Raw genomic sequence first — 57671 nt, 5'->3', positions numbered from 1 at the left:
CCAATGCACCACCTCAATCCGCAATCTGGCTTCGGGAGCATTTTTTGAAAGGTGCAACTGAGTGCGGGTTGGCCTCAACTTCAGGTCGGCTACACCTCTCGCAAGTCGCAGACTATCTAGGCAAGTACTTCGAGATGCTCCCTGCGAGTGGCGAGTTCCTCATACTCAGAGGCACCGTGGGCGGTCAGCCAGCGAGTTGGATCACCAAGCTTCTACGCAAGCCGAGAAGAACGCATCACCCTCTCAAATATTTGTTGTTGGCGAATGCTCTGAGTCTCGATCTCTCTAGCGTTTTAACCTATGAGAAAAATATATGTCCCCAGGTATGGCGACCCACTCCGTCGTGCTCTGACGCGTTGGATTCGTGTGTGCCAGATGGGCCGGTACCGTACTTGGCAGAATGCGTGGGTGCTCTAAAGAAAGGTGATCAGTCAATTTGGGAGAAAGCCATATCGGGTGCTGGAGCCCAAGAAATAGCGCGCTCACTCGGCGTTTCTGCGGTGAGGGTCTATCGGGCCATTCGATCTATTTCAGGTGGGCGAGAGAAGTGGAAGCAAATGAAATTGATAAGGGAGCGAACGGAGAGACGTGGGCGTTTTACCAGCCAATATCTGAAAGTTATTGCGCATGAATGCAAAGATTACAGCTGGCTGTACCGAAACGATCAGGTATGGCTAAAGTCATATTTAGACAAAACCGATGCACATGCAAGGCAGCAACCGACCGATCCATTTAAGGAATTGGACCCGCCTCTGGCGGAGAAAATTGTTCAGTGTGCTCATTCAATTGCAGCATTACCCGGTAAGCCGGTACATATCTGCAAAACCCGAATCGGCCGTGAGCTCGATGCCCTGGCTCGGTTTGAGAAGCAACTGAACCGACTCCCGCTTTGTGCTGATGCGCTCGACGCCGTGTGTGAAACTCATCAGGAGTTCCGTCACCGCCGTTTGGTGTGGGCGACTGAAAAGCTGGTGGAACTCGGTAAACCCATTACTCGCTCTTCAATTTACAGGGCTGCCTGCATTAGGCCTCCAGTCGATTCAGGCAGAGAATCTTTAAAGTAACAGGTCAGGCGCAAATATATGTGCTCATCTAAAAATAAGTTTGAACTATAGTTTAAATATAGTGCGGCAGGGTTGCTCGGTATAATGATATTGTATCTAGTGTATCTAAGGAATATGGATGTTTTTGTTGTTATCTGCTGGTCAGTAATGGGTTTTTTGATATATGATTGATGAGAGGGCTATAATAAACAACACAGTCAGTGATCTAGACAACTACGCATGCCGCCGAAAATACTTTTCTTCCCAGTGTCGATGCCTGATGAAACGCTCCAATCTCGAATCGCTCGATATCATTTATTGTCAGGGAATAAAACTGAAGCAGAGACGTTCAGCGATATCTTCGGATCTTCGCCATTCTCGCTACAGATTATTCCAAAAAAAATCGAAGATCTAGCAGAGCGTCTTCCTGGAGACAAAGAAGAAAATTTATTGGAGTTATTAAATTCCAATACGATTTTTCCGGTGTATAAACCTTTTAGCGGTGTTTTGAAGAACAAAAAAACTGATGCAGTAAGTGTAATTGATGAGGTGGCTAGAGTTCCTCGTCGAGAGGTCAGCCTACATAGTATGGCAAAAATATGCATTTCATGTGTTTCTTCTGATCTTCTTGATGCTGGATTTCCATACTGGCACCGTGCGCATCATATTCCTGGTGTGACGGCATGCTGGAAACATGGCGAGATGCTTCTACAGGCATGCCCAGAGTGCTCACACCCATTCTATCGAGTGAACAAACTATTACCCTGTCTTACAAGTGGTTGCATATGCGGGTGGTCGCCGTTTAAGGCAGAACCTAGCCAGTTGGCGACAGAGGTAGAAAAAACGCTGGCAATTTTTGCGAAAGACCTTCTTAATAAAGACGTTCCTGCGTTAAATAGTGATGTTTTGATCGGAACTTACCGGAGGCGTGCAAGAAGCATAGGCTTCCGTCGCGGTACAATTATGGCGACGACAGAGCTGTTCAACAGTATCGTTTCTCATTTTGGCCCTGAAGTGCTTTCGAAAATCGATAGGGCCTTTGCTTCTGGTAAACACCAACAATGGATAAGGACCAGCACTATTGGCGGAGTGTTAGACATGCCAATAGGCAGGCATCTTATAATTTCCCACTACTTGTTCAACGATGTAGAGAGTTTTGTCCGCAGCCTATCGGAAGAGTTGTTACTTTCTAATGTAAAAGAGAAGGCGGTGCAGAAAAATTCTACAAATGCAGTAGATACTAAAAAGGAGAAATTTCGACGGAAAATAATTCAACTGATCGACTTTAAACCAGATTTGACGATAGACTATCTTTGGGTGAGAGCTTATCAAGCTACGCTTTGGCTCTACGCTAATGACAAGACGTGGCTAGATGCAAAGCTTAGATCAAAAAGTATAAAGGTGGTAAATGCCAATACATTGTCTGATGAACGCGACCAAGAGTTTGCGGATATTATTCATCATGGGGTGATTAAACTCTACAGTATTAGTAAGAAACAAGTCAGGGTTAATATTAGTAATATGCTATCTCTGCTACCTAAAAAAATAGCTCCCAATGTTCGTGAGCGAAAGCTGGCCTTCCCTCTTGTTACCGCTCAATTGGAAAAAAATCTCGAATCGCTTTGGCACTTCCGCCTCAGACGAGTGGTTTGGGGGATTTCTGAAATGCACCGCCTTAAGCGAACACCCAACATAACGAGCTTAAATTTGTTAACCACTGTTCCTAATCAAGCGTGGACTGCATTGGTGGAGCATTTTGAATGGGATCTGGAAAAGTTCATGAGTGACGGGGTAGAACCGGAATTATTATTAGCCAAAACAGGAGTATCGCGGCAATGGGAAGGACCTCCCGGCCAAAGTGCTGCAATGGGAGGCCGTTCGTACGTTCCAATTCGAAAGGAAATTCATTGACGCAATATTGCTTTTATAAAGACTTCTATCTATTTGACTCTAAAAATGAAGAATGAACAGAGGCCGCAGGTGCGACCTCTGTTCTATGGATTCACTCGTGCGAGTGTCCATGAGTAGCGCTTTCAGGTTCCCCACTTTTCTCGCTATCGCTGCATGCGGCCATCAGGCCCAAGAAAGTGATCAGAAGAATCGAGCGGAATAGCGTCGCAGAACTTTTCATATGCGTATTTCCATAAAGTTGAAAGGCGGAATCACGCCTGTGATTACTGCTTGACGCCCAGGTAATCGCCGGTTGCTTTCAACGAGATGGTCACGTCGTTGTTGCTGCGATTACGCCAGAACCAGCCATGGGTGCCATCGAACTTGGCGGTGAACTGCCCTTTGTTGCTCTTGACCTGCTTGCCTTTGTCGTAGCTGTGGAAATAGCCTTTTTCACCGTTGTAGGGCTCTCCGTGGGTGTCGTAGTTCAAAGGCCCGCCAGTCGCTGTCCATTCATAGCTGACGGTCTTGTTCTTCAACACTTCCAGTTTGACTTCCTTCCCTTCACCAGGCTTGAGCGTGACAGTCATCTGGTCTGTTTTCAGGGCTGGATCGAGTTTCGCTACTGGCTGGGCCGCAGGTTGCACAGCAGGTTTCACTTCTGCAATTTGCGGAGCTGGAGCCGCTGCTTGCGGCGGCGCTGCATCCGCCAACGCCTCCTGGGCCAGGATGATCTTCAGCTCACCCATCTGGGTCAGCCCTAGTGCGCGCCCCACGCCCGTTGGATCAACGGCGTATTCCGAAGGCATGACTACGGTCACCAGCAGGCCGAGCGCAGTCAGCAAGGCAATGACGGTCGAGCGCACCAATTGGCGGGTGCTGGGCAGTTCATTAACGGTTGGAAGCGGTGTGTTGAACATGTTTAGGAATCCTTAGGCAGAGATAAACAGGCCGGTGATCTGGTAACCCATCAAAAGGAAACCGGCGCTCATCATGGCGACGTTTGCGGCATAGGCGTGGCGCCAGAAACTGCCGGTGCGTCGCCAGTACCCCATCAGAATGAGAATTGAGCTGAGGGCCAGCAATTGGCCGATCTCGACGCCAACGTTGAAGGCGATCAGGTTGGGAATCAGGCCATCGGGCGAGATTTCGTATTCCTGAATCTTGGTGGCCAGGCCAAAACCGTGCAGCAGGCCGAAAATCAGCGTGGCCACCTTGGTGTTGGGTTGGAAACCGAACCAGCGCTGGAACGCGCCCAGGTTGTCGAGCGCCTTGTACACCACCGAGAAACCGATGATGGCGTCGATGATGTAGGAACTGATGCTGATCTCGGTCAGCACCCCAAGCAGCAGCGTCACCGAGTGGCCTACGGCAAATAGCGTGACGTAGAGCCCTACATCCTTCAGGCGGTAGAGGAAGAAGATCACCCCGAACAGAAACAGCAGGTGGTCGTAGCCCGTCATCATGTGCTTGGCGCCCATGTAGATGAAGGGCAGCAGCATGACGCCGGAGCTTTCCTGGATGAAGCCTTTGTCGCCTTCGGCGACGGCATGCGCCAGGGCCTCGGGCATGCCGAGAAAGAGTGCGGCGACAAATAAAAACAACAGCAGTAGCGGGTGACGCGAAGGCGCAGTGAATGCGTCAACGCCGCTCATCGAGTGCGAATGCATGGATAAATCCTTCGTTGCAGGGATCAAGGGCCGCGGCGCGGCCATGGTCAGGATGCGAGCGAAGGACGGGGTGGGCGCTCGATCAGGAAAATCGGCGCACGGGGAACGGAATACCTGGGGGGCTCGCCCCGTATGGATAGCTTGGGCACAGCCGCCAGGATCAGAGCAGAAGTGAGCTGCGGCGTCTCGTGTTGATGGTCGGGTGTCAGGGGGGAGTGATAGTGATCCGAGCAGCTCGCACACGACATCTCGGCCTGCTCTTCATGGGAGTGATGGGCGTCTTGCGCAATCTCCCAGGATGGCTGCTTCGACATCACTGACAGCATACGGGTATGCCCGGCCCAGGCCATGAACATGGCGAGGGCCAGCGCGAATACCACCGTCGTTGTCAGTGTTCTGCTGAACATAGTGATCGTGCTTTGGCTCGTGATTCAGGGTTGCAATGCGTTTGACCATATCCCCCCCAGGGGGATACGATGCCAACGTAATTTAATTCATTGAGGCCCGAGGCTCAAGTCATGAGTGAGCACGAACACGAATATAGCCATCCCCACACTCACCAAAGCCATGAGGCCATCATCAAACGCCTCAAACGGGCGGACGGCCACCTGCGCAGCATCATCGCCATGATCGAAGAAGGTCGTGAGTGTGTAGACATAGCCCAACAGCTGCATGCGGTGGAAAAAGCGGTGTGCCAGGCCAAGCGCACATTGATCCAGGATCATATCGATCACTGCCTGGAAGACACCGTTTCCGCCTTGAACAACGGTGAGCGCGCGCCGCTGGAAGCCTTCAAGCAAATCACCAAATATCTCTAGGTCCGCTGACATGCCCAACTTCGCTGAACTGCTGCAACAGGGTGGCGCTCACGCCTGGCTGTACTTCCCGAGCGCTATCTTGCTTGGTGCCTTGCATGGCCTTGAGCCCGGGCATTCGAAAACCATGATGGCTGCATTCATCGTGGCCATCCGTGGCTCGGTAAAACAGGCCGTGTTGCTGGGCCTGGCCGCTACGCTTTCGCACACCGCTGTAGTGTGGCTGGTCGCGATCGGCGGCATGTACCTGGGCAAAGGTCTGAGCGCGGAGACCACGGAGCCTTACTTCCAGCTCGCCTCCGCGGTACTGATCGTTGCGATCGCGCTGTGGATGCTGTGGCGTACCTGGCGCGGCGAGCAGATGTTCAAGTTCGAGCAGGATGATGATCACCACCACGGCAGCCATGACCACGGGCACCATGATGAAACCCATCGCATCGACACCGGCCATGGTCGCGTCGAACTGTCGATCTTCGAACAAGGCATGCCACCGCACTGGCGCCTGAAGACACTGACCGGCCATGCCTGGCCCGCCTCGGACGTTCGCCTGACGACTACCCGTCCGGACGGCAGTACTCAAACCTTTTCGTTCGTCGAGCGGGAAGGCTTTCTGGAGTCGGCGGTCGATATCCCTGAACCGCATGAGTTCAGTGCGCGCTTGAGTCTGGGGCATGCAGGGCATTCCCACGATTATGATCTGGAATATCAGGAGCATGACCACGGCCATGCGCACTCCGAGTTGGAGGGCCTGGAGCTGTCGATCGACGGTTATCAGGATGCTCACGAACGGGCGCATGCCAACGACATCCGCAAGCGCTTCACCAACCGTGAGGTCACCACGGGCCAGATTGTCATGTTCGGCCTGACTGGCGGACTGATTCCTTGCCCTGCGGCCATCACCGTCCTGCTGCTGTGCCTTCAGGTCAAAGAGATCGCGCTGGGTGGCATGCTGGTCCTGTGCTTCAGCATCGGCCTGGCGATCACCCTGGTTACCGTGGGGGCTGCCGCGGCCATCGGGGCACGGCAGGCCTCCAACCGTTGGCCTTGGCTGGGCACCGTTGCGCGTCGTGCGCCTTACCTCTCCAGTGTGTTGATCATCGGTGTCGGCCTGTACGTAGGCATCCATGGCTGGATCGGCTTGAGCGCCCAAGGCGTCGTTTGAGTGTTTGAACTCACCAGCTATTTCGGGCTGTTCCTGGCTGCATTCGGTGCCGCCACGTTATTGCCCATGCAATCTGAAGCTGTGTTGGCCGGGATGCTGCTCTCCGGCCAATACATCACTTTGACGCTGTTGGTGGTCGCCACCTTCGGCAACGTTCTCGGCTCTGCGCTGAACTGGCTTCTCGGTCGTTCCATTGAGCGATTTCGCCACAAGCGATGGTTTCCGGTAAGCGAGAGCAAGCTCCAGAAGGCCCGGGAGTCCTATCTGCGCTACGGGCGCTGGTCATTGCTGTTGAGCTGGGTGCCCCTCATTGGCGATCCGCTGACGGTCATCGCCGGAGTCATGCGCGAACCCCTCTGGAGCTTCCTGCTGATCGTCACGCTGGCCAAGGGCGCCCGTTATCTTGTGCTGACCGCGGCCGCAACGGGGTGGACATGACTGACGCTCATGCGGGGCAGCCCTCTTCGCTGAAGGGCCGAAGCAGTAGCCTTGATCTGATCAAGTGGTTGGCGATGCTGACCATGGTCATCGACCACCTGCGGCTGGTGTGGCCGCAGATGAGCGATTTATTCATTCCAGGGCGGCTCTCTTTTCCGCTGTTCTGTGTCGCCATCGCAGCCAACGTCGCGCGCTCCAGGTCGGGAGAGTTGCTGACTGCCGCGAACGGACGCTACCTCGCCTTGATGCTTGTGTTCGCGGTTATCTCGGAGGTGCCTTATCGCTACATCAGCAGCTCGGGGTCATTCAACGTGCTGGTGACCCTGGCATTGGGGCTGGTGATTGCCTGGGGATGGCAGCACCGTACCCCGCTGAGCAGCGCTCTGGCGTTAATGGCTGCCGCGCTGGTCTATGTGCTGGACGATCCATTGATGTACGGTTTTTACGGTGCGCTTGTTCCAGCAGCGGCGCTAATGGCGATCAAACGACCGGGTTTTCTGTGGCTGCTGCCAGCGGTTCTCTGCCTATTGAGCAACACTCGCAGTAGCATAGTGGTCAAGGCCATGGATCTGGACGTCTATTCGCTTCTGGCTTTGGGCAGCGCTTTTGCTGCTCCCCTGATTGGGCTCTGGCTGCTGCGCCAGACCTTCACCTTCAAGGTCTGGCCGGTGCGGCAATGGGGTTACTGGTTCTATCCGGGCCACCTCGCTGCTCTGCAGGCGCTACGGTTCCTGATCTAACGGCCGACCAGCGAGCCTTCGCAATCCTTCGAAACTTAGGCTCAGCTATTGGGCCAGCGGCGATGCTGATCATCAATCACGTACGGATGCTCATGATCCAGGCCCTCTTGGCCGTCGAGGTGTGCATGATCGTCTGGAAGGTCCTCGTGAGTGTGTTTGATCGACTCCTGGTCATGCACAGGGCGCCAGATCACGATACTGACCAACAATGCACTACCTGCCACCAGGGTGAGCCCGACAAACGATGCAGTCAGGCTAATGTCGGCACCCAACCATCCAGCCAATGGATAGGTCATCAGCCAGCAGGCATGGGACAACGCAAACTGGGCGGCAAACAGTGCTGGGCGGTCTTCGGGATTTGCCGAGCGCCGCAGCAGCCGGCCGCTTGGGGTTTGCGCCAGGGAATAGCCCACGCCAAGCAGCATCCACAGCGGCAGCAGGAATTGATAGCTGGTCACGGTGATGCCTACGGCCAGTCCTGCGACCAAAATTGCGCCGCCAAACAGCATGGCCGTCCGGTCCTTGATGTTTTTCAGCAGGCGCGGAAGGACCAGCGCGGCAATCATCGAGCCACCGCCAAACGCAGCCAGTGCCAGTGCCGTGGAGCTCTGCGGCAAAGTGAAGCGCGATTGCACCAGCACCACCGTATTGACGATGACCATGGCACTGGCAGCAGCGACCGTCAGGTTCAAGGCCAACAGCCCGCGCAGGCGCGGCGTGGCCAGGAATATGCGCATGCCACGGGTGGTACGCTCGTAGATACTGCGTCTGGGTGTCGGTTTCGCCTTCGGTAGCACCACCGTGACCACCAGGGCCGCCGAGGCGAGGAAGCCGATGACGGTGCCAGCGAACAGACTATGGAAGCTGATCACAGTCAGCAGCGCGGCGGCGAGCATCGGACTGGCTACGCTCTCCAGGTCGTAGGCCAGGCGCGATAGGGATAAGGCGCGGGTGTAGTCATCCTCGTCCGGCAGGATATCCGGAATGGTTGCCTGGAACGTCGGGGTGAAAGCGGCCGAGGCCGACTGTAGGACGAAAATCAGCACATAGACCTGCCAGACCTCCGTAACGAATGGCAGAGCCAGCGCGACCAGGGCGCGCACCAGGTCCAGCGACACCAGCATCGTTCGCCGGGGGAGGCGTTCGGCAAAAGCCGCGGCGATCGGCGCAACACCGATATAGGCGGTCATTTTGATCGCCAGCGCCGTCCCCAGGACCGCGCCCGCCTGGGCGCCCGCCAGGTCGAAGGCCAGCAAGCCCAAGGCGACGGTTGCCAGGCCAGTCCCGACCAGGGCAATCACCTGGGCCAGGAACAGGTGACGGTAGGTTCGGTTGGCCAGGATCTTCAGCATGTAAAGCCTCATGTCGAGTAGGTTGCAGGGCCTCTCCCGAACACTTCGGAGTCGTCGACTTGGAATATATGGAAAGCCCTTATATCCCCCCTGGGGGGATATGGCCGATCGTAAACTATTGGTTTGAACAGCTCAAGAATAGGTGACGTGCACCGCACGGATGCGCTACCGCGTCTCCATGATCCGAAGTACCGGGTGCCCGTCGATATCCTTGAGTGGGAAATACGAACGATGTGTCGCGAAGTCGACGGCAACGACGTGCGCACGCGGGCCGACGCGGCCACTGCCGATTTTCGTGACGACTGCCTCCTTGACCTGAAACATCGAGACAATGCCGGTCTCTCCAGCCACGTAAAGTGTGCCCGGCACGGGATCGAATGCCAGGACATCAGGCGTTTCCCCTGTCTCGAACGCCTGGATAACCCGCATCGTGCGCATGTCCAGGACGAGGAGTTTGTCGTTACCTTCGCAGGCGATAAAGGCCAGCCGGTTGCGCGGGTCGATCAATAAACCATGGTTGCCACGTGCGCCCGGTAGGTCGATGCGCGCGACGATCCGGTCGGTGCCGGGATCGATCTCGACGAGCTGCTGGCGTGTCTGGACATTGACGAAGATATGCCGCGATACCGGGTCATATTGTGTATTGCCGGCTTCACCTCCCAGCGGGATCGTCGCGACACGCGTGTTCGTGCTTACGTCGATCACTGTTTCGGTCTCGCCGCTCTGGTTCGATACATAAAGCTTGCGGACGTCGGGCGCATAGGCCATGCCGTCCGGATAGATGCCGCCCGGTATGCGACTGGTAATGGCCAGGCTCGCTTCGTCAATCGCAACGATTTCGTTGGTGCCCGTCGCCGATGCGTAGACACGCGACAACTCAGGAATGACGAGCACACCGTGTACCGACGAGATGTTCGCAATGCGTCCAACGACGCGGGACTCGCGCATGTCGAAGGCGATGACCTCGCCGTCGCCAAGATGGGCGATGAACATCAGCTTGCGCCCTGGGTCGTAGCTCTCGTAGTCGAGCCGAGTGGCGCCGCCGGGTAATGGAATGTCGGCGACATGCTTTAGGGGCAAGTCGCTAGTAGTCGGTTGGTCGGCCGCCTGACAGTCACGAAGGCTTGCGATGTCCATAATGGCTAGCGCTGCCAACAGGACGGCGCAGGCTGGCAGAGTGAAACGTCGATTGTGTCGTATGTTCATGAGGTCTTTTTCTGCTCGGACAAGGCAGGTTCAATGGTCCTGCCGCTGTCCCAGTCATGCAGGAGCTGGTTCGCCGGTCATGGGCCCAGCTCTGGGCTGGGCTCATGGCCCGGCCGCTTCACATCTGTGGCGGCCAGTTGTGGGATTCGCCCTGGCAATCCTTGCACCAGGCGTAGAGCGCGTCGTACAGGATCAGGCCGTGGGCAAGCATTTCATGGTCATCGGCGTAGCACTGCGACAAGCCCAGGAAGATCGCGTACAACCCTGCCGATTGCGGGGTCAGGTCCAGGCGCGAGGTATCGGCCCCGCGCACGATCCTGGCCAGCTGCTGCAGGGCAGGCTCGTTGAGCTGGTACTTCTTCAGGAACGCATCGAAGCTGCACAGCTCGCCCTCGTGGGTCAGCTCGACACCGGGAATGTCATAGGGAGCGGCATCTTTCTCCGCGGCGATCCGCAACACATCAGCGCTAGGCACATATAAAAACTCGGCCTCGGGATCAATGAAGCGGGTGATCAGCCAGGGACAGGCGATGCGGTCGATCTTAGGCCGTTCGCGGGTAATCCACCTCATGGAACACCTCCTGCCTAACTCATAGGCTAGGTGAGCTGGCGGGCCCGATGCCCGCCAGAGAACTGTCGATCAGCGCACGCTCTCTAGCGCAGCAGATGGACTGTCAAACCAATGAGCGCGCAGGCCATCAGCACCTGGATCACGCCACGCTTGAAGCGGAACAAGGCAACTGCCGCGGCAATGGCGATCAGCGCCGAGGGCCAATCGAGGGTGCCGCTGAACCCTTTGGGCCAGAGCACGTGATAGCCGAAGAACACTGCCAGATTGAGAATGACCCCGACCACCGCGGCGGTAATCCCGGTCAGGGGCGCGGTGAACTTGAGTTCGTTGTGAGTCGCCTCCACCAGCGGGCCGCCGGCGAGGATGAACAGGAACGAAGGCAGGAAGGTGAACCAGGTGACCAGGGTTGCCGCGAGGGCACCGGCGAGGAACACCTGATCAGCGCCAAACACCTGAGAGACATAAGCCCCGACAAAGCCGACGAACGCCACCACCATGATCAGTGGACCCGGGGTGGTTTCCCCCAGGGCCAGGCCGTCGATCATCTGGGTCGGGGTCAGCCAGCCGTAGTGGCCGACTGCGCCCTGATAGACATACGGCAGCACCGCATAGGCACCGCCAAAGGTCAGCAAGGCAGCCTTGGTAAAGAACCAGCCCATCTGCGTCAGGGTGCCTTGCCAGCCAAAGAGCACCGTCAGGATGCCCATCGGCAATGCCCACAGCGCAGCGCCGATGAGTGTCAACAGCGCCAGTTTCAGCCAACTGAACCGGGCATGCTCGGGGGATGGGGTGTCGTCATCGATCAAGGCCGCACCATAGGACTTTTTAGCAGCGGCGTGGCCTCCGATCCTGAACTTCTCGGGAGCAAAACGGCCGCCCAGGTAGCCGAGCAACGCCGCACTCAGCACGATCAGCGGGAATGGCACATTGAAGGCGAAGATGGCGGTGAACGACGCTGCCGCCATGGCCCACAGCCAATTGTTCTTCAGGGCCCGCGAGCCGATCCGATGGGCTGCCTGCACCACGATGGCCGTCACCGCGGGCTTGATGCCATAGAACAGCCCGGCCACCACCGGGACTTCACCGAAGGCGATGTACATCCAGGACAGGGCAATCAGAATAAACAGCGAGGGTAATACGAACAGGGCGCCGGCGATCACGCCGCCCCAGGTGCGGTGCATCAGCCAGCCGATGTAGGTCGCCAGCTGCTGGGCCTCGGGCCCGGGCAGCAACATGCAGTAGTTGAGGGCGTGCAGGAACCGCCGCTCGGAAATCCAGCGTCGGCGCTCAACCAGCTCCTGATGCATGATCGAGATCTGCCCAGCTGGTCCGCCAAAGCTGATGAAACCGAGCTTTAGCCAGAACCAGAAGGCCTCGCGCAAACCAATAGGCTCGGGCCTTTGCAGATCCATTTCAACCGCCGAATCGGAAACCTTACTCATTGGGTTGTTCCTCTTTCACAAACTCGGCGAGCAGACCATCGAAGATGGCACTTGCAGCAGCCAACAGGTGGTCGTCATGGGTAATGGTTTCCCGCAGACCTGCCAGCACTCGTTCAATGCCGGCAGCCTCCACGGGCTGAATGCCGCCAATATCGAGGTAGTGCACCAAGGCCGCGATGCGGTTCAGACCAGGCTCTTGAAGTTCAAAGCTGGCTTGCAGAGTTTCGAAGCTCACGCGGTTGCCGACGTGACTGAAGGCCGCATCATCGAAATCAAAGCCCAGAGCATCGTCTGGGCAGTCCTGGGGGTGATCCAGCCAGAGGATCTGAGCCTTGGGATCTATGAACCGACGGATCAGCCAGGCGCAAGCCAGGCGATCGACCCAGGGACGCTTGCGGGTGGCCCAGACACGGCCCTGATAGTCCGCAAGGCTAAGCACCGTTATCGGTAGGTCGCGGCTATGTGGCTCATCCGCCGACAACGCCCTGCTGACTGCCGTCTCCAACTCCTGCAAAGCCGCATCGATCTGCTGCTTCGGCTTGCCTGGAAAATAATCAATGCTAGTCAACTGATCGTAGGCTTTGCGCAGCTTGCGAATCTGCTTGGTAGTGGACAGCGCATTCTCCGCCGTGAGCTGGCTCCGGCACTCCTCGATGTCGATGCGCAGCCTGGCGTAGTCCTCGTTACGCTCGAACAATCCGATAAACCGTTCGCCGGCCGGGTCTACCACAGGCAGGACAAAGGCGGTGCCATTGATAGCCAAGATGTCCCGTTCAACGGCAGCCAATGCTTCACGACAGGCGCCGGTATCGGGCAACAGGTAGGCGCCATCGCGCAGGACCGCGGCCCCGGAAGCTTTCAGGGCCCGCCAGGCGCGCATGCGCTCTGTCGCATGGGCAGAATCCATTTCAGGTTGGCTCTACTGTTTCATGAGTCGACCTGTTTACATGCCTATGTATGCACCATAAGGATGTGCTGATGCACCGCTTCTACTCGATCCGAAGCTTCTTCGTTCTAACTCTGCTACTTAGCTGTAATGTATCCGCAGCGCCGGCCCTGTCCCCGACCCAAGACCTCGGAATGATTAGGACCGCAGAGGCTTTTACCTATAAGCAGATGTTGGATCAGGGGATAAAACCACTGGCTTATCCAGATAGCTGCTGCTCACTGCTCCATAGCCCGGGCACTCCAGAAAGCGAATACAAGTTCAGCCTTGAGAAGGCTTACTTCGTCCGCGTCTACGTCGACGCTCCTAAGTTGGCCCCTGAGCTTTTTCGCATGTCCTGCCAGAACCGTGGTCTTTTCAACCCGACCACCGAATGTTCCGAAGGTGAGCTGAAGGAGAAAGTCGCGCAGGCGCTTGCCGCCGACTACCCAGGCTCTCTTTACGGTAAATATCGTGCGCGATGGATTGCCATCAAGGATGGCGAGCGTCTTCCTGGGACGGATAAATGGCTCGAGCAGGACATTCATAGCTTCAAGCGTCGGGACGGCGTGGATGAAATTGTGATTGGGCCGATCATCAGCCTGCCCACCACTATGCGGCTCTCCGATCTTGATGAGATTCCTGTGATGTCTACCGCGGCGCCATGATGGTTGGTGTGTAGCCTTAACGAATCTCTACTAGTTCCCCAGCCTGCGTCGGAGGGCTCCTGTCACTCACACACTTAGGGCATCTATTCGTTGGTACGTCTCGTACAGAGATATCAAGTCTCCCTGAGACATGATTTCAAGTGGAGAGCGGCCATTGAAGAAATCATTCTGGTTGGCCAGGGAAGGGAAACCATAGAGATTCTTGGGGTTATCGAAAATAGTGCGCAGTGCCGCGTGAATGTTCAGAACCAAGCTGATCCGCTTCATTTGGTCCGAATCAAGACGAACAGTCAATTGTCCATTGCCTTGTCTGGTGCGGAGGAGAGTGCTGCGAGAAATGCGCAGAATCTTGCAAATCTGAATGTTGGACGCTTGCCATTTCTCAAGCACAAGCGTTGCCGTTCGTAGGCCAGTAGCACACTGACTTCTGGAGAGAGGCTTTGACTCAATTGCCCCAATCATGACAACACCTCACTGCTTTCAAACGTCGCCAGCTACTGCGGAACTATAGCGCACAGCGCTCCCTGCTTGACTCGAAGGGTTTGAGTTGGAGCCTCAGTAGCCCTCAGGTCGAGGATTGCGCACAGATCTCGATGAAACAACGAGTGTTCGTGAGTCATTTGGCCTTGCTACACATGTACTCGTTAGATTGATGATAAAGGTATGCCTATAGCTACTTTTAAAGGTTTGAGGTAGCGATTCTCGCCCTGTTTGTAGCGGCCTCAGGACTAGCTCTCGTTTAACGATAGCGCCTCTCGAACTGAGAAAGGAATCAGCCACCGAATAGAACGGCAACGAGATCGTGAATGTATGGTGTTTGAACTTATTTCATGAAAGCGTTGCATACCAACTAAGCTGAGTAGGCCCCTTTCAGGGGAGAGTATTTTGCGGCGGAAGCAAATTCCGCGCCCAGCAGGGAGTTGGCGGATGAGAAAACGCAGTACTTGGACATGGAGCTGGGGCGTTATTGCCACGCTTATCTTGGGTTTTGGTTTCAGTTTTCTCGGGAGTTGGCTCCTCGAGCGAACGAATGAGCAACGGGCTACAGACGCTGTCGCTGCGGCCACTGAAAACGCGGCGGTGTCAGTCCTGAGTCGTCTGAACCTCTACCAATATGGCCTGCGTGGTATCCGAGGGGTGGTGTTGACTGCAGGTGAGCATGGCATCAGTCGGGAGGCGTTCGACCGATATAGCCTCACACGTGATTTTGCTACCGAGTTTCCCGGGGCTAGGGTGATGGGGTTTGTGAGACGTGTACCGGAGCAGGAAGAAAGCCAGTTCCTCAAGTTGGCGCGCGCCGATGGCAAAGCGGATTTTTCAGTTCGTCAGTTCTCACCACAGGCTGGTGAGCGCTACATCATTCAGTATGTTGCACCTGTCCAGGGGAATCAGGCCGCTATCGGCTTGGACATTGCGTCAGAACAATCCCGTCATGCCGCCGCTCTAAGTGCTGTGAAAAGCGGAGCAGCTCGTATCACCGCTCCCATTACGCTGGTGCAAGCCACTGGCAAACCGCAGCAGTCCTTCCTGGTGCTCATGCCGATCTTCCGTGGCGGAGCAACCCCAGAAACTGTCACGGAGCGTGAGACGCAGACGATAGGTTGGGCCTACACGGCAATCCTGACTGGAGATGTGCTGAAAGACCTGGGTATCGAAAACGAAACGGTGCACCTTCAACTGACTGATGTCACCACCCCCGGGAAAGCGGAGGTTTTCTACGAGAGTACCGATGACTTGAAAAGTCATGAGGTGCTAATGACCCACAAGCTTGAGCGTGAGGTCTATGGCCGAAAGTGGCAGATAGTGCTTAGCGCGCACCCCTCATTTATCGAGCGCCTGCATCAGGTCTCACCAAAGCTCATTCTTTTGTTGGGGGGCTTAGTAACCCTGCTGTTGGCGGCCTTGACTGGGGTCACGAGCCTCAGCCGCCATCGACGGCGGCTGATTTTTGCTGAGCAAGCAAGGTTGGCCGCCATCGTCGATGGTTCGGCCGACGGCATTATCGGCAAGACTCTCGACGATATCGTGACCAACTGGAACAAAGGTGCGGAGCAACTTCTTGGCTATACCGCAGAAGAAGCCGTCGGCAAGCCCATGGCCGCACTTATCGTTCCCAAGGAGTTGGTCGCCGAAGAAGCCGACTACCTTGTCCGTATCAAGGAGGGAGAACGGATCTCTAACTTTGATACGCAACGTATTTGTAAGGACGGTCGACAGGTTGAGGTTTCGGTCAATATATCGCCTATTTATGATGAGACCGGACACGTGGTCGGTGTCTCAAAGACACTGAGAGACATTTCCTCGCAAAAGCTGGCAGAAGCCAGGATTCTCGAACTCAACTCTAATCTGGAGCAGCAGGTCGCCCAACGAACGTCTGAGCTGCGACACCTCAATCTGCTGCTGGGTAGCGTTTTGCGCTCGGCTACCGAGGTCTCAATCATTGCGACTGATCTAGATGGCACTATTCGTGTGTTCAACAATGGCGCCGAGCATTTGCTGGGATATGACGCCGCAGAAGTGCTGGGAATCCGCAGCCCCATGCTGATTCATGTCCCCGAGGAAGTCGCAGCCCGCAGTATCGAATTGACCAGTGAATATGGTCTGGCGATCGAGGGTTTTCGGGTATTCGCTCATAAGCCTGAACTTGAGGGGGCGGAAACCCGTGAATGGACCTACGTCCATAAGGACGGCTCGCAGTTTCCGGTGACGTTATCGGTTACTGCTATGCGTGACGACGACGGAGCATTGAGTGGTTACTTGGGCATTGCGGTGGACGTTACTGAGCGTAAGGCGGTTGAGGAAAAACTTGCAATTAGTCTTGCTACAACTCAAATACAACGCGCAGAGCTGTTGGCGGCACGTGATCAATTGCTGATGGCTGCGGAAGTTGCCGAGTTGGGGATCTGGTCCTGGACATTGGAAGATAACTCCTTGCAATGGAATGACAGGATGTTTGAACTCTATGATCTACCACTTTCGTTGCAAAATAATGGGTTGAATTATGAGCACTGGCGCTCCCGCGTTCACCCCGATGACTTGATGATTGCTGCGCAAGAACTCGATGCGGCGATCGAAGGGCGGGATGTATACGATTCAATTTTTCGTATTGTTCGTCTTGATGGACAGGTACGTTCTATTCACGCGGGAGCACAAGTCGAGCGTGACCACGCGGGTGTTGTATTGCGGTTGACCGGGATTAATCGAGACATCACGACGCAGCGCGAGCTTGAGTCTCGGCTGCTTTATGCTAAAGAACAGGCCGATGCTGCGAGCGCGGCCAAGTCTGCGTTTTTAGCAAATATGAGTCATGAAATTCGTACACCAATGAATGCAGTTCTGGGGATGTTGCAGTTGGTGCAGAACACTGACTTGAGTGTTCGGCAGCTTGATTATGTGAGCAAGGCGCATAGTGCTGCTAAGTCGTTATTGGGCTTGCTTAACGATATTCTTGATTACTCCAAGATTGAGGCTGGCAAGTTACAACTGGACGTGCATCCTTTTGAACTTGAAGCACTTATGCAGGAGCTGGCCGTTGTATTGGCGGGTAACCAGGCACAGAAAGAGGTCGAGGTGATGTTCGATCTTGATTCGAACTTGCCAAATGACCTGATAGGCGACAGTTTGAGACTGCAGCAGGTGCTGATCAATCTGGCAGGCAATGCTCTGAAGTTCACCCTGCAAGGCCAGGTCGTAGTCAGCCTCAGTCTGCTGCAATGCAGCCAAAATATAGTGAGCATACGTGTTGCCGTATCTGACACTGGAATTGGTATCAGTCCGGAACAGCTTCAGTGGATTTTTGATGGCTTCACTCAGGCCGAGGCCTCGACCACTCGGCGTTTTGGTGGCACCGGCTTGGGCCTGGTGATCTGCAAGCGCCTAGTAAGGATGATGGGAGGCGACCTGCAGGTAGAGAGTCAGGTGGGAACGGGCAGTCGTTTCTGGTTCGATATCGATCTGGAGATTTCTACGACCCCCTTGCCAAAGCTTGCTCACACGGCGATCGATGCCAGCACCCGAATTCTTATTGTCGACGATAACGCCATCGCCGGAGAGCTGCTATGGAGAGCTGTTCAAGCCTTGGGAGGGCAGGCAGATCACGTCAATAGTGGCGCTCAAGCCCTGGAGTGGGTACACAAGGCGCGGGCGCAGGGAGAGGCCTACGATCTGATTCTAATGGACTGGCGAATGGCTGATATGGACGGCATCAGTACTGCGCGGATGATTAAACAACAGAGTGATGGTGCGCCACCGAAAGTGATCATGATCACCGCTTATGGTCATGAAGTATTGGCTGATGCCTATCAAGCCGGAGATGCTCCTTTTGTCGGCTTCCTCATCAAGCCTGTGACCCCCAAGCAATTGGCAAGTGCAGTGCAACGTGCGCTCAACACCACTAACGACGCCCAGGCGTCTTGCGCCAAGTCGGTAATCAACAAGATCCGGCGCCTCGACGGCCTACGGTTTCTGGTAGTGGAAGACAACATGCTCAATAGGCAGGTCGCCGATGAGTTGCTGACAGCAGAGGGAGCGCAGATCACGCTAGCGGAAGGTGGACTGGAGGGCGTAAGCAAGGTACTGGCTGGTGGTGATCCGTTTGATGTCGTACTGATGGATATACAGATGCCGGACATTGATGGTTTTGAAGCAACCCGCCGAATTCGCGCAGACCGCCGTTTCGTCACACTGCCGATTGTAGCGATGACGGCGAATGCATCCAGCAGTGATCGGGAGGCCTGCCTAGCAGCAGGCATGAATGGACACATCGGTAAGCCTATAGACTTGGAGCAACTTGTTGCGACACTTCTACTTCAAGTGAAACCTACGAGCAGCGTGACAGTACCGACTGAAGCACAGTGTGCTGTAGAAGAGACTGTTGTCGAGCCGCGTGAATCAATCATGCGCCGTTTTGGCAGCAATCTGGATTTGATTCACAGTGTTTTGCGCAACTTTGGCCCAGAAATCGAGAAGCAACTGACTGAGTTGCATGATCAGATCCAGCATCAGGACTTTTTAGCGGTGACACGTACGCTTCACGCCATAAAAGGCAGTGCTGGCACCATGGGAGCCAGGGCGCTCTCATCGCTCGCGGGTCGTCTGGAGTCCATGCTTTTGCATAACACCGACGCTTCGGTGCCAACCGCCCTTGCAAGCACTGCCTGTGTCGACGAGTTGAGCGAGTTGCTGCATGCTAGTGTTGAGAAACTGAATACGGAGTTTGATTCGCCCGCGCACTTGAATGTTGATGCCCGTTCGGAGCCCATTGCAATCACACAGTGGCGAGAGTCCCTGGAGCAAATTCTGCTATTGCTTGAGGTGGGCAACCTTCAGGCGATAGAGCTGGCGGATGCACTGGCGCCAAAAACACCACCGCCGCTGCGCGATCGATTCGACGAATTAGTCATTCTGGTGCAGTCACTTGATTTCGGCACCGCGATACCGATTGGCCGCGACCTCTTGAAAATCGCTTGATGGAGCCATTTATGGAAGCTTGGTTACCACTCACTCATGTTCGCCCTAAACTCTTAATTGTCGACGACCAGCCGACCAATATTCGAGTATTACATGAGCTGTTTCGTGAATATTGTCATGTGTTCATGGCTACCAATGGCGAGCAAGCAATCAACCTGTGTCAGACCCAGCTACCTGACCTGATCCTACTGGACGTGGTCATGGAAGGCGTGGATGGTCACGAAGTCTGTCGACGGTTAAAGGCCGATCCGTTGACCCGTGCTATCCCTATCATTTTCATTACAGCTCAGCAGCAAGACTCTGACGAAGTGTTAGGGCTTGAGCTGGGAGCTGTTGACTTCATTAGCAAGCCTATCAATGCGGTAATTGTCAGGGCGCGTGTACGAACACATTTGACCCTCAAGTTACAGAGCGACCTGCTGCGTACCCTGGCGATGATGGACGGTCTTACAGGCGTGGCTAATCGGCGTAAGTTCGATGAGCACCTGATATCTGACTGGAGACAATGTTTCCGAGAGCAGAAACCATTGTCGCTGATTATGGTCGATGTCGATTTTTTCAAACGCTTCAATGACCGTTATGGGCATCAGGCAGGAGATGCCTGCTTGCGAGCGGTTGCTCAGGCACTAGCAGAAGCGGTGAGGCGTCCCTATGACCTTGTGGCGCGTTATGGTGGCGAGGAGTTTGCGTGCATTCTGCCCAATACAGATCTTCCTGGAGCCATCGAAATTGCAGAAAAGATGCAAGCACGTATTCGTGGGCTGGGTATTGAGCATGCTTCTTCCGATGTAGATCGCGTGGTGACTATCTCATTAGGTGTCGCAAGCATGACGCCGGCAGGTGATCTTGATTGGCAACAATTGATAACGATGGCAGATAAGCAACTATACGAGGCGAAGATAAAGGGAAGGGCCAGAGTTTGTTTTCTTGCTGCCTGATCCTTCACTGAATAAGTGGCGAACATCCGCTGAAGCAGTTGGGGGGGGGCAGGTGTTTGAAGGCATCTAAAACGGAAAGCCTCCCTGGCCTTGTGCGAGACGCAAGCTTCTTGGGTCTCCACAAAGCTTCTTCTGTGTAAGCGTCCGCCCAACACACCTTCCCGATCCCAGCAATTAGGGCAATGATGCCAAATCAATCCAAAGTGGGCACCTGAAATGCCCATACCGGCACAGTCACATTAGTTTTGGCTAAGGTCAGTTATCCCACCATGCGTCTCGAGGCGTGTTTGCCTGCGATAAAAGGCGTGAATAGCCCATACCACCCCTACGAATAGCAACCCTGTCCCAAGCGCTTCCATAGGAGAGGGCCAGCGTTGGTTGATGAGCAGGCCCATCGTAGTTGCATAGATGGTTCCGCTGGCGATCAATTGCCCGCTGAGAGCCAGAGGTAGACGTCGAGTTGCAATTGACCATGCCCAGGCACCCGCAAGGGTAGCCCCTAACCCCTGAATCAACCCACAGACTAATAGCGCCTGAGTACCTGCTAACCCGCTCGGATGGCTAGCGAAGTGGGACAGGTTCAAGTGCAGACCAACGGGTATGAACGCCAGCATCTCGACGCTGCACATGAAGATCAGCATGGCTGACCACAACATGGGGGACATGCTTGGGCGCTGAGCCAAAGCACTTTCATTTAACAATCCAAAGCTCGTCCAAAATCCAATTGCCATTAACGATGCGAGCAGCCCCAGCAGTATCGAATGGGTCGGGAGCACCACCTTAGCGGCGCTAAAATCAAACACGCTCAAGTTGACCAAACTTATGCCCAATGCCGCCACCAGCAGCGGCCCTGCAATGGCGCGCCAGGGCACGCTGGAGCTTCGCATGTTGCCGGCAATCGCTAGAACAATCGGTACTGACCCCATCATTACCGGAGGGATCACCGGCCCAGCTGCCAAGACCGCAGTGGTGATCAGGAAGAAGTAGCCGATGTATCCCAAGAAGCCCAGCAGTGCGGCACAGGCCCAGTCGCTCAGTCGCAATTGCCGAACTTCGCTGCGGTAAACAAACAGCACAAGCAGGCTACCTAAACCGGCAAAGGCATAGCTCACCACAGCCAGATCAAAAAGGCTGTAATCGCCGACCAACCCCGGAAAGATGTAGAGCAGCGACCATGAAAAAGTGGCGGCAATGGCCGCCAATAGGCCGAGGGTCATACGCTCTGCTCCTGTTGGGCCTGCTTCCGGATCCAGCAATGAGCTACGTGTTGGGCAGTGTCGAATACCCGCACGTCCTGGCCCATGGCGCCGCTGACAAAACTGCCCTCCAGTAAGATAAACAGCCCCTCAGCAACTACGTCAGGGTCACTTATACCGGCGCTCACGGCCAAGGTAGTGAGATTGTCGCGTATCCCTTGCTTGTGCCTGCTCACTGCCAAATGCACAGGGTGGCTAAACTCGGGGAATTCAGCCGCACTGTTGACGAACAGGCACCCGCGCTCGCTATCTTGCAAAAGAAAGCATTGATACAAATCGAAAAAAGCGAGCATGCCACTGACCGGGTCAGGATGCCCTGCCAAAGTGCGCGCTACCTCTTCACGCCAGCGTCGGTCACGCTCCTCAAGGCAAGCCACTATCAGCGCATCCTTGGAGGGGAAATGGCTGTAGAGCGTCATCTTGGTAACACCCGCCATAGCGGCGATGGCCATCACACCAGTAACGTATATACCTTGTGACAGAAACAGCTTCAGCGCTGAGTCAATCAAGCGCTCACGGGTATTGTCCAATTTAAGGCACTCCGGCATGGGGACGGAGATGACTATACTGACCGGTAAGATTGATGTGCATCCAAATACGACCTGAATCATGGCCGTTACGACACAGACCGCAGCATGCCAGTGCAGCAGTAAATCGTAGGATTTGGCCAATCAGGAAGTTCGCTACGCTAGCTAAGCGCCCCCTGCACCTGCGTGGTTAAACGGACGCCCACTGATGCGGCAGTAGCTGGTCGATCTCACTCGCCCGCTGCGTCAGCACATCTTTGAGATAGGCATACGGATCATGCCCATTCATCCGTGCCGACTGGATCAAACTCATGATCGCCGCCGTCCGTTTACCGCTGCGAAGCGATCCGGCAAACAACCAGTTCGAGCGTCCAAGCGCCCACGGCCTGATCTGGTTTTCGACTGGATTGTTGTCGATAGGTATAGTTCCATCTTCCAGGTAGCGCGTCAGCGCTATCCAGCGTTTAAGGCTGTAATCCAAGGCTTTGGCCGTCGCTGATCCATTGGGCACAAGATCGCGCTGGGTCAACATCCAGTCGTGCATAGCTTTCACTAACGGTGCCGCTTTTTCTTGCCGTATCCGCCAGCGATCCTCATCACTCATGTCGCGCGCTTGGCGCTCAACCTCGTACAAGCCTCCAATCAAGTGCAGTGCCTGTTCTGCCAACTGACTTTTATTCGCCACGTGCAGATCGAAAAACTTGCGGCGTGCGTGGGCCATGCAACCAATTTCGGTCATGCCCTTCTCGAAACCGGCTTTGTAGCCAGCAAAATCGTCGCACACCAGCTTGCCGTTCCACGAGCCGAGGAAGTTACGTGCATGCTCACCGGCGCGGCTCGGACTGAAGTCATAAACCATTGCCTTAAGCGCCGAGAACGGCGTGGTGCAGTAAGCCCAGACATAAGCGCGGTGAGTTTTCTTCTCACCGGGCGCAAGCATCGGCACCGGAGTTTCGTCGGCATGGACAACTCGTTGGGCCAGTACAGCTTCTCGCAAAGCATCAACCAATGGCTGAAGCTGTACACCGGTCTGCCCAACCCATTGCGCCAGCGTCGAGCGGGCGATGGCTAAGCCGGCGCGGCCAAAGATTTTCTCCTGCCGGTACAGCGGCAAGTGGTCGGCGAATTTTGCCACCATTACGTGAGCGAGCAGACCTGCTGTAGGTATTCCCTTGTCGATTACCTGGGGCGGCACTGGTGCCTGGATCAGTGTTTCGCGCTGACGGCAGGCCCATTTTCCACGCACATGCTGTTCGACGGTGAACGCGCCCGGCGTGTAATCCAGCTTCTCGCTGACGTCCTCGCCGATGCGCTGAAGTTGGCAGCCGCAGGGGCACTGGGTGTTTTCCGGTTCGTGATGGATCACGGTGCGTGGAAACTGCAATGGCAGCGGCGCACGCTTGGGTTGTTGGCGCTTCTCTTCTGGAGCGGGAGCCGGCCGAAGCGCCTTCAACTCGGCGTCGATAGCCTCAAGATCCGTATTGAGCAGGTCGTCGAGCAAGTTGCCTTGCTCGGGGCTAATCTGCTCGCTGCGCTTGGCGAACCTGTGCCGCTTAAGGATGGCGATCTCGTGGGTCAGCTGCTCGATGATGGTTTGATCGCGGTGGATCTTTCTGCCCATGGTGTCGACCTTCGACAGCAACTGCGAAGCGAATGCACGCAGTTGGTCGGGAGGCATTTGGTCGAGGTTGGGCGAGGAAGTCATGCCTTGGATTTTACCAAAGCAGATCGCTTGCGGTAGAAGGCCGAGGCGCTAATTACAGTTTCTAAAGTAGTGTGATGGCGCCGCCAGCGCCGACAAGCTGCCAAGGCAGACCGAGCACCAGTGCCTGAAGTTGTACTGTATCCAGTTCCAGCTCGCTACCTTGTCGAATACCTGGCCAGTGGAATTTGCCTTGGTTCAACCGCCGTGCTGCCAGCCAAACACCAATCCCATCATGAACCAGCACTTTCATTCGGTTAGCCCGTCGATTGGCGAAGAGATAAGCACAGTGCGGCATCGCCGCACCGAACACCGCAATCACTCTGGCCAACGCGGTCTCTGTACCGGCGCGCATATCCATGGGCTCAGTGGCGAGCCAGATAGCTTCAATGCGAATCATTGAGCAACCTCACGGATAAAACGCGCACAGCCATCCGGGTCGGAGGCTGGCCATTTCACCGTGATGGATTTATCGCCCAGCGATAGCGAAATGACAGCCATGTCTTCCGTGGCCCGCTTGGGCGTGGTTTTCAGAGGCACGAATGCGGGCAGTGCTGCGGGTGGTTGATCTCGGTAAATCGGCAACCATTTGCGGATGACGTTGGCATTGATGCCGTGGTTGATGGCAACGCTGGAGACCGTCGCTCCAGGTTTCAGGCATTCTTGGACGACCTGGGTTTTGAACGGTTTGGGATAAGAGCTTCGTTGGCGCATGGAAATCCTGGCGATAAGGGCAATCGCGTCCGCTTAAAAATACGCGGACACCATCGCCCTTAAACCTGGAGTTCGGAAGGTGTGTTCGCCAGCCCCTTACTCTTCTGTGCCACCATACCCGCCTGCTCGTGCTAGGACCTCAAGGCCATGGACGATCAGCGTTTCACACTGGTGACCAGTACGTCAGAAACCCCCAATCCGCCTAGGCATTAGAACTGGCGTAGATGTTGTTCAGAACATGGTGTTTACGTTGGCTGATTGTTGTGGAACGGCTTGATTGACATCCCAGTGCTCAACAATCCTGCCATCCTCGACCCGAAAGATATCGACACCTGCTGTCCCAGGGTCATTAGGAGTTCGGGTCGAGTGGACGTGTAAGTAGACTAAATCACCATCCGTAGCACTTCGAACAATCGTTGTATGTGCTTGGGGATTCCTGTTGAAAAAGTCAGTGAAGTAAGAGACGAATGCTACCTTTCCATCCGGAACATGCGGGTTGTGCTGCTTGTAGTCATCGACTATGACCTTGGCAGCCTCATCGACTTGATGCCTGTTGAAAAAGGCGTCATAAAACTTCAGTACAACTAGTCGATTCTGTTCCTCCGTTATTAGGTTTCTTGGCGTATCAGAATTGGCTAAAACACAGGTGCTTTTTGCCAAAAGTATAATAGTAGCGGCCACGAACAAATTGAACTTACTTAAGGTCATCATGTGTACTTTCCTGTGCTTAATGTTTTAGCGAAAATACTGAGTTGTTAGTGCTCGGCAGCACCGCTTCGAGCTTCGGAGAGTACTATCATTCCCTCCTCAGGGTTTTGACGTTTTGTTTGTGAATGGCGAGTTTGCAATATTCATCCGGAGCTAGTTTGAGTATCTCCGCAGCCGCTTTCATCGCTTCATAGTCCTTCTGGTGCAGTGCAATATGGATGTGAATCTTTTCCGTCTGACTATTCATCGAGTTCTCTATTTTCACGTTAGGTGCGTTTCCGCTGATGGCGCGTCAAACCAAGAAGTAGGCCCAGTTGGCGATCAGGTCTTTAACAACTTGAAAGCATGCATCCATTCATTTCGAGAAAACCCGGGGATACACCACAGCATGCACAGCGGTTCAATAGCGCGAGCTGCCTCAGCAGCGCCCATGTCAGCTGTCTCCCAGCCAATTTGTGCCAGAAGCACTCTCACTTCGACCTTAGCTTTCGACTCGTTACCGGCAATGAACATGGTTGGTGGCCCGCCGTCGAACTTGGGGTCGATGAAGTGCAAGTAGCCTACTGAATTCAGCGCCTTGACGAAGTGAATATCTTGGAATTCTGCTTGAATCAACTCCAGCAAAGACTCATTGGGACCAGTGAAAAATGACATCACTCCATTTACCGGTGGCGCATCAGCAACTGGATTGGTGGCGTCGATAACCGTCTTACCCAACATCCTCTGTGGTCCTGAAGCGCGCAAGACAGCCATAGCTGCCGAGCCTTTGACAGCGAGAATTAGTAGCGCCGCAAACTCCGCGGTCTCCGCAAAGCTGTGTATTCCGATGCCCTCCTCGCGAGACCAGTCGGCCAGCTTGGTGGGATTGGAGGTTCCCACTACCACGTCATGCCCTTTGCTCTTGAAACCGACCGCCAGCGTCTGCGCTACGATGCCCGAACCAAGAACGCCTATCCGCATATACATATCGGAGTCCTTCCAGCTAGTGTTGTTGAGTTGGTGAGAGGACTTTAGGGCTAGGTACAGATGCTTTGAAGTCACTAACGATCAATTAACTAACAACCAGAAGTTAAAAATAACCAAATGAAAAATCTGCAAGGTTTGTTGGCTTTTGTCGAAACAGTCAACACAGGTAGTCTCACGGCGGCCGCTGAGCGCCTCGATGTCAGCCCAGCTGCGGTCAGTAAAAACCTGGCCACATTGGAGCGTCAGCTGGGCGTGCGTCTGCTCAACCGCAGCACCCGGCGGCTCTCGACCACCGAGGAGGGACAGCACTTTTTGCTGCGTGCCCAAACTGCGCTTCGGCTACTGGATGAGGCCGTAGCCGATGTTAGCCAATCTGCCAGCACGCCGGTCGGTCGGGTACGCATCTCAGTGGGTGTGGGTTTTGGCCGCGAATGGGTGCTGCCCGTCCTGCCGGCGCTCACTCGTATGTATCCGCAACTCCAGATTGATGTGGACCTAAATAACACAGTGGTCAATCTGGTCGCAGAGGGCTGCGATATTGGTATTCGAGGTGGCCGCTTGGAAGACTCCAGCCTGATCGTGCGCCGGGTCTGCGATCTACCGGTTGCCTTATTTGCCAGCCCAGCATATCTGCGGCTGAACGGCAGTCCCGGCACCCCCGAGCAGTTGCACCGACACAGCTGCGCAATACCAAGATTTGGTCACGCACTACCGGCAGCCTGGCGCTTTAAATCGCCCGATGGTCGGAGTTATGAGCTAATCCCTAAGCCGCAGTTAACCACCACCGACCCCGAAACCTTACTGGATTTAGCGCTGGCCGACGTGGGCATCGTCCAAGCCTCATTGCTGCAGGCCCTACCCTATCTGAGATCAGGGCGCCTTAAGTTGCTAATGCCCGAATTGCATCAGGGAGGGGGGCTTGAGTTCGTTTTGCATTACCCGCACCGGCTCTATCTGGCCCCCCGGGTTCGGGTCGTGGTAGATGCGTTAATGCAGCATTTTCAAGAATCGTCGGACCTGCATCTCTCCGTTGAGGACCTGATCAAAGCTCTACCCTCATGCGTCGCAACTTAACGAGCTCAAACAACCATCAGCGAGCCTCACTGGTGATGGAGACGTCCCGAACATACTAAGAATTCGGGTCGAAGCATCCAACGATCAGTCTGGCCCTTCCCCTCAATGGGGTGGCGGATACTCAGGCACCGATAAAACTATGTTCAATGAAAACTGCGGGTATGGCGATGAGGCATAGTAGGGGCAAGACTGCTGCGACGATATGAAAAGTACCTTTGAGCATGGTAAGGCAGTAATGAAGGGTTGGTTTGACATTCGAACGCGGATGTTTGACCAGCTACCAATCATTTACACACTCATGGCAACTATTCTTCGATACGTCTCGTACAGAGATATCAGGTCTCCCTGAGACATGATTTCAAGGGGAGAGCGGCCATTGAAGAAATCATTTTGGTTGGCTAGGGAAGGGAAACCATAGAGATTCTTGGGGTTATCGAAAATAGTGCGCAGTGCCGCGTGAATGTTCAGAATCAAGCTGATCCGCTTCATTTGGTCCGGATCAAGGCGAACAGTCAATTGTCCATTGTCTTGTTTGGTGCGGGAGATAGTGCTGCGAGAAATGCGCAGAATATTGCAAATCTGAATGTTGGACGCTTGCCATTTCTCAAGCACAAGCGTTGCCGCTTGTAGACCAGTAGCACACTGACCTCTGGAGAGAGGCTGTGACTCGATTGCCCCATTCATGACAACACCTCACTGCTTTCAAACGTCGCCAGCTAATGCGGAACTATAACGCACAGCGCTCCCTGCTTGACCCGAAGAATGTGAGTTGGAACATCAGTAGCACATTGAGCTCAGAAGCTAGGTTCTGTACGAAGAGTATTGTTGCAAACACCGCATAGCACAGGCCAATGAGACCATCGCAGCATAACCTTTCGCGAGCTTGTCAAAACGCGTAACGATGCGACGGTTCTCCTTCAGCCAGCCAAACATACGCTCGATGATATTACGCTGTCGGTACTTGGGACGATCAAACAGTCTCGGCAGCCCCGGCTTTGGTTTGCGTTTTATGCTGCGCAGAGGAATCACCGGCTGCATCCGATACCGATCGCAGTAGCGACGCAACACTTCGGCGTCATAGCCTTTATCGGCCAGCAACCATCGGTCGCGTTTGTGGGGGCGACCGCGCAAGCTGGGTATGTACGTTTCATCGAGCAACGGCTGAGCACAAGCGATGTCGCGGACTTTTCCGCCCGACAATAGAAATTTCAGTGGCACACCATTCGCATCGCACAGCAGTGAACCTTGGTCGTCAGGCCGCCCCGGCTGCGTCCGAGCGCGTGATCTTGTGGTTCTTCAGGCCCCCGTTTTTCCCGGCACCAGAAGAGGCCCGGGTTGCTCGTACTACGGTGGAGTCAATCATCCAGGTCTCCAGCTCAATTAACCCTTGCTCGTTGAGCTTGATGTGAAGCCGTTTGAACATCTGGTCAAACGCTCCCCGATTGCGCCAGTCACGAAGGCGTTGATAAACCGTTGATCAGGGGCCGAAACGCTCGGGCATGTCGCGCCAGGCAGCGCCAGAACAAAGCACCCAAAGGACACCGTTGAGCATCAAGCGATCATCTGTTCGTGGGCGCCCGCTACGGCGAGGTTCATCGACGATATCTGCAACCAAGTCCCAGGCTGCGTCGGGAAGTTCGTACCGTTTGGTCATCGTGGGCTCCTGCCTTTGATGGACGCGGACTGTACTGAATCGTGACGCCAGTGGTATTCAAATTGGTTCGGCGGATTTCGTAAAGAGCCTAAACTACTACAGACTAGGCTAACCTCGACCAGCGCCTGCTGGGGCTGGACATTCTAGCGTTCGTCCATGTGCGTTTCGCCACCCACTCTGACCAGACCCTGGACGATTTCGAACAGGTGATCATGCGCCTGCCCGAGGTCCAGGCCTGCCACAAGATCACCGGCGACGCCGACTACCTGCTGCAGGTACTGGCCCGGGAACTGGACAGCTACAGCAACTTTGTCGAGCACGTGCTCAGGCGCCAGCCGGGCATCGCCTAGATCCAGTCGAGTCTGGCGCTGCGCGAGGTCAAGGCCACCAGCCGCCTGGCGATTCCCCAGCCGCTGCCCAAGTAGGGCAGCGATTTCCCAGATGATTACCCCGCTGGAGCCATGAAGTTCCATCTGTACAGACACGTGTGCGCCGAGTGCGACGTTGCTCCGTTGCAGCACCGCCACTGACTGTCGTTGTCCAAGCCCTAGCGCCTACTGGAACTCTCCGGACTCTAGGCAGAACGCGACTAGGGCCTGGTCGCTGTCCAGGTTGAGTTTGCGGATCGCCGAGATCTTCTGCGCGCTGACGGTCTTGACACTGCGCTTGAGGTTGGCGGCGATCTGCATCATCGACTCTCCACGCACGAAGTGCCGCAGCACCTCGTATTCCTTGGGCGTGAGGCTGCTCAGGCCGTCGGCCATGGAGCGCACCGGGGTGCTGTGGAATTCACTCTGCGCCATTAGGCTCGGCGGGTGGTGGATGCGCCCCAGCCGGACGTTTTCCAGGGCACAGAGTAGTTCGCTCATATCGTGGCGCTTGAGCAGCACCGAGCGCGCGCCGATGTCATACAGCGCGGCCGCGATCATCGGGTTGGACATCATGGTCAGCACCAGCACCCGGACCCTGGGGAAGTGGCGGATCAGGTAAGTCACCAGGCGAATACCGTCGCCGAACTTCTCGTCGCCCTCCATGAAGTAATCGGTAATCACCACGTCGATTCGCGGATCGTCCGTGAGTTGCTGGATCAGTGCGCTGGGGGTGGTAACGGCAGCCACCACTTCATATTGGCCGGTCTTGTGCAACAAGTCGCCGACTGCAGCTAGCACCAGGGGATGATCGTCAGCCAGGGCAACTCGGGTTTTTTTCATGGTGGATACGATCCGTTTTCGTCGAAGGAGATGCACAGGAATGTGGGGGCGGCGAGAGGTCAGTCGGGCTGGCTGATGTCCTGCAAGGCGTGCAACAGCGTCAGGCTATTCGTGCGCGTGGTGGCCGTCAAACCGACTTCTCGCAGGCTCTGTCCCAGGGTTTGTAGCTGTTGGATCAGAGGCTCGTGGCCGGCGACCGCCAGCGATCCGCGTATCCGGTGCAGCAGGTGGAAGATGCGCTCGTAGTCTTGCTGGTCCAGGGCCTGGCGCAGGTGTTCGAGGTCCAGCTTCATGGTGCTGGTGAAAATCTGTTGCAGGTTGGGCGGCAGGCTGCCGTGATCTTCGGGCGACTTTGGGTTGGCAGGCGGGATTTGAGCCTCCTGCGGGGGCTGTTGGGTGAGCTGCGCCAGGCTGGCCCGCAAGGTCAGCAGGGCGACCGGCTTGACCAGCCAGGTGTCCATGCCAGCGGCCTGGCAACGGGCTTCTTCATCGCACATGGCGTTGGCGGTGATGCCGATGATCGGCCGGTCGTCCCCCGATGCCCGCAGTATGCAGGTCAGCTCATAGCCGTTCATGCGCGGCATATTGACGTCGGTCAGTAGTACGTCGTAGTCACCCACTCGCCACAGGTCGAGGGCTTCCGCACCATCGGCGGCCAGGGTGTTGCGACAACCCAGTTGCTGCAATTGATGGCTCAGGGTCGCCTGGTTGATCGGGTTGTCCTCAGCCACCAGCACATTCAGCCCCAGGGCCGGCAGGCCGCTCAGGTCGCAGGGCGGCGGTTCGCAGGGCTGCGGAGCACGCCCGAGGCGGCGTTCGATCAGGCGGCCGATGGCCATGAAGTCATAGGCTTCGTTCAGACCCGCGCCTTGCTCCTGATGATCACCGCCGAGGTCGATCTGCAGCCATTGTGTGCCCGGTGGCGCCGGCTCGGGGCTGTCCTCCAGAAGCCGTAACAGGATGCCCTGGCCTTGGGGGGGCGCGGCCGCCGGGTCCAGTGGGCTGGCCTGGGCACCCCATTGTTGTAGCCACAGGCACAGGTTGTCGGTGAGTTCGTGGTGTGGGCTGTGGACCTGGATCTGCGTACCGCCGAGGTCCGGCAGAGGGGGGACGGGCACCTTGTCGGCTACCGGCAGTTCCAGGCTCATGGTGAAGCTGCTACCCAGGCCCAGTTCGCTGGTGAGGTGGATCTGGCTGCCCATCAGTGCCGCCAACCGGGCACAAATCGCCAGTCCCAGGCCAGCGCCGTGCACCGTGTGGGAATGGGCATCGATCTGATAGAAGGGGATGAACAATTGCTGCTGTTCCTCCTGGCCTATGCCGATTCCTGTATCCACCACTTGCAGTGACAAGCAGACCCGCCCCCGGCGGCTGTTCTCGCAGCGGGCGCGTACGATGACGTGCCCTGAATGGGTGAACTTGACTGCGTTGCTGATCAGGTTGGTGAGGATCTGGCTGATTCGCCCGGTGTCGCCGAGCAAAGGCGGCAGGGCTGGGTCGACCGAGGCAAACAGCAGCAGTCCCTTGTTTCGGGCCGCGTCGACAAACGCCGCGGTACAGCGTTGCACCAGCGCCCTGGGGTCGAACGACTGATCGGCCAGGGACAGTTGGCCGGATTCGATCCGGGTGATATCGAGGATGTCACTGATGATCTGCAGCAACAGGCCCGAGGACACCTGGATGCGCTCAAGCAACTGGCGTTGTTCGCGGTCCAGGTCGGTCAGGCCCATCAGCTCCAGCGAACCGAGCACGCCGTACAGCGGCGTGCGGATCTCATGGCTCATGGTCGCCAGAAACACCGACTTGGCGCTGTTGGCCTTGTCGGCCGCCTGTTTTGCCTGGGTCAGTTGCTGTTCCATCTGTGCCCTGACACTCAGGTCGGCGAAGGCGCAGACCAGCACCTCCTGGTTGCGATAACGAGTCGGAGCGTAGGCGATGTAGAACGAGTGTCCGTCGTGGCTCTGATAGTTTTCGATTTCACCTGGCTCTCTGGCTTGGCTGATCCGCTCCAGCAGTTCCAGTTCCAGGCCGCTGTTCTCCAGGCTCTGGCCAATCTGGGTGTTGAACCACTTCAGGGCCAGGGTATTGGCGAAGACAATCAGGCTGCGCTCGCGGCTTAGCACGCACAGGGCCACCGGGGTGGTTTCCAGCAGGGTCCGGTTGAACTGGTCGCTTTCCACCAGCTCTCTATGGGCCCGTTGCGCCGGCACTATGACCCGCCGTTGATACCAGCGGACGTAGCTGCGTCCGGCCACGGGGCTCAGTACCAGCAGCAAGAGGAGCCCCGCCAGGGGCCAGGAGTGGCCAAGGAACAGGGTCCGGTAGCTCAACAGGTAATAGCCGGTCCAAGTGGCGCGCTCATCACTGATGCGAAACACCAGGCCGTCGCCGCGCAGGCTGAACTCCTGTTCCCTGTCCACAGGTTGCGGGCGTTCTCCCAGCAGCAAGCCATCGTGCTGGTTTTCCAACCAGAAAGCGTCATAGAAGTTAGGTTGCGTCGGCCGCGAAAAGACATTGATGCGCTGGCGATGGGTCAAGGCCGCGGCGTAGGTGCCGGCTTGGGGTGAGCCTGTGCCGAGGTGTGGCGCGCGCAGCGGGGTGAAGGCCAGCAGATGGTCGGCAAACCCCGGCAGGCGAATCCAGCGCACTTCATCGTCGTGGCTGCCGTGAGCGCTGTTGCGTATGGTCTGGATGCTGGCCATGACCTGGGCGGCGGACAGTTGCGGCTGGTGCGTGTCGACCGTCGGTACGGTGTAGCTGCTGCCGGTACCGGCATCCACCACCAGCAAGGCCGAGGCCGGGTAGCTTGAGCGGACCCAGAAACTGGAGTAGAGGTCCGCCAGGTAGCGGCCGAAACTCGCCGCTCGGGGGCTGTCCAGGGGGCATTGGAGCATGTCCTCGCAGACCAGGGTGAAGGGAGTTTCTACGCTTGAATGGCTGCCCTGGAACAGGGTGGCGCCAAGTGCATACTGCTGGTCCATGAGGCGAAAAATGCTGGCTGGGCTCTGCGGGTCATGATTGCCGAATGGCTCGCTTTTCACGCGCTCGAGCAGGACTTTCTGCTCATCCAGGTAGCGGGTCAGCAACTGGAAGTCCACGGCAATCCGTTCCTGCTCCTGGCGAATGATCCGCTGGCCACCCCAGAACAGAGCGCCGCCCATGATCAGCAGCAAAGGCAGGATGACGAACAGGAGCAGATTCAGTCGTCTGAAGTTTTGTGCAATGCGTCGTAGCGGGATATCTGGCATGGGTTGGGTTAGACGTGCTGGGTGAGTGAGAAAAGCTCGGGTGTGACAACACTGCATCCCAGCAATTGTGTAAACGCCTCCTGCTCCAATGCCGCAGAAATAAGATAGCCCTGGGCGCTGTCGCAACCAATTTGGCGCAAGAACTCCAGATCGCGAGCCGATTCTACGCCCTCTGCCACCACTTCCAGGCCTAATTGCCGGCCCAGCTGCACCGCCGCCACCAGGGCCGCGGCACGGGTTTCATCGGTGGCGGCGCCGTGGACGAAGTGGCGATCGATTTTCATTTCGGTAAAGGGCGTGGATATCAATGCGTACATGGAACTGTAGCCCATGCCGAAGTCATCCTGAGCCAGGCCGAAACCTTTCAGGCGCAGGCGGCTGGCGCCCATGTGGTACTGGCCTGGGGACAGCGGCCGTTCGGTCTCCAGCAGCTCGAAGCACAGGTCGCTGGTGGACAGCCCGGCGGCAACGGTCAGGCGCTGCAACTGGTCCGGCAGGCCGGGGTCGTCCAGCAGCCCGGTGGGCAGGTTGACCGAGACCTTGAGGCGATAGCCCAGGCGCTGCCAGTGCTGCTGCGCCTGGATCGCGTCGTCGAGCATCAGCAGCAACAGTTGATGGTCCAGTTGGCACCGGCTGATCGAGGCCAGGAACGAGTCCGGCATCAGCAGGCCGAAGGACGGGCTGTCCCAGCGCACCAGGGCCTCGGCGCCGACGATCCGGCCACTGCTCAGTGAGCGCCGGGGCTGGAACCTGGCCTTGAGTTCGCGACGCTCGATGGCCCGCTCCAGCACCTGGCGGTCGAACACCGCCGCATGCTCGGGCCGGGGCACAACCCCGTGGCCCTGGCGGTTGCCGATGATGGCGCTGATCTGCTCGACGTGGGTCGCTTCCAGTGGCTTTGGGAAGGTCCCGAGCACCGCCAGGCCTTTCTCCTTGGCCATCAGGCTGACGCTGTTCATCAGCCGTCGCGAGCAGGAGGAAACGATCGCCAGGATCGGCACTTGCTCGACGCCGGTCAGGGCGTGGATGAACTGCACCCCATCCATTTCCGGCATGTGCAGGTCCACCAGCACCAGGTCGTAGACCTGGCGGTGCAGCATGGCCAGGGCCTGGCGCGCGTCCAGGGCGCTGTCCACCGGACCGAACCCTGCCTGCTGCAGCAGTTGCCGGGCCTGCATGCAGTGTATCGGGTGGTCGTCCAGCACCAGGACGCGCAGGGTTTTGGGCAAGCTCACATGACTTTCCTCTTGATGGATTGTAGTACCTCGCTCAAGGCGTCCAGGGGGACCGGCTTGAGGAGCAGTTGGCGGATCCCGGCCGCTTCACAGCGGCTGCGCAGTGCGGGCGAGAGTTCACCGGTGATGCCGATGATGGGGCCGTCGAACCCGCGCTTGCGCAAGGCACGGGCAAACGACAGGCCGTCCATGTGCGCCATCTGCAGGTCGGTCAGCACGGCGTCGAAGGACAGCAGGTCGCTGCGTTTCAGGGCCTTGACGGCACTGGCGCAGGCTTCCATGTGGTTGCCCAGGTAGCGGCCCTGCTGAAAGATCACCTGCAGTGACAACGGGCTGTCGTCCACCGCCAGCAGCTTGAGGTCCAGGCTCGGAACCAGGGCCTCGGGGGAGGCGAAGCGGCGCTCGGCGACGATGCCGGACTGGGCCTGGGCTACGGCATTGCGCAGGCTGTCGAGGTTGAAGGTGCGGGCGATCCAGCTGTCGCTGGCCTGGTGCTGCGGCGTACCCATGCCGGGCGCGTGCATGATCACTCGCGGGCCACTCCAGGCCACCGGCCGTGATGGGCCGAGAAAGGCCTCGACCAGCACCGCCTTGCGGGACTGCGGGTCGCGTTCGGCGACATAGGGAATCGCCAGCGCGCCCCAGCGGTGTAACCAGTGGCAGAGGTTGAGGTTCACTTCCAGGACATCACCGCGCACATACACTAGGGTTACTCCCAGGCGCGGCAGGTCCGGCGCCGGTGCCGCGTTGCAGGGCTCCAGGGCCAGGCTGAAACTGAAACTGGAGCCCAGCCCCGGCTCGCTGATGGCGGTCAACTGCCCCTGCATCATGCACGCCAGCCGTTGGCAGATGGCCAGGCCGAGCCCGGTGCCCGAGGTCTTCTGGCCCAGCCAGTTGGGGACACGGTAATAGGGCTCGAACAGGTTGGCCTGGAACTCCGGTGCGATTCCCGGGCCGCTGTCCACCACCTGGAAACGCAGGCGCGGAGCCTGGCCCGCCGGCGCTTCGGCATGCAGGCGCAGCACCACGTGGCCGGATTCGGTGAACTTGATGGCGTTGCTCACCAGGTTGTTGAGGATCTGGCGAATGCGCTCGCCGTCGCCGAGCACCTGCTCGGCGACATTCGGGTCCAGGGTCACGTACAGGCGCAAGCCCTTGCTACGGGCCCGTGCCGAGTAACTGAGGGCAACTTCCTCCATCAGTCTCACCGGGGAGAACGGTGCGAGGTTCAGGCTCAAGCGGCCGGACTCGATCAGCGACAGGTCGAGGGTGTCGTTGATGGTTCGCATCAGCGCCGAGGAGGCTTGCTGGCTGGCGTCCAGATAGTCGCTTTGTTCGGCGCTGACGGCGGTGGTGCGGAGCATTTCCAGGGAGCCGAGGATGCCGTACATGGGCGTGCGGATCTCGTGGCTCAGGGTACTGAGGAACAGGGTTTTCTCGTGGCTGGCTTGGTCCGAGAGCTGCTTGGCCTGCAGCAGCGACTTTTCGGCCACCTTGAAGTCGGTGACGTCGCTGATACAGCACAACACCGCGGCCACGCCGTTGTAGCCGGTGGGGGCGCATATCAGCTGGATGAACGTGCCGTCCTGCAGTGCGTGGTCGATGGTGTGTACGCGGTTGTGCGGCACCTCCAGGATTCGCTCGCGCAAGCCGGGGACCGAGTCTAGCCAGCGACGTCCGGACTCGTTACACAGGATCAGCCGACCATTGTCACGGCGCATCAGGCACAGGCCAACTGGCGCAACCTCGATGAAGCGCTGGTTGAGGGAAACGCTGTCCGTCAGGGCGCTGTAGTGACGCATTGCAGGTTCCACCAGACGCAGGCGGATGTAGCGGGCGCCGAGAAAGGTCGCTGCAAACAGCAGCAAGGTCACCACCAGGGTGCTGTACAGCAGAGCGGAGCTGTCTTGCAACAATTGGCTGACTGGCGCGTAGTACACTAGGCGCCAGCCGGCGTTGCCCACGGATTTGTTGAGCTCGATGTAGTCAGGCAACCCGCCTAGACGGTGAAGGCCGAAGGAGTCTTCGTCGGCCTGCAGGCGCGACAGGCTACCGGGCACTTGCCAGTTGGTGCTGTGCAGCACCAACGCGCCCTGGGCGTCATAGAGCAGGTACTTGCCCTGGTGCAGGCCCAGAGGGTCGAGGGCCTGATCGATTTTGGTGAGTTCCAGACCAAGCCAACCCTCGCTGGCCTGGTGTTCGTCCACTGGGCGAAGCAGGTACACCTGTTTGTTGACGTTGGCGCCGGTCCAGTACCACAGGGTACGCGCCCCTGGGGGCTGGGTCAGCAGGTTCTGTGCTGCGCGCTGGTCAAGCTGCTTGAGCCAGGGGGCGGCGTTGGCGTCGTCGGATGGCAGTGTGGGTTTGCTGCCCGACGGTTCGTAGAGGGTGCTGACTAGGCCCTGTTCCGGGGCCAGGTAGAGCAGTTGGCTGTGGGTGTTGTCGACCTCGACCAGATCGCGGGCGGTGAGCACCAGTGCCCAGCGCGGTGGCTCGGCACGGCCGAATGGCAATATCCGCAGTTGCTCGTTAGTTGCCAGAAAGTTGCGGGTGGAAGAACTAAGGCGATCATCGCTAGTGCGTACCGCCGAGGAAGAAATGGCCTTCAACAGGCTTTCCCGTTGATTGAAGAATTGTTGGGCGTTAAATGCCGCGGCGTTCATCTGCCGGCGATAGTTGGAAAGTGTTTCATTAAGTGACCATTGAATCACGAAGCCGGCGATGATCATGATGCAGAACAGCAGGCTGTACATGAACATCCGCAGCAGGACCACCGGAATATAGGATCCGGAAAAGTGGCTGGTAAGGGCTGAAAAATTGGCTGGTGTATGCATTGCTCCATGCTAAGGAGAACTTTCCGTTCCCGTCTTCAGAATATTCTTAATGCCAGGAGGCTTAAGAAATTTCTTATATTTTAGTTTGTCTGCTTGCCTGTACCTTTGTGCTGATGGTAGCCGCCGTAGACGTAGCCGGCGTCACCCAGGCCACGGAAGCACCGTGTGTGAAGACGCCTGATATACCGGTATCGAGAAGTGCGAGGAACACGAAAGTCGTGAGCTGATCTGGCAGATCGCTGTCGGCCGTAGTACCTATTCAAAGTTGAATAAACGCAGCCGAATCTACAAGGTCAAGCGCAAGATCGAATACTGCAAAGCGCAGGCACGGGCCGAGGTTGAGTGTCCATTTTGGGTGATCACGCGCCAGTTCGGTCAGATTAAAAGGCGCTTCCGTAGTCTGACCAAGAACGCGGCACAGCTGGTGACGCTGTTTGTATCATCGAATCTGTGGATAGCTCACCGACATTTACTGAGCTATGCATGAGAGGTACGCCGCGTAATGCGGGGAATAGCCGCCGCGAGGTGTTTGAAGCGGCTGAAAAATCAGGAATGAGTGAATAATTTGAGCGTTTTGGATCGGTTGTTCATTTTCAAAATCGGCAATGCCCGAAGTTAGCTGAAATATATTGGTGATTCTCCATCCAATATTGTGAGGTCATGTTGAAACTCTCGTTGCAAGTAACAAAGTTAACCCAGTGCGCTCGCTTCCTGATGGATGTTATTGAGCTGTCGATGTTTTTGAGGATACGCCCCTCCACATTAAGAGACCGGTATTTGAAGGGGGTGATGGTTTATGTACTTGTATTTCCAGTTGCGCAGTACAGTGACCGATCTTGGGCTCTAGCAGTGAGTGACGGAGCAGAGCATGTCTTATCCAACGGCACGCTCGTGACTACGAACGCTGACGGCGTCCCAGGATATGGAGTACTTGTACGCAACCCAGGTTCATCGGTTGTTGCCAATAACTTGCAAGTAACGACCTCGGGGCAAAATGCCGTGGGGGTAAAACTGGAGAACGTAGGGGCGATACATCTGGTAGGTGGCAGTATCCAGACAACTTCCAGCTCCGGTAACAGCAGCAGCGCCGCCTACGGCGTCTGGGTCACGGGTAAGGGGCTCGCCGAACTTGCCAATCTGGCCGTTAGCACCTCAGGTGCTTTTGCCCATGGCCTTTATGCCTTTACGGACCCCGCCCTCGGCCAGAACGGTATCGTTGCGCGTAACGTTACGGTCAATACGTCGGGCGCCACTGCATACGGCGCAAGCGCTGTTTCCAAGGCCAGCATGGAGTTGTCTGGCGTCTCGATCACGACATTGGGCGCCGGGGCCCGCGTGGTCAATGCACAGCGTGGAAACGTGAGGATTTCGGACAGTACCTTGCTCAGCACGGGTGACAATGCTCCAGGCCTTATGGTCCTGGGTGATGATTCCGGTGTTGGCTCACATGTCGTGGTCACTGACACCTCGGTGGAAACACGAGGCTCGTTATCCAATGCTGTCAGGGTGGAAGGAAAAAGTACGTTGTCCTATTCCGGTGGCTCCATCCGTACCCTTGCGCCAGGGGGTACCGGGTCATTATCGGCCTATGGTGTTTGGGTCACCGGTGGCAGCTTGGCCAAGCTTAGCCATCTCACGGTCAATACCAGCGGCACTTACGCCTATGGGCTGTTCTCCACCTATAAACCGACGGTTGATAGCGTCAGTATCAGGGCCTTGGAGGTGGGCGTTGAAACCACCGGTGCCAATGCCCACGGCGTGTATGCACACTCCAATAGCGCAATTGAATTCGCTGGCGGCCAGATAAATACCAGCGGCCAGTCTGCCACTGGCGCTCGCGCAGAGGCGGGCGGCACTTTGACGTTGAGCGATTCATCCATCACCACCACCGGGAATGCCAGTGCTGGGTTGCTGGCTACCGCCAATGCGTCGGGCCTACAGGCCAACGCAGTTGCTGACAACGTGGTCATTTCAACCTCCGGTACGAGTGCGGCAGGTGTCGCGGCCTTCCAGCAAGGTTCGAGCGTCACCCTGAGTCACAGCACTGTGAGTACCCGTGGCGACCGGTCAAGTGGTCTTTCGGCCGAATCCACTGCCGTGCTTGCCGTCGATCATACGGCGATCCAGACACAGGGTACCCTCGGCTATGGAGTACGCGCCTTCAACAACGCTGCGGTGAACCTCCAGGGCAGCACGATTGCAACGTCAGGAGCCCAAGCCAGCGCACTGTATGCAGAGGGCAACAGCTGGATTGATGTCATTGATTCGACCATATCCACACAGGGGGCCTCCGCTCACGGTATCGAGCTATCGTCCGCAAGCCAGGTGAACCTGAGCAATAGCTCGATCGTGGCCACAGGGACAGGCGCCAGCGGCATCCTGGGGAAGTTCTCAGCGCCGGGGACGAACAATGAGGTGGCCCTGACCGACAGCCTGATTCGCTCCTCAGGCACCGGGGTCAGCATCACAGGTGGGGCCAGTGAAATCTCATTGGTACGTTCAAGCATCACCGCCGACAATGGCATTGCCTTGGACGTGGTGGGCAAACTCAACCTAACAGTTACCGATCATTCATACCTGTCGGGCGCCGCCTTGAAAGACAACGGGGGCAGCGTTTCAAATCTAACTCTCAGCGATTCAAGCCTCTGGAACATGAGCGGCTCCTCAAGACTGACCCGCCTGGTCAATGACACGAGCAGCATCGTTTTTTCCAGCCCCGATAACCCGGTAAATGCCAGCGACTACAAGACACTGACCGTCAACAATTATGTTGGTAACGATGGTCGTATCACCTTGAACACCAGACTCGGGCAGAGCGATTCGCTATCTGACACCTTGGTGATTGACGGTGGTCATGCGTCCGGAAACACTTATCTGCTGATCAATAACGTGGGAGGGCTGGGGGCCTTGACCACCGGTGATGGTATCAAAATTATCGATACTGTGAATGGTGGCACCACCGACAAGGAGGCCTTTGTCCTGGGGAGTCGTGTCGCTGCAGGGGCATACGAATACAGCCTCTACCGGGGTGGGCAGGCCAATGCGGATAGCTGGTTCTTACGCTCAACCACTGAAACCTATCGACCCGAAGTACCAGTCTATACGGTGGCGCCAGCACTGATCAGCCGCTTTGGTCTGGCCATGCTAGGGACGTGCGATGAGCGCATGAGTAGTTATGTCGGCGTGCGGGCCAAGTGCGGCGAGGCACGCCCCAATACCCTGTGGGGACGAGTGTTTGGCGAGTCCGGCGATGTCGAGTATGGCACTGGTAGTCGGCTTGATCGGTTCAAGGACTTTCAGAATCACGGCCCTTCCTATGACTATGATATCGGCGGCTTCCAGGTCGGCATGGATACATGGGGGCAAAAACTGCAAAGCGGTTCAAGCAACACCGCAGGTTTCTATGTCGGCGCGGGCACGGTGCAGGCGACAATCGACCAGATTCATGGCGCCCGAGCTGGTAAAACATCGATGAACGGTTACTCGCTTGGCCTGTACGGCACCCATAAAAAACCATCGGGCTTTTATGCCGATGTGGTCTTGCAAGGCACCCGCTACAGCCATATACGGGCGGGCGGCCAAGGCGAGCAGGCGCAAACCCTGAAAACGGATGGTTGGGATTTCAGCGGCTCGCTGGAGGGCGGTTATCCGCTGGCGCTGGGCGATGGCTGGATGATTACGCCCCAGGCCCAGGCGGTGTATCAGCGACTGATACTTGACGATGCCCGCGATGACTTCGGCCAGGTGCGTTACAGCAATGAGGGCGTGATTCACGGCCGCCTGGGAGGGCGCTTGAGCAAGGACTGGATCACCGAGAATCGTCGACAGATCACCACGTGGGGCCGGGCCAACACCTGGCATAGCTTCGGGGCCCAGGCGAAAACCACCTTCACTGATCTGGTGGGCGCCCGTCCGGTGGTCTTGAGCACCGATTTGGGGGGAACCTGGGCTCAGCTGGGCCTGGGGGCGTCTGGCTATGTGAGCGACAAGGTCAGCGTTTCAGTTTCCGGGGACTACAACTTTGCTCTTGGCCAGGGCGATGGTTCCAGCCTGGGAGGCACTGTCACACTGAATATTGCGTTCTAACTGCCATTAGTACTTGCTGCGAGCGTGCAGCAGGTCCACGGTGCTGACTACGTGCAGCAAGCTAACGATTACATGGAGCGCTTAAATTGGGCAATAAATGTCTATGAAAAACTCTACTATCGTCTTGAGCCCATCCCTGCGGTTTGCTCGCTGGTTACGTGCCTCCCATTGCGAGTTGAGGTCCATACGAAGGCCACTTTAATCCTGTTTCATAGGACTTCGCCTGCGCTTCCCGGTCAGTCAAGCGCGCTCGTATTTGGTCTGCGGCTGCAAGATAGGCGGCGTTTAGGCCGAGAAATCAGGACCTGCGGGAGCAGGATCTGCACCTACCTATCAAGATTGCTGACCGCAATGCTGGTATTCTTCGTCAGGCCTGCCTTTTCTGCGAATCTCGATCAAATCATTGTCAATGATGCCTCCGGAAGCACCCAGCTCACGCTGAATAGCGGCGACAACGTCATGCACACCGGCACAGGCGCCGCGATCGACGTATCCGTCGTTGGCAGCGCGGTGCGCGGCGAGGGAGTCACCGTCACCGCCGGCTCGGGGGCCATATCCACCATCGGCGTGCGCGCCCTTACTGGCGGCGTCGTTGAACTGAGGGGCAGCACCGTCAATGCGTTTGGGGCCTTCAAGCCGTCGGTGCTGGCGGCCTGATTAAGACCAGTCAAACTGATATTTCCACGCAAGGAGCGTCTTTCCGCGGCGCTGACGCGCCAAATGGCGGCCGTATCACGATCCAAGGTGGGTCTATCGTAGCCACTGGCTTCAATGCGAACGGCGCAAACTCTGCAGTTACACTGCGCGATTCCGTGGTCAACGCCAGCAGGGGGCGCGAGCGCCGGAATGGGGGGCTTCGAGATAGACGGCGGTAGTTTTACGGCTGCTGAGAGCGGAATCTACCTTGGTTCGGGTGGTGCCGCTTACCTCCGCAACGCCACGCTTACGTTCACAGGCGACCGCCTCGGCGGCTTCAATTGGAACGCCAGCAACACTTCGGCCGTTGTTGATAGCGTGACCATTCGTGTGTTAGGCGTAGGAAGCTGCGGCGTCTGGCTACCAAGCGCCAACACCACTTTTACTGCCACCCGCTTCGACATCGAGTCGGCGCATCTCGGCATTGACAACTGCGCAGGCTCGGTCACGCTGACAGACGGCGTAGTGACTACGTTGGGTAACAACGCCCACGGCTTGTATGTCTCGCGCGAGTACGGCATCTCGGCCAGCATCAAGGCCACCCGGGTCAACATCGACGCCCAGGGCGACGGCGCGGTCGGCGTGCTAGGTTCTGTACGAAAAGTACTGTCGTAGGCACCGCAGCGTGCAGGCCGGTGTGACCATGGCGGCAAAACTTCTTGCCAGCTTGTCGTAGCGAGTTCCGATCCTGCGATTCTCCTTCAGCCAGCCAAACATACGCTCGATGATATTACGCTGTCGGTACTTGGGACGATCAAACAGTCTCGGCAGCCCCGGCTTTGGTTTGCGTTTTATGCTGCGCAGAGGAATCACCGGCTGCATCCGATACCGATCGCAGTAGCGACGCAACACTTCGGCGTCATAGCCTTTATCGGCCAGCAACCATCGGTCGCGTTTGTGGGGGCGACCGCGCAAGCTGGGTATGTACGTTTCATCGAGCAACGGCTGAGCACAAGCGATGTCGCGGACTTTTCCGCCCGACAATAGAAATTTCAGTGGCACACCATTCGCATCGCACAGCAGTGAACCTTGGTCGTCAGGCCGCCCCGGCTGCGTCCGAGCGCGTGATCTTGTGGTTCTTCAGGCCCCCGTTTTTCCCGGCACCAGAAGAGGCCCGGGTTGCTCGTACTACGGTGGAGTCAATCATCCAGGTCTCCAGCTCAATTAACCCTTGCTCGTTGAGCTTGATGTGAAGCCGTTTGAACATCTGGTCAAACGCTCCCCGATTGCGCCAGTCACGAAGGCGTTGATAAACCGTTGATCAGGGGCCGAAACGCTCGGGCATGTCGCGCCAGGCAGCGCCAGAACAAAGCACCCAAAGGACACCGTTGAGCATCAAGCGATCATCTGTTCGTGGGCGCCCGCTACGGCGAGGTTCATCGACGATATCTGCAACCAAGTCCCAGGCTGCGTCGGGAAGTTCGTACCGTTTGGTCATCGTGGGCTCCTGCCTTTGATGGACGCGGACTGTACTGAATCGTGACGCCAGTGGTATTCAAATTGGTTCGGCGAATTTCGTACAGAGCCTAGGCCACAATAGCCGAATGCCACCGTACACCTCACTGCTCTGCTTGATAGCGTTTTACCCTAGCCCAGTTGACGGCTTTGGTATCAACGCCACCGGCCTCTATCACCACCCTGGTGGTCGGGGTTAAAGCACCACCAGACCGGTCGGCAGTGATTAAGCTGGGTACCGTCACCCCCTCGCTAAAATCGACGGTAACGGTTAGCTGGTGCTGTTTGGGCGCAAGAAGAACAGCATCATGCGTGGCAGCGCGGATATCAGCCCGGCGTGCGTGCATCATGACAAATTAATCAGAATTCAGCGTCTCAGTACGCAAGCCATCTGCTGATGGCTTGCGTCTATTGAATGCGCCGGAGGCAACCTGAAAGATATAAATCGAGACCATCGCTGGAGGTAGTGTAAGCGCGATAGCGACTGTAAGTCGGATTTGCGACTAGCCTGATCTGAACTTTCTATCTGCGAACTGGGGAATTTTAATGAGAATTACTACCGTCCGGCTTCTACCGCACCTCGCTGGGCTAGGTGCTTTGTTTCTGAGTGCGACGAACGTCATAGCGCTAGATAGTCCCACCAGTAGCGACTCGGTACTTCCTCAAGCGCTGATTGATAAGGTCAGCACGACCCTTGATACAGACACGCTGCGCCTCACCGCTATCTTCAAAGACCTGCATCAACACCCTGAGATTGCATTCATGGAAACACGCACCGCGGCTATTGTTGCCAAGGAACTGAAGAGCCTTGGCTTTACGGTGACCGAAGGCATTGGCAAGACCGGGGTCGTCGCGATACTCAAAAATGGCCCGGGACCAACGGTTTGGTTCCGGGCCGATATGGACTCAAACTCGGTACGTGAAACGACAGGGTTGGCCTATGCAGCTAAAGAAAAGCAGCGCTTGCCCGATGGCAGTGAAATCGACGTGATGCATGCTTGCGGGCATGACGCTCATGTCACATGGCTGCTGGGACTGGCCACGGCCATGGTGGCCATGAAGACCGATTGGTCAGGCACTCTGGTGGTGTATGCACAGCCTGCCGAGGAGGTGGGGCTCGGGGCGCAGGCGATGGTCGATGATCGTCTGTGGGAGCGTGGTTTCCCGAAACCCGACTATGCATTTGGCACCCACACGGCTCCTGGTCCGGTTGGGACCATCTCCAGTTCACCGGGTGTACGCATGGCCGGTGTCGATCAACTCGATATCACTTTCAATGGGCTCGGGGGGCATGGTTCTACGCCGCAAATGACCATCGATCCCGTGGTCATGGCGGCGCAAGCGGTCATGAGCTATCAAACCATCATCAGTCGTAACCTCGATCCCCAGGCATCTGCGGTGTTGTCGGTCGGTTCGATTGTCGCTGGGCGCGACAACAACGTTATCCCGGAAACTTCTGTCTTGAAGCTCAATTTACGCTGGTTCACTGCAGACGTTCGCGAGCATATGCTCAAGCGAATTGATGAGATCAACCGTGGTATAGCCATCGCTGCGGGCGTCAGTGCCGACCAGATGCCGACGCGATTGATGAAGGGCAATTCAGGGCCACTGATCAATGACAAGGCGCTGGTTGCCAGGATCAACCCCTCGCTGGAGGCGTTGCTCGGGCAGGGCAAGGTGATTGATCATTTTCCGGCCGTTATGGGGTCGGAAGATTTCCAGGAAGCTTTCAAGCCGTTGGGAACGCCTTATACTTTTCTGCTAGTCGGTGTTGCACCACCAGAGCTCTTTGCCAAGGCTCAGGCTGAGGGTCGTCCATTTCCGTACTCGAACCATAATCCAGACTTTTTTGTCGATCTGTCAGCCATTGCGTTGGGTGCCAAAGTCAACACCGTAGCGGTCTTGAGCATTCTGGCGAAACGTTAAGGTGGGCACGGCGCAGAGCACAAGCAGTTGTGCCTGCGCCACTGCTTCAGGATCAGCAGAGCGCTAGGGCTCAGGTTCTTCTGTATGCAGGATTGCAATTTTCATCTCCCTGGCCTTGGTGTAGATATAACGAACTTTTTCGTACTCGAATGGTGAGTTCAACTGGCCGTAGCGAAAATTGACCTTGTCGCGCGTATCAATTATTTGTAGAACCCAGATCTCAGGATAATTCTTGCTGGTTGTCGAAATGTTGAGAGCATCAATTTTCTGTACCGCCGCTATGTCGAAAGCGAGGCCAGTTGTGTCTCGTAGATTCGAGGGGCCGAACACCGGCAAAACCAGATAGGCTCCTCCAGGAACTCCATAGAAACCTAATGTTTGGCCAAAATCCTCGTTTTGTCTGCGTAACCTCATCTCGGTCGCCGGATCCCACACACCAGCCACCCCTAGGGTGGTGTTGAGCAAAAGGCGAGCGGTGTTTTCCATCGATCGCTTGCCCCTGAGTTGCAACAAGCTATTTAACAGATTGGGAATATCGCCCAAGTTGTTGAAGAAGTTACTGACACCTGAGCGTACAAAACGTGGTGTGAGGTAGTGATAGCTATCGACCATGGGCAGCAACACCCACTGATCAAAGCTATAATTGAAGTGGTAGACCCTACGATTTAGCGGTTCCAGCGGATCATCGATACCAAGAGCATCGAGGGTCGAACTTTTTTCTGAGGAGGCAGACTCTCTTGAAATTGAATTTCGCTTGCCATCGAATGAGTCGGGCCATTTTTACAGCAGCCTGTCCGAGTTTGTCGCGCGAAATGGTTCGCTGGGCAAGGGGCAATTCCCGAGCAATGTTTACATCACTGAGCTTCGCTGGGCGGACAGCGATGACATTGAGCCCACGGAGATCAAGTCTCTCAGACGCGTTTGTCGGCTAATTGAGTTGCTTGCGCTACTAGCGATCGGTGTTGACAAAGACAGTAGCCCGGACGGCTATAACCTATTTTTTGCCCTACCACCTGACGGGGCGAAGCCCCCGAGGACATTTCTGCTCCCTACTCAGGTCAACGTCAAAGTGCTCGATTATGAACTTAACCACTTGAGCTTATTGGAAGAGATTCTCAATCGAAAAAATGAAAATAAAGCTCACCTCTCTGAACGCAAATTGATGATTCGGATGGCCGTCGCGAGCGTCATCGAGAAGTTCGAAAGCGAGCCGAATTTGCTTCTGGTGATCGTGCGGGAGTGGCGAGAGGTCTTGGCCACTTACCGCGCCAACCTCCAAACGTATGTCTATAGCTTCTCGTTTGAGAGGGTTCGTCGTGAAGTGGCCCAGGCTGAAATCGACTATGGCACCAAGCTGAGTGGAGTGCTGGGTGACATTGCCGGCAAGATGCTCGCCCTCCCGATATCGTTGGCCGGTTTGGTAGCTCTGGAGAAAACCACCTCAAAGTTCGAAGGTTTTATCCTTGTCCTCGGCCTGGCTGTGGTCTCGGTAGTTCTGCTTGCGATCTTGCACAATCAAATGCTCCAAACGGGGCGCCTGCTTCATAGCTTCAATGTCATCTTCGATGATTTTAAAGACAAGATAAAAACCTACCCACCAAAGCTCCAACGCCTGCTTAGGATCACCATCGATCAGGTGGACAAGCAGGGCCTAACACTGACCAGAACCTTTCGGTTGCTGAAGGGGCTGTCCTTGATACCAATTCTTGGAGCTTTAGTGTTGGCAACGATCAAGTACTGGGACGGCATTGTTTGGCTTTTGATGACTATTCGCGGTGTCTGAACCGATACGGTCTCGCATACCGGAATGCCTCTGTATGGATCATCAGGGGGGCCTCCAACGATTCGCCGATTCACTCAAGGTGAGAGCCGCTCGTCGCACTATTCGGCATAGGCTGGTCCAATGAACGGTTATCCAATGACGTAATCAGCTGCGTGGGCGAGCATACGGATGCGTCTTCTCTGATTCACGAAATGAGAGCCGGACCATCATGAATGAAAGTGAGCGCTGGACAGTCAAGTGCCAAGATACCGCAGACGGTAGCGGTGATGTCATCGTTGATTTACCTCCAGAGCTGCTTGCCAAGCTCGGGTTGGAAGTTGGGGACGATCTGACAATCACGACAACGAAGGATGCAATCGTGTTAAGGCCCATCCGTGGCACAGCATCACTGCTGACCGTGTTTACTGGAGTCCTGCGTGATGATGCTTATCATGCCTATCGTATCCGCCTTGAGGCGTCTCTCCATATCCCCTTGGGTGCTTCAGATCAGGATATTCACGAGATTATCAAAGCGGGCTTTTCGGCCAACCTGATAAACGCGCTTGGCGAGTCAGGAACCATAAGTGCTGAAGAGCTCGACAAAATCATTCCGCTCAAAACACTGAAATCAAAATTGGCCAGCAATCAACGGTTAACTGTGAGCGAAAGCGATCGACTTTTTCGTGTTGCACACATTAATGCCATGGCCGAGGTGATCTTCGGGGACGCTGGGAAAGCAGAACACTGGCTTTCAACACCAAAATCCCGTTTTTCGGGCTCCAGTCCATATGCGATGCTATCTACGACTCAAGGCACACATCGGGTCGAGGAAATGCTGATTCAGGCAGCTGAAGGCATGTCATTTTGAGGCGGTTGCAGCTAACCAAACACCATCACAATGTGATTACTCGTTGGGTGTGCCCTCAGTGTCAAAATATATTGTTGAAAATCATGTTTGGTTTAGTCAGATTGACCGGTAGGTGTCAAAACATTCAATCAGCCGGCGCACTCTGTTGAGCCGTTTGCTCCAGCGTTTGCTGAGCTGTTGGTGTCAAAATATTTTGTTCAGCACCAAGGCGGCTGTGAACCCATCACCCAGAAAGTCCCGGCTTGTGCACAGGCCGGGACTTTTTATTGAGCTGTGGAAAACCTATGAAGCTGCGTTTGATTTATGGATGGACGCTGGTCCTGATGCTGGTTGTCCTGCTGCTGGGCGGGCTGACCCCGGTGCTGTCCAACAGCCTGTTGCTGCTGAAGGATCGGGCCAACTTCATTCCCGCCGAATCCTCCATCTGGACCTTCGAGCCGACCCTGATTAATCAGGGTTCTTCTTCCTATTGGCTGTACGGGGAAGATCGGCACTACTACTTCTATTTTTCCTACGCCGAAGATCAGCCCTACCGGCTGATTGCCAAGAACAACCCGTGCCCGGGATTTGATCGGCACGATGTCGGCACCTGGTGTATCCCCTGAAGCCGGAGCCCTGGATTATGCTGCTGGCTCGCGGCGCTCACCGGGCAGGCGCCGGCAGCTGAGGTAGGGCATGGACAGGTTCCAGGAAATGCAGGTGTTCGTTTGCGTCGCTCAGGAGCAAGGCTTCGCTGCTGCCGCTCGGCGCCTGAGTCTGTCGGCCGCCAGTGTGACCCGCGCCGTCGCCGCGCTGGAGCAGCGCATCGGTACTCAGTTGTTGATCCGCACCACTCGCAGCGTGCACCTGAGTGAAGCCGGGCAAGGCTATCTGGAGGATTGCCGGCGCATTCTGGCCGAGGTCCAGGACGCCGAGGCTTCGGCCGCCGGCATCCACGCCCAGCCCCGGGGCCAATTGACCCTGACTGCGCCGGTGCTGTTCGGTGACCTCTTCGTCACTCCGCTGCTGGTGCGCTACCTGCAACGTTATCCACAGGTCAGCGTCAACGCCCTGCTGCTGGACCGGGTGGCGAGCATGGTGGAGGAGGGCATTGATGTGGCGATACGCATTGGTGAGTTGCCCGACAGTGGCCAGCACAGCGTCCGAGTCGGCGAAGTGCGCCGCGTTGTCTGCGCCGCGCCGGAGTTTCTTGCCGTCCACGGCCGTCCCCAGCATCCCGATGACCTTCGCCAGGCGCCGGTGATCGCGCCGTCGTCCGTGGGCCAGGCGCGCAACTGGCAGTTCAACGATGCCGGTCGGCCCTTGAGCATTCGGCCCGAGCCGCGGTTGCTGGTGAGTGCCAACCAGGCAGCCATCAGTGCTGCCTGTCTGGGGTTGGGCCTGACCCGGGTGCTGTCCTATCAGGTCGCCGACCAGGTCGCGGCGGGGCAGTTGGAAATTGTCCTCCAGGCCTTCGAGCTGGCGCCCTTGCCGATCCATGTGGTGTACCAGGGCGGGCGCAAGGCGCCGGCGCGGGTGCGCAGCTTTGTCGACTTCGCCGTACAGGCCCTGCGTGAGCATCCATCGCTCAATCCTTGATCAGCGTTATTGCGCTGGATGAAAGGATGGATTGCGATTTCTGGTGATTCTGTTGTTTTTTCCCAGGGATCAAGATGGAGCTCCCAGCGCGGCACTTCGACCGCGCCTCGTTCGCGGAGTCGACCATGTCCCTGCTGCCGATCAAGTTCTACAACTTTCCCCGTTCCGGGCATGCCCATCGGGTCGAGCTGATGCTGTCCCTGCTGGACCTGCCCAGCGAAACCATCTTTGTCGACCTGGCCAAGGGGGCCCACAAGCAGGCGGACTTCCTCGCCCTCAACGTCTTTGGCCAAGTGCCGGTGATCGATGACCAGGGCGTGGTGCTGGCCGATTCCAATGCGATCCTGGTGTATCTGGCCCAGCGTTATGGTCAGGGCCGCTGGTTGCCCAGCGATCCGGTGGGCGCGGCCCAGGTGCAGCGCTGGCTGTCGGTGGCGGCGGGGCAGATCGCCTTTGGACCGGCGGCGGCGCGGTTGATCACGGTGTTTGGCGCCTCGTTCAATGCCGAGGAAGTCATCGCCCGTGCCCACGCGCTGCTCAAGATCATGGATCAGGAGCTGGCGAGCCGGCCCTTCCTGGTAGGGCAGCAGGCGACCATTGCCGATGTCGCGGGCTACAGCTACATCGCCCATGCCCCGGAAGGCAACGTGTCCCTGGACGCTTACCCCCATGTACGGGCCTGGCTGCAGCGTATTGAAGCCTTGCCCGGCTTTGTCCCCATGCCATCCACGGCGGCGGGTTTGAAAAGCGCCTGAAGAGCCACTCTGCGGAGGCCAACACATGAGCACGCATTCACCTTGGCATGCCGGCGAACGGCAATTGCAGATCCAGGCTGGGGTGGCCGAGCGCATGGAAGCCTTCGGCGCCAAAGTCATCCGTCCGGCCATGCCCGAGCAGCACCAGCAGTTCTTCGGACAACTGCCGTTCATCCTGGTGGGCGCGGTGGATGCCCAAGGCGATCCCTGGGCGAGCCTGCTTGAAGGTCCGCCCGGTTTTGCCCAGGCCCCGCAAGCCAACCTGCTGCGCCTTGCCAGCCTGCCGGCCGCCGATGATCCGCTGCAGTTGCAGGAAGGTGCGGCAGTGGGCCTGTTGGGGATCGAACTGAATACCCGGCGACGCAATCGTCTCAACGGTCATATCGGCGAGCTCGATAGCCGAGGCTTTTGCCTCAGGGTGCAGCAGTCGTTTGGCAACTGCCCGCGCTACATCCAGTTGCGCGATCTGCAACGGGTGCCCTTGAGCGATCCGGCCAGCCGCCCGGCCCAGCACCGACAGGACCTGGACCCGGCGGCCCGGGCCCTGATCGGCGCCGCCGATACCTTCTTCGTCGCCAGCTATGTCGATGTGGAGGGCCAGCGTGCGGTAGATGTCTCCCATCGTGGCGGCCCGGCCGGGTTCGTTCGGGTCGAAGGCAACTGCCTGACCATCCCGGATTTCGCCGGCAACCTGCATTTCAATACCTTGGGCAACCTGCTGCTCAATCCCCGGGCGGGTTTGCTGTTCATCGACTTTCACAGTGGCGAGTTGCTGCAACTCAGTGGGCGCACCGAGATCATCTTAGACGGCCCGCTGGTCAGCACCTTTCAGGGGGCCGAGCGCGTGTGGCGCTTTACCGTGGAGCGGCTGGTGCGGCGGCCGGCAGCCCTGTCCCTGCGGGGCTTGTAACGGGCCCTGGGCGCCTGCAGAAAAAAGTCCTCGCCAGCGATTGCCGCCAGCCGCGGCCCTGCGTAGGCTGGCGCGATCTCAAGGTTGATCATCTGCAGAGCGCCCGGTACGCCGGGGCTTTGTTGCGTTAAAGGGAATCAACGATTCATGCTGCCCCGGGTCTTGCTCCGCCTCTTCGCCCTATTGCTTTGCCCGGTGCTGCTCAGCGCCTGCCGCCACGAAGACGCCCCCCCTCTGGATCAACAACTCTACATCTGGCAACGGCAGTGGACGCCCGCCCACGCCGAAGCCCTGGCCGGTTCCCGGGCCGACTTTTCCACAGCCCGGGTCCTGGCCCTGCAGGCTTTTCCACAGGCTGGCTGGAGCCGTGCGCGGATCGACGCCGGCTTGCTCAAGCAGGATGCCCGGCCGTTGATCGCGGTGATCCGCCTCGACGGGCAACTGCCTTCCCTGGACCAGGACGAAATCATCCGTCAGGTCCAGCAACTGCTGACGGACTGGCAGGAGCAGGGCCTGACCCTGACCGGGATCGAGATCGACCACGATGCCGGCAGCGCGCGATTGCCCGCCTACGCCAAGCTGCTTGAGCGCTTGCGGGCTGTACTGCCGAGCCACCTGGCCCTGAGCATCACCGCCTTGCCGGCCTGGCTCGACAGTCGCGAGTTGCCGGGCCTGCTGGCCAAGGTCGACAGCAGCGTGCTGCAGGTGCACGCCGTGAGTGATCCTCGGCAGGGCCTGTTCGACCCACGACAAGCCGAGCAGTGGGCCAGGCGTTGGGCGCGTATCAGCGACAAACCCTTCTATCTGGCCTTGCCCGCCTACGGCGTCGCCTTGCTCCCCGCTGCCGAAGGCGCGCCCCTGGTGGAAAGCGAGGCGCCGCTGCGACGGCGCGGTCAGCGCCAGGAGCTGATGGCCGACCCCGAGCAACTGAGCCAGTTGGCCAGAACCCTGCGCAACGACCCGCCGCCGCATCTGGCCGGCCTGATCTGGTTTCGCCTGCCCCTCAAGGGCGATGTGCGGGCCTGGAGCCTGGAGACCCTGCGGGCGGTGGCCCGGGGCGATGCCCTGGCCGGCCAACTGGGCATCCGCCTGGAGGAACAGGACGGCCTGTTCGACATCCGCTTGAGCAACGCGGGCAACCTCGATCAGCCCTTGCCTGAACAACTGACCCTGGCCGTTGCCCAATGCGACGGATTCGACGGGCTGGGCGGCTATGCCGCGCAGCTGCGCGACGGCCAACTGCGGTTGACCCGGCAACAGAGCGGCCGCCTGGCCGCAGGTGCCAGCCGCGCCGTGGGCTGGGCCCGCTGTACAAAAATTGACCAAGGAGCTGCGCATGTTCGTCCCTAGATCCCGTCACCTGCTGTGCCTGAGCCTGTGCCTGCCCCTGGCTCCGGCCCTGGCCTGCGGACCGACTTTCCCCATGCGCCTGCTGGACGACCGGCCACAGACGCTGGCGCAGCTGCCCGAAGGCAGTTTCCAGTTCGAGATCAGCCGCCTGGGTCAGCCCATCGTCGGGCTCATGCCGGTCGCCAAGAATGGCTTCAGTGTCGATTACAGCCTGCCTGACAGCTATTCGGTGCAAGAGCGTAACTGGGCCGAACAGCAAGGGCTGGACCAGGCTCAGCAAACCCTGGTCGGCCAGCTGCGCAAGCTCAATGACGCACGCGTAGCGGAGCAACAAGGGGCCAGCCTGCCGCTGGAGATCAAGCTCTACACCGCGGGCGCCGTGGCCTTCAGCGCCGGGGATCATGAGTTGGCGGCGGAGTATTTCCGCAAGGTGCTGGCGCTGCCCGCCGAGCAACGCGCCCTGCGCAGTACCTGGGCGGCCTATTCCCTGGGGCGGGCCCTGTCCTTTATCAGCGAGCAAGCCAACGAGCTGGACGATCAGGGCCGGCGCGACATGCGCCAGTCGGCGCGCCAGGCGTTCGCCCAGACCCGTCAGTTGAGCATCGACGCCTTCAGCGACCCCCTGAGCCTGGGCGTCGCCAGCCTGGGGGAGGAGGCCCGCATCCTCAAGGATCAGAACGACTGGAGCCAGGCCATCGATCTGTATGCCATCCAGAACCAGCTGGGTTCGGAGGTCGGCTACAGCTCCCTGAAGCAGGTGGTGGGCGAACTGAGCGGCCTGCCGGACGCGCAATTGCTGGAGCAGCTCAAGCATCCTTCCGTAGCCCGCTTGCTCACCGCCTCCTTGATCTCGCACCAGGCCTGGTCCTTTGGCGAGCGGCCCGAGTCGGAGGTGAAACTGATCAAGCTGCTGAGCCAGGGCACTGCGGGCAGCTTCGACAACGCCGACCGGCTGGCGGCGCTGAATTACCAGAATGGCGATTTCGCCACCGCCCAGCAGTTGCTGGAGCATGCCGGCGATGGCGGCCTGGCCTGGTGGCTGCGGGCCAAGATGGCCCTACGTGATGGCGACAAGGTGGCTGCTGCTGCCGCATACGCCAAGGCCGCCGCGGCCTTCCCCCGAGACGAGAGCTGGGGCTTTCGCGGTGATTACGACGGCAATTACGAAGACCTCAAGCCCGGTTGCCGGGTCGAAGGCGAAAGCGCCCTGCTGGCCCTGGATCGTGGCGACTACGTGCAAGCCTTCGAGCTGCTCTACCGAAGCGGCGACATCTACTGGCACGACGCAGCCACTGTGGCGGAGCGGGTGCTGACCCTGGATGAACTCAAGCAGTTCGTCGATACCCAGGTACCCGCACCGCCGCCGACGCCCAAGCAGCCGGACGCCTACTACGAAACCCTGCCGATTGCCGCCCAGGTGCGCGAATTGCTCGGCCGGCGCCTGCTGCGCGAAGGCCGCTACGAAGAGGGTTGGGGCTACTTCGACAGCCCGGAGCGCCAGGCCATCGCCAAGGCTTACGGTGAGTACCGGCGCAGCGCCGAGTCGGCCTGGTTGCCCACGCGTCGGGCAGAGGCCTATTACCAGGCCGGCAAGCTGGCCCGTGCCTCGGGCATGGAGATCCTGGGTTACGAAATGGGCCCGGACTATCACAGCCTCTGGGGCAGCTACAGCCTGGAGATCCCGCCAGTGCAGGCCGGGCCCTTTGTCAGCGCCGATGAAGTGCAGCGTCAGCAAGCCACCACCGCCGCGCCCGACGTGCGTTACCACTACCGCTACCTGGCCGGGGAGCTGGGCAACCAGGCCGCGGACTTCCTGCCTCACACCAGCCAGGCCTATGCCGCGGTGCTGTGCAAGGCGGCGCGCTGGACCCGGGGCAGCGATGCGGAGATCACCTACTACCGGCGCTACGTGGAAAACGGTCCCTTTGTGGAGTGGGCCGGCAACTTTGGCATGAACTGCCAGGAGCCGGACTTCGGCAGCGCCAACAAGCGCTACCTGACCCAGTGGCTGTCGGCCTCGCGCACGGCGATGAGCGAGCACAAGCTGGCGACGGGGGCGGGGGCCGGCGTGGTGCTCGGGGCTGCCTATTGGCTGTGGCGCCGCCGCGTCCAAAGGGCCTAAACAAGACCTGTAGCCGCTGCCGCAGGCTGCGAACGAGCTGGGCGGCACTCCGACGCAGCGGTCGCGGCGATTGTTGGGGCGTGCGCATGCTGTCGGGAGATTGCCAGGCAAGGCCCTTTGGGCCTTTTCGCAGCTTCGCTATGGCTCAGCAGCGGCTACAGAGATCGGTGCAGCAGAGATCGAAGTGGCGGCGATCCTTGGGCCCGTCAGGCCTGCTGGACGAAGGTCAGGCGCAAGGCAAAGCCGATCAGCAGGCTGCCAAACAGCCATTGCTGCAAACGTTGCGCCGAGGGGCTGCGCTGCATCCAGCGGCCCAGCCCGGCACCGGCCAGGGCGTAGCAGCAGTCGAACAGCCCGCCCACCGCCACCAGCAACACACCCAGGGTGACGAATTGGGGGGCTACCGCGCCGGCCTGGGGATCGATGAACTGCGGCAGCAGCACCGAGCAGAACAGCAACGCCTTGGGGTTCAGCAGGTTGGTCAGCAGGCCGCGCTGGATCGCCTGGCGCCAGCGCAGGGGCGTGGCCGCCGTGCCGGCGCTGTCGAGGTTGGGCAGGAGGTTGGCCCGCAGGCACTGGATACCGATCCACAGCAGGTAGGCGGCGCCCGCCAGGCGTACCACGTCGAAGGTCCAGGGGGCGGCCTTGAACAGCGCCGCCAGGCCCAGGGCGGCCAGGGCCACATGACAGCCGCGGGAGACAGCCAGCCCCAGGGCCGTGGCCAGCGCCTGGGCCTTGCCCTGGCGGGCACCGGTCTGCAGCAGCAGGATCATGTCAGGCCCGGGCAGCAGGTAGACCACCGCCAGAGCCAGGAAATACATCCACAGTTGCGCCACCTTGCACCCCCATTCGTTGTCGAGTCGGTGCGCCCAGTTTAGGGCCACAGGGGCGGGCAGGTGCTTGCGTAATCAACCAGCAAGGCGGTGAAAATTGGCATAATCTTCCAGCTTTCAATGGAATGACCATCCGGATATGCCAAACATGAAACTCGATACCTACGACCGCAAGATCCTCGCCGCCCTGCAGCGCGACGGCCGCCTGAGCAATGTGCAACTGGCCGAGGAGATCGGCCTGTCGCCGTCACCCTGTTTGCGCCGGGTGCGCATGCTGGAGGAGGCGGGGGTGATCCGTGGCTACCAGGCGACCCTGGACCGGGATGAAGTGGGGCTGGGGCTGACGGTGTTCGTCGGGGTCAAGGTGGAACGGCACAACGACGCCGAGGCCGAAGCCTTCCGCCAGGCGGTGTTGCAGTTGCCGGAAGTGATCTCGGCGTTCCTGGTCTCCGGCGAATCGGACTTCCTGCTGCAGGTGGTGGTCCCGGATCTGCGCGGTTACGACCGTTTCCTCACTGGCCACTTGCTGAAGATCCCCGGGGTCAGCGACATCCGCAGCAACTTTGCCATTCATACGGTGAAAACCCCGGGGCCCCTGCCATTGGGGCATCTACCGGGGTGATCAACAGCGCTGGCCGGGGCGTTTGTTCGCGCATGACCGCGTAGCGGGCGCAAACCCGCTACTGGTGGACCTGGCTCAGGTCCACCAGTAGCGCACCAGGTGGAAGAAGATCGGCGCGGCGAAGCACACCGAATCCAGGCGATCGAGCATGCCGCCGTGGCCCTCGATCATGTGTCCCCAGTCCTTGACCCCGCGGTCGCGCTTGATCGCCGACATGACGATGCCGCCGGCAAAGCCCAGCAGGTTGATCAGCAGGGCGATCAGGAACGACTGCCAGATGTTGAACGGGGTGATCCAGAACAGCGCGCCGCCGATCAAGGACGCCAGGAGGATGCCGCCGACAAAGCCCTCGACGGTCTTGGACGGCGACAGGTTGGGGGCGATCTTGCGTTTGCCGAAGAGTTTTCCACAGACGTACTGCAGCACATCCGAGAGCTGCACCACGATCACCAGATAGGCGATCAGCAGCAGGTTGCGGCCTTCGTAGCCAGCGATGTCCAGGGTCAGCAGGGCCGGCACGAAGGACACGCAGAACACCGCGATCATCAGCCCCCACTGAACCTTGGAGGCGCGTTCCAGAAAGTGCGTGCTGTCGCCCCCCAGGGACGCCAGGATCGGCAGCAGCAGGAAGACGTAGACCGGGATGAAGATCGAGAACAACCCGTACCAGTCGGAGTAGATCAGCAGGTACTGCAGGGGCAGGGCCAGGTAGAAGGCCGCCACCAGGGCCGGGTAGTCGCTGCGCCGGGTCGGGGTCAGGGTGAGGAATTCGCGCAGGGCGTAGAACGACACCGCGTAGAACAGCAGGATCACCGCCGCCGTGCCGAGCCAGAAGGCGATGCCGATCACCAGCACCATCACCCACCAGGCATTGATCCGCGCATTGAGGTTGTCGATCACCGGGTTGGGCGCGCCGCGGGTGCGCCACTTGAGGATGAAACCGATCAGCGAGGCCAGCACCAGAATGGCGCCGATGCCGCCGAACAACATCAGGGTCTGCTTATCCATTTCAGCTGTGCTCCGGAGCCATGGCCAGCAGCGCGGCGCGGCTGCGTTCGAGAAAGTGTTCCTTGCTTTCATCCTCTTCCAGGGTCAGTGGCGCACCGAAGCTGGTGGTGCACAGCAGGGGCAGGGGCAGGAAGCGGCCCTTGGGCATGACCCGGTTGAGGTTGGCGATCCACACCGGAATCACCTCCACCTGTGGATAACGTTTGGCCAGGTGGTAGATCCCGCTCTTGAACGGCAGCAGG

Annotated in this window: 47 protein-coding genes and 7 pseudogenes (2 of these 54 running past the window's edge); 26 read left to right on the top strand and 28 right to left on the bottom strand. The window is 57.8% G+C overall.

Annotated elements, in window-relative coordinates:
• From PFZ56_RS05765 to PFZ56_RS05755, 3 genes and pseudogenes are all read left to right on the top strand, one after another.
• A pseudogene (locus tag PFZ56_RS05765) lies at positions 1-239 on the top strand (TniQ family protein); its annotated part reaches 646 nt to the left of the window's first position; the annotation flags it as partial.
• 165 nt (positions 240-404) lie between these two features.
• On the top strand, positions 405-1064 hold the full coding sequence (locus tag PFZ56_RS05760) for a TnsD family Tn7-like transposition protein (RefSeq protein WP_394304645.1): 660 nt from the start codon (positions 405-407) through the stop codon (positions 1062-1064).
• A 219-nt stretch (positions 1065-1283) separates the two neighbouring features.
• The gene (locus PFZ56_RS05755; RefSeq protein WP_394304625.1) at positions 1284-2954 is read left to right on the top strand and encodes a TnsD family Tn7-like transposition protein; all 1671 of its coding nucleotides are present in this window, start codon (positions 1284-1286) and stop codon (positions 2952-2954) included.
• A 263-nt stretch (positions 2955-3217) separates the two neighbouring features.
• Here the strand turns inward: PFZ56_RS05755 and PFZ56_RS05750 are convergent, their stop codons facing one another.
• Positions 3218-3853, bottom strand: coding sequence for a transmembrane anchor protein (locus PFZ56_RS05750; protein WP_394304624.1), 636 nt, complete (start codon positions 3851-3853; stop codon positions 3218-3220).
• A 12-nt stretch (positions 3854-3865) separates the two neighbouring features.
• A complete protein-coding gene (locus PFZ56_RS05745) occupies positions 3866-4603 on the bottom strand; it encodes a HupE/UreJ family protein (protein ID WP_394304623.1) in 738 nt (245 codons plus the stop codon).
• Positions 4604-5121: 518 nt separating this feature from the next.
• Between PFZ56_RS05745 and PFZ56_RS05740 the strand changes: the two genes are divergently transcribed.
• The 4 genes from PFZ56_RS05740 to PFZ56_RS05725 are packed head-to-tail and all read left to right on the top strand — an operon-like array spanning position 5122 to position 7758.
• Positions 5122-5421, top strand: coding sequence for a metal-sensing transcriptional repressor (locus PFZ56_RS05740; RefSeq protein WP_394304622.1), 300 nt, complete (start codon positions 5122-5124; stop codon positions 5419-5421).
• A 10-nt stretch (positions 5422-5431) separates the two neighbouring features.
• Positions 5432-6580 (top strand): nickel/cobalt efflux protein RcnA, encoded by a 1149-nt coding sequence (locus PFZ56_RS05735; protein WP_394304621.1) that lies wholly within the window; start codon positions 5432-5434, stop codon positions 6578-6580.
• Complete coding sequence (locus tag PFZ56_RS05730; RefSeq protein WP_394304620.1) at positions 6581-7018, top strand: YqaA family protein; 438 nt, start codon at positions 6581-6583, stop codon at positions 7016-7018.
• Positions 7015-7758 (top strand): TraX family protein, encoded by a 744-nt coding sequence (locus tag PFZ56_RS05725; RefSeq protein ID WP_394304619.1) that lies wholly within the window; start codon positions 7015-7017, stop codon positions 7756-7758. The genes PFZ56_RS05730 and PFZ56_RS05725 overlap by 4 nt, the downstream gene beginning before the upstream one ends.
• Positions 7759-7799: 41 nt before the next feature.
• On the opposite strand, the gene PFZ56_RS05720 is transcribed toward PFZ56_RS05725, so the two are convergent.
• The 5 genes from PFZ56_RS05720 to PFZ56_RS05700 form a co-directional block, all read right to left on the bottom strand.
• Positions 7800-9110, bottom strand: a complete 1311-nt coding sequence (locus PFZ56_RS05720) for an MFS transporter (protein ID WP_394304618.1) — start codon at positions 9108-9110, stop codon at positions 7800-7802.
• 165 nt (positions 9111-9275) lie between these two features.
• Positions 9276-10316 (bottom strand): YncE family protein, encoded by a 1041-nt coding sequence (locus tag PFZ56_RS05715; RefSeq protein WP_394304617.1) that lies wholly within the window; start codon positions 10314-10316, stop codon positions 9276-9278.
• Between the two features lie 118 nt (positions 10317-10434).
• Positions 10435-10887, bottom strand: a complete 453-nt coding sequence (locus PFZ56_RS05710) for a chromate resistance protein ChrB domain-containing protein (protein ID WP_394304616.1) — start codon at positions 10885-10887, stop codon at positions 10435-10437.
• Between the two features lie 83 nt (positions 10888-10970).
• Entirely contained in the window at positions 10971-12329 is a 1359-nt protein-coding gene (gene chrA / locus PFZ56_RS05705; protein ID WP_394304615.1) for a chromate efflux transporter, read from the bottom strand.
• On the bottom strand, positions 12322-13236 hold the full coding sequence (locus PFZ56_RS05700; protein ID WP_394304614.1) for a chromate resistance protein ChrB domain-containing protein: 915 nt from the start codon (positions 13234-13236) through the stop codon (positions 12322-12324). Before PFZ56_RS05700 ends, chrA begins: the two co-directional genes overlap by 8 nt.
• A gap of 71 nt (positions 13237-13307) precedes the next feature.
• Between PFZ56_RS05700 and PFZ56_RS05695 the strand changes: the two genes are divergently transcribed.
• On the top strand, positions 13308-13922 hold the full coding sequence (locus PFZ56_RS05695; protein ID WP_394304613.1) for a hypothetical protein: 615 nt from the start codon (positions 13308-13310) through the stop codon (positions 13920-13922).
• Positions 13923-13988: 66 nt separating this feature from the next.
• On the opposite strand, the gene PFZ56_RS05690 is transcribed toward PFZ56_RS05695, so the two are convergent.
• Positions 13989-14384, bottom strand: a complete 396-nt coding sequence (locus PFZ56_RS05690; protein ID WP_394304612.1) for a hypothetical protein — start codon at positions 14382-14384, stop codon at positions 13989-13991.
• Between the two features lie 465 nt (positions 14385-14849).
• Here PFZ56_RS05690 and PFZ56_RS05685 point away from each other — a divergent pair, with 465 nt between their 5' ends.
• Positions 14850-19391, top strand: coding sequence for a CHASE domain-containing protein (locus PFZ56_RS05685; protein WP_394304611.1), 4542 nt, complete (start codon positions 14850-14852; stop codon positions 19389-19391).
• Positions 19392-19402: 11 nt separating this feature from the next.
• Entirely contained in the window at positions 19403-20329 is a 927-nt protein-coding gene (locus PFZ56_RS05680) for a diguanylate cyclase (protein WP_394304610.1), read from the top strand.
• A 239-nt stretch (positions 20330-20568) separates the two neighbouring features.
• On the opposite strand, the gene PFZ56_RS05675 is transcribed toward PFZ56_RS05680, so the two are convergent.
• From PFZ56_RS05675 to PFZ56_RS05640, 8 genes are all read right to left on the bottom strand, one after another.
• Complete coding sequence (locus PFZ56_RS05675; protein WP_273892430.1) at positions 20569-21546, bottom strand: DMT family transporter; 978 nt, start codon at positions 21544-21546, stop codon at positions 20569-20571.
• Positions 21543-22115, bottom strand: coding sequence for a TetR/AcrR family transcriptional regulator (locus PFZ56_RS05670; RefSeq protein ID WP_394304609.1), 573 nt, complete (start codon positions 22113-22115; stop codon positions 21543-21545). The genes PFZ56_RS05675 and PFZ56_RS05670 overlap by 4 nt, the downstream gene beginning before the upstream one ends.
• Before the next feature lie 187 nt (positions 22116-22302).
• Positions 22303-23817 carry an IS66 family transposase gene (tnpC, locus tag PFZ56_RS05665; protein ID WP_394304608.1) on the bottom strand — a complete coding sequence of 505 codons (1515 nt, stop codon included), beginning with the start codon at positions 23815-23817 and terminating at the stop codon, positions 22303-22305.
• A gap of 61 nt (positions 23818-23878) precedes the next feature.
• Complete coding sequence (tnpB, locus tag PFZ56_RS05660; protein ID WP_394304607.1) at positions 23879-24214, bottom strand: IS66 family insertion sequence element accessory protein TnpB; 336 nt, start codon at positions 24212-24214, stop codon at positions 23879-23881.
• Positions 24211-24528: an IS66-like element accessory protein TnpA gene (gene tnpA / locus PFZ56_RS05655; RefSeq protein WP_394304606.1), complete on the bottom strand. Its 318-nt coding sequence runs from the start codon at positions 24526-24528 to the stop codon at positions 24211-24213. The genes tnpB and tnpA overlap by 4 nt, the downstream gene beginning before the upstream one ends.
• A gap of 231 nt (positions 24529-24759) precedes the next feature.
• Complete coding sequence (locus PFZ56_RS05650; protein ID WP_394304605.1) at positions 24760-25239, bottom strand: nuclear transport factor 2 family protein; 480 nt, start codon at positions 25237-25239, stop codon at positions 24760-24762.
• A gap of 85 nt (positions 25240-25324) precedes the next feature.
• Positions 25325-25483, bottom strand: a complete 159-nt coding sequence (locus PFZ56_RS05645) for a hypothetical protein (RefSeq protein ID WP_273892435.1) — start codon at positions 25481-25483, stop codon at positions 25325-25327.
• Between the two features lie 74 nt (positions 25484-25557).
• Positions 25558-26202 (bottom strand): NADPH-dependent F420 reductase, encoded by a 645-nt coding sequence (locus PFZ56_RS05640; RefSeq protein ID WP_394304604.1) that lies wholly within the window; start codon positions 26200-26202, stop codon positions 25558-25560.
• A gap of 117 nt (positions 26203-26319) precedes the next feature.
• Here PFZ56_RS05640 and PFZ56_RS05635 point away from each other — a divergent pair, with 117 nt between their 5' ends.
• Entirely contained in the window at positions 26320-27276 is a 957-nt protein-coding gene (locus tag PFZ56_RS05635) for a LysR family transcriptional regulator (RefSeq protein ID WP_394304603.1), read from the top strand.
• A 288-nt stretch (positions 27277-27564) separates the two neighbouring features.
• Here PFZ56_RS05635 and PFZ56_RS05630 read toward each other — a convergent pair whose 3' ends face one another.
• Together PFZ56_RS05630 and PFZ56_RS05625 are read right to left on the bottom strand one after the other, a co-directional pair.
• Positions 27565-27960, bottom strand: coding sequence for a hypothetical protein (locus PFZ56_RS05630; protein ID WP_394304602.1), 396 nt, complete (start codon positions 27958-27960; stop codon positions 27565-27567).
• Between the two features lie 117 nt (positions 27961-28077).
• Positions 28078-28930, bottom strand: a pseudogene (locus PFZ56_RS05625) (IS5 family transposase).
• 107 nt (positions 28931-29037) lie between these two features.
• Between PFZ56_RS05625 and PFZ56_RS05620 the strand changes: the two are divergent.
• Positions 29038-29355: pseudogene (locus tag PFZ56_RS05620) on the top strand (Lrp/AsnC family transcriptional regulator); the annotation flags it as partial.
• 129 nt (positions 29356-29484) lie between these two features.
• Here PFZ56_RS05620 and PFZ56_RS05615 read toward each other — a convergent pair.
• From PFZ56_RS05615 to PFZ56_RS05600, 4 genes are read right to left on the bottom strand one after another with little or no spacing between them, the layout of a single operon-like run.
• On the bottom strand, positions 29485-30141 hold the full coding sequence (locus tag PFZ56_RS05615; protein ID WP_394304601.1) for a response regulator: 657 nt from the start codon (positions 30139-30141) through the stop codon (positions 29485-29487).
• A gap of 59 nt (positions 30142-30200) precedes the next feature.
• Positions 30201-33389, bottom strand: a complete 3189-nt coding sequence (locus PFZ56_RS05610; RefSeq protein WP_394304600.1) for an ATP-binding protein — start codon at positions 33387-33389, stop codon at positions 30201-30203.
• Between the two features lie 8 nt (positions 33390-33397).
• Complete coding sequence (locus PFZ56_RS05605; RefSeq protein ID WP_394304599.1) at positions 33398-34624, bottom strand: EAL domain-containing protein; 1227 nt, start codon at positions 34622-34624, stop codon at positions 33398-33400.
• Positions 34621-37377 carry an ATP-binding protein gene (locus PFZ56_RS05600; RefSeq protein ID WP_394304598.1) on the bottom strand — a complete coding sequence of 919 codons (2757 nt, stop codon included), beginning with the start codon at positions 37375-37377 and terminating at the stop codon, positions 34621-34623. Before PFZ56_RS05600 ends, PFZ56_RS05605 begins: the two co-directional genes overlap by 4 nt.
• 244 nt (positions 37378-37621) lie before the next feature.
• On the opposite strand from PFZ56_RS05600, the pseudogene PFZ56_RS05595 reads away from it, so the two are divergent.
• From PFZ56_RS05595 to PFZ56_RS05580, 4 genes and pseudogenes are all read left to right on the top strand, one after another.
• Positions 37622-37945 (top strand): annotated as a pseudogene (locus PFZ56_RS05595) (transposase); the annotation flags it as partial.
• A gap of 173 nt (positions 37946-38118) precedes the next feature.
• Entirely contained in the window at positions 38119-41544 is a 3426-nt protein-coding gene (locus tag PFZ56_RS05590; RefSeq protein WP_394304597.1) for an autotransporter outer membrane beta-barrel domain-containing protein, read from the top strand.
• Positions 41545-41895: 351 nt separating this feature from the next.
• Positions 41896-42201 carry a hypothetical protein gene (locus tag PFZ56_RS05585; RefSeq protein WP_394304596.1) on the top strand — a complete coding sequence of 102 codons (306 nt, stop codon included), beginning with the start codon at positions 41896-41898 and terminating at the stop codon, positions 42199-42201.
• Between the two features lie 189 nt (positions 42202-42390).
• Positions 42391-42855, top strand: coding sequence for a hypothetical protein (locus tag PFZ56_RS05580; protein ID WP_394304595.1), 465 nt, complete (start codon positions 42391-42393; stop codon positions 42853-42855).
• On the opposite strand, the pseudogene PFZ56_RS05575 reads toward PFZ56_RS05580, so the two are convergent.
• Both PFZ56_RS05575 and PFZ56_RS05570 read right to left on the bottom strand, forming a co-directional pair.
• Positions 42826-43678: pseudogene (locus PFZ56_RS05575) on the bottom strand (IS5 family transposase). The gene PFZ56_RS05580 and the pseudogene PFZ56_RS05575 overlap by 30 nt on opposite strands.
• A gap of 121 nt (positions 43679-43799) precedes the next feature.
• Positions 43800-44045 (bottom strand): hypothetical protein, encoded by a 246-nt coding sequence (locus PFZ56_RS05570; protein ID WP_394304594.1) that lies wholly within the window; start codon positions 44043-44045, stop codon positions 43800-43802.
• Between the two features lie 196 nt (positions 44046-44241).
• Here PFZ56_RS05570 and PFZ56_RS05565 point away from each other — a divergent pair, with 196 nt between their 5' ends.
• Entirely contained in the window at positions 44242-45621 is a 1380-nt protein-coding gene (locus PFZ56_RS05565) for an amidohydrolase (protein ID WP_394304593.1), read from the top strand.
• A 63-nt stretch (positions 45622-45684) separates the two neighbouring features.
• Here PFZ56_RS05565 and PFZ56_RS05560 read toward each other — a convergent pair.
• Positions 45685-46332: pseudogene (locus PFZ56_RS05560) on the bottom strand (VacJ family lipoprotein); the annotation flags it as partial.
• A gap of 43 nt (positions 46333-46375) precedes the next feature.
• Between PFZ56_RS05560 and PFZ56_RS05555 the strand changes: the two are divergent.
• From PFZ56_RS05555 to PFZ56_RS05520, 8 genes and pseudogenes are all read left to right on the top strand, one after another.
• Positions 46376-47404: a hypothetical protein gene (locus PFZ56_RS05555; RefSeq protein ID WP_394304592.1), complete on the top strand. Its 1029-nt coding sequence runs from the start codon at positions 46376-46378 to the stop codon at positions 47402-47404.
• 208 nt (positions 47405-47612) lie between these two features.
• Positions 47613-48251: an antitoxin Xre/MbcA/ParS toxin-binding domain-containing protein gene (locus tag PFZ56_RS05550; RefSeq protein ID WP_394304591.1), complete on the top strand. Its 639-nt coding sequence runs from the start codon at positions 47613-47615 to the stop codon at positions 48249-48251.
• Between the two features lie 284 nt (positions 48252-48535).
• Entirely contained in the window at positions 48536-48856 is a 321-nt protein-coding gene (locus tag PFZ56_RS05545) for a hypothetical protein (RefSeq protein WP_102862408.1), read from the top strand.
• A 70-nt stretch (positions 48857-48926) separates the two neighbouring features.
• Positions 48927-49829: a LysR family transcriptional regulator gene (locus tag PFZ56_RS05540; protein WP_102881384.1), complete on the top strand. Its 903-nt coding sequence runs from the start codon at positions 48927-48929 to the stop codon at positions 49827-49829.
• 125 nt (positions 49830-49954) lie between these two features.
• Entirely contained in the window at positions 49955-50584 is a 630-nt protein-coding gene (locus PFZ56_RS05535) for a glutathione S-transferase family protein (protein ID WP_110594511.1), read from the top strand.
• A gap of 25 nt (positions 50585-50609) precedes the next feature.
• Positions 50610-51485, top strand: a pseudogene (locus tag PFZ56_RS05530) (pyridoxamine 5'-phosphate oxidase family protein); the annotation flags it as partial.
• A 156-nt stretch (positions 51486-51641) separates the two neighbouring features.
• The gene (locus PFZ56_RS05525; RefSeq protein WP_170001385.1) at positions 51642-52844 is read left to right on the top strand and encodes a DUF3142 domain-containing protein; all 1203 of its coding nucleotides are present in this window, start codon (positions 51642-51644) and stop codon (positions 52842-52844) included.
• The gene (locus PFZ56_RS05520; protein ID WP_170001386.1) at positions 52831-54966 is read left to right on the top strand and encodes a hypothetical protein; all 2136 of its coding nucleotides are present in this window, start codon (positions 52831-52833) and stop codon (positions 54964-54966) included. Before PFZ56_RS05525 ends, PFZ56_RS05520 begins: the two co-directional genes overlap by 14 nt.
• Before the next feature lie 206 nt (positions 54967-55172).
• Here the strand turns inward: PFZ56_RS05520 and PFZ56_RS05515 are convergent, their stop codons facing one another.
• Positions 55173-55787: a LysE family translocator gene (locus PFZ56_RS05515; RefSeq protein WP_222933553.1), complete on the bottom strand. Its 615-nt coding sequence runs from the start codon at positions 55785-55787 to the stop codon at positions 55173-55175.
• A 160-nt stretch (positions 55788-55947) separates the two neighbouring features.
• Here PFZ56_RS05515 and PFZ56_RS05510 point away from each other — a divergent pair, with 160 nt between their 5' ends.
• On the top strand, positions 55948-56421 hold the full coding sequence (locus PFZ56_RS05510; protein WP_170001387.1) for an Lrp/AsnC family transcriptional regulator: 474 nt from the start codon (positions 55948-55950) through the stop codon (positions 56419-56421).
• Between the two features lie 75 nt (positions 56422-56496).
• Here PFZ56_RS05510 and PFZ56_RS05505 read toward each other — a convergent pair whose 3' ends face one another.
• Together PFZ56_RS05505 and PFZ56_RS05500 are read right to left on the bottom strand one after the other, a co-directional pair.
• Positions 56497-57429, bottom strand: coding sequence for a phosphatidate cytidylyltransferase (locus tag PFZ56_RS05505; RefSeq protein ID WP_102881378.1), 933 nt, complete (start codon positions 57427-57429; stop codon positions 56497-56499).
• A 1-nt stretch (position 57430) separates the two neighbouring features.
• Positions 57431-57671: the 3' portion of a 1-acyl-sn-glycerol-3-phosphate acyltransferase gene (locus PFZ56_RS05500; RefSeq protein WP_102881377.1), read on the bottom strand. The gene runs 383 nt beyond the window's last position; the window shows 241 of its 624 coding nt (coding positions 384-624); its start codon lies off the right edge, out of view; it ends in the stop codon at positions 57431-57433.

This window comes from Pseudomonas danubii (genome assembly GCF_042980055.1).
GTDB classification, from domain to species: domain Bacteria; phylum Pseudomonadota; class Gammaproteobacteria; order Pseudomonadales; family Pseudomonadaceae; genus Aquipseudomonas; species Aquipseudomonas danubii.
Note: the sequence above shows the minus strand (reverse complement) of the source record. Positions and strands in the feature narration are given on the sequence as shown.

What these genes read in the sequence shown, in the direction of transcription:
- PFZ56_RS05755 (WP_394304625.1), top strand. Translation starts at nt 1,284, where the DNA reads ATGCCGCCGAAAATACTTTTCTTCCCAGTGTCGATGCCTGATGAAACG.
- PFZ56_RS05750 (WP_394304624.1), bottom strand. Translation starts at nt 3,853, where the DNA reads ATGTTCAACACACCGCTTCCAACCGTTAATGAACTGCCCAGCACCCGC.
- PFZ56_RS05745 (WP_394304623.1), bottom strand. Translation starts at nt 4,603, where the DNA reads ATGCATTCGCACTCGATGAGCGGCGTTGACGCATTCACTGCGCCTTCG.
- PFZ56_RS05740 (WP_394304622.1), top strand. Translation starts at nt 5,122, where the DNA reads ATGAGTGAGCACGAACACGAATATAGCCATCCCCACACTCACCAAAGC.
- PFZ56_RS05735 (WP_394304621.1), top strand. Translation starts at nt 5,432, where the DNA reads ATGCCCAACTTCGCTGAACTGCTGCAACAGGGTGGCGCTCACGCCTGG.
- PFZ56_RS05725 (WP_394304619.1), top strand. Translation starts at nt 7,015, where the DNA reads ATGACTGACGCTCATGCGGGGCAGCCCTCTTCGCTGAAGGGCCGAAGC.
- PFZ56_RS05720 (WP_394304618.1), bottom strand. Translation starts at nt 9,110, where the DNA reads ATGCTGAAGATCCTGGCCAACCGAACCTACCGTCACCTGTTCCTGGCC.
- PFZ56_RS05715 (WP_394304617.1), bottom strand. Translation starts at nt 10,316, where the DNA reads ATGAACATACGACACAATCGACGTTTCACTCTGCCAGCCTGCGCCGTC.
- PFZ56_RS05710 (WP_394304616.1), bottom strand. Translation starts at nt 10,887, where the DNA reads ATGAGGTGGATTACCCGCGAACGGCCTAAGATCGACCGCATCGCCTGT.
- chrA (WP_394304615.1), bottom strand. Translation starts at nt 12,329, where the DNA reads ATGAGTAAGGTTTCCGATTCGGCGGTTGAAATGGATCTGCAAAGGCCC.
- PFZ56_RS05700 (WP_394304614.1), bottom strand. Translation starts at nt 13,236, where the DNA reads ATGGATTCTGCCCATGCGACAGAGCGCATGCGCGCCTGGCGGGCCCTG.
- PFZ56_RS05695 (WP_394304613.1), top strand. Translation starts at nt 13,308, where the DNA reads ATGCACCGCTTCTACTCGATCCGAAGCTTCTTCGTTCTAACTCTGCTA.
- PFZ56_RS05690 (WP_394304612.1), bottom strand. Translation starts at nt 14,384, where the DNA reads ATGATTGGGGCAATTGAGTCAAAGCCTCTCTCCAGAAGTCAGTGTGCT.
- PFZ56_RS05685 (WP_394304611.1), top strand. Translation starts at nt 14,850, where the DNA reads ATGAGAAAACGCAGTACTTGGACATGGAGCTGGGGCGTTATTGCCACG.
- PFZ56_RS05680 (WP_394304610.1), top strand. Translation starts at nt 19,403, where the DNA reads ATGGAAGCTTGGTTACCACTCACTCATGTTCGCCCTAAACTCTTAATT.
- PFZ56_RS05675 (WP_273892430.1), bottom strand. Translation starts at nt 21,546, where the DNA reads ATGACCCTCGGCCTATTGGCGGCCATTGCCGCCACTTTTTCATGGTCG.
- tnpC (WP_394304608.1), bottom strand. Translation starts at nt 23,817, where the DNA reads ATGACTTCCTCGCCCAACCTCGACCAAATGCCTCCCGACCAACTGCGT.
- tnpB (WP_394304607.1), bottom strand. Translation starts at nt 24,214, where the DNA reads ATGATTCGCATTGAAGCTATCTGGCTCGCCACTGAGCCCATGGATATG.
- tnpA (WP_394304606.1), bottom strand. Translation starts at nt 24,528, where the DNA reads ATGCGCCAACGAAGCTCTTATCCCAAACCGTTCAAAACCCAGGTCGTC.
- PFZ56_RS05650 (WP_394304605.1), bottom strand. Translation starts at nt 25,239, where the DNA reads ATGATGACCTTAAGTAAGTTCAATTTGTTCGTGGCCGCTACTATTATA.
- PFZ56_RS05645 (WP_273892435.1), bottom strand. Translation starts at nt 25,483, where the DNA reads ATGAATAGTCAGACGGAAAAGATTCACATCCATATTGCACTGCACCAG.
- PFZ56_RS05640 (WP_394304604.1), bottom strand. Translation starts at nt 26,202, where the DNA reads ATGTATATGCGGATAGGCGTTCTTGGTTCGGGCATCGTAGCGCAGACG.
- PFZ56_RS05635 (WP_394304603.1), top strand. Translation starts at nt 26,320, where the DNA reads ATGAAAAATCTGCAAGGTTTGTTGGCTTTTGTCGAAACAGTCAACACA.
- PFZ56_RS05630 (WP_394304602.1), bottom strand. Translation starts at nt 27,960, where the DNA reads ATGAATGGGGCAATCGAGTCACAGCCTCTCTCCAGAGGTCAGTGTGCT.
- PFZ56_RS05615 (WP_394304601.1), bottom strand. Translation starts at nt 30,141, where the DNA reads ATGAAAAAAACCCGAGTTGCCCTGGCTGACGATCATCCCCTGGTGCTA.
- PFZ56_RS05610 (WP_394304600.1), bottom strand. Translation starts at nt 33,389, where the DNA reads ATGCCAGATATCCCGCTACGACGCATTGCACAAAACTTCAGACGACTG.
- PFZ56_RS05600 (WP_394304598.1), bottom strand. Translation starts at nt 37,377, where the DNA reads ATGTACAGCCTGCTGTTCTGCATCATGATCATCGCCGGCTTCGTGATT.
- PFZ56_RS05590 (WP_394304597.1), top strand. Translation starts at nt 38,119, where the DNA reads ATGTTGAAACTCTCGTTGCAAGTAACAAAGTTAACCCAGTGCGCTCGC.
- PFZ56_RS05585 (WP_394304596.1), top strand. Translation starts at nt 41,896, where the DNA reads ATGCTGGTATTCTTCGTCAGGCCTGCCTTTTCTGCGAATCTCGATCAA.
- PFZ56_RS05580 (WP_394304595.1), top strand. Translation starts at nt 42,391, where the DNA reads ATGGGGGGCTTCGAGATAGACGGCGGTAGTTTTACGGCTGCTGAGAGC.
- PFZ56_RS05570 (WP_394304594.1), bottom strand. Translation starts at nt 44,045, where the DNA reads ATGATGCACGCACGCCGGGCTGATATCCGCGCTGCCACGCATGATGCT.
- PFZ56_RS05565 (WP_394304593.1), top strand. Translation starts at nt 44,242, where the DNA reads ATGAGAATTACTACCGTCCGGCTTCTACCGCACCTCGCTGGGCTAGGT.
- PFZ56_RS05550 (WP_394304591.1), top strand. Translation starts at nt 47,613, where the DNA reads ATGAATGAAAGTGAGCGCTGGACAGTCAAGTGCCAAGATACCGCAGAC.
- PFZ56_RS05545 (WP_102862408.1), top strand. Translation starts at nt 48,536, where the DNA reads ATGAAGCTGCGTTTGATTTATGGATGGACGCTGGTCCTGATGCTGGTT.
- PFZ56_RS05540 (WP_102881384.1), top strand. Translation starts at nt 48,927, where the DNA reads ATGGACAGGTTCCAGGAAATGCAGGTGTTCGTTTGCGTCGCTCAGGAG.
- PFZ56_RS05535 (WP_110594511.1), top strand. Translation starts at nt 49,955, where the DNA reads ATGTCCCTGCTGCCGATCAAGTTCTACAACTTTCCCCGTTCCGGGCAT.
- PFZ56_RS05525 (WP_170001385.1), top strand. Translation starts at nt 51,642, where the DNA reads ATGCTGCCCCGGGTCTTGCTCCGCCTCTTCGCCCTATTGCTTTGCCCG.
- PFZ56_RS05520 (WP_170001386.1), top strand. Translation starts at nt 52,831, where the DNA reads ATGTTCGTCCCTAGATCCCGTCACCTGCTGTGCCTGAGCCTGTGCCTG.
- PFZ56_RS05515 (WP_222933553.1), bottom strand. Translation starts at nt 55,787, where the DNA reads ATGTATTTCCTGGCTCTGGCGGTGGTCTACCTGCTGCCCGGGCCTGAC.
- PFZ56_RS05510 (WP_170001387.1), top strand. Translation starts at nt 55,948, where the DNA reads ATGAAACTCGATACCTACGACCGCAAGATCCTCGCCGCCCTGCAGCGC.
- PFZ56_RS05505 (WP_102881378.1), bottom strand. Translation starts at nt 57,429, where the DNA reads ATGGATAAGCAGACCCTGATGTTGTTCGGCGGCATCGGCGCCATTCTG.